The 57,539-nt window shown below is 57.5% G+C and carries 58 protein-coding genes, 1 tRNA gene and 1 riboswitch (2 of these 60 only partly in view); of the genes, 50 read left to right on the top strand and 9 right to left on the bottom strand.

Annotation, left to right across the window (positions count from 1 at the left end):
• Positions 1-1,359, top strand: partial view of a fructose-bisphosphatase class III gene (locus tag BCS37_RS08145; RefSeq protein ID WP_069180980.1) — the 3' portion only. 546 nt of this gene lie to the left of the window's left edge; the window shows 1,359 of its 1,905 coding nt (coding positions 547-1,905); its start codon lies off the left edge, out of view; it ends in the stop codon at positions 1,357-1,359.
• Positions 1,360-1,411: 52 nt separating this feature from the next.
• Here BCS37_RS08145 and BCS37_RS08140 read toward each other — a convergent pair whose 3' ends face one another.
• Positions 1,412-2,398: a phosphatase domain-containing putative toxin gene (locus tag BCS37_RS08140; protein ID WP_069180979.1), complete on the bottom strand. Its 987-nt coding sequence runs from the start codon at positions 2,396-2,398 to the stop codon at positions 1,412-1,414.
• 220 nt (positions 2,399-2,618) lie between these two features.
• On the opposite strand from BCS37_RS08140, the gene ileS reads away from it, so the two are divergent.
• From ileS to upp, 30 genes are all read left to right on the top strand, one after another.
• Positions 2,619-5,738, top strand: a complete 3,120-nt coding sequence (gene ileS, locus BCS37_RS08135) for an isoleucine--tRNA ligase (RefSeq protein WP_069180978.1) — start codon at positions 2,619-2,621, stop codon at positions 5,736-5,738.
• A 122-nt stretch (positions 5,739-5,860) separates the two neighbouring features.
• Positions 5,861-6,538, top strand: coding sequence for a metal-dependent hydrolase (locus BCS37_RS08130; protein WP_069180977.1), 678 nt, complete (start codon positions 5,861-5,863; stop codon positions 6,536-6,538).
• Positions 6,535-7,503: a tRNA (adenosine(37)-N6)-dimethylallyltransferase MiaA gene (gene miaA, locus BCS37_RS08125; protein WP_069180976.1), complete on the top strand. Its 969-nt coding sequence runs from the start codon at positions 6,535-6,537 to the stop codon at positions 7,501-7,503. Before BCS37_RS08130 ends, miaA begins: the two co-directional genes overlap by 4 nt.
• The gene (hfq, locus tag BCS37_RS08120; protein ID WP_069180975.1) at positions 7,500-7,733 is read left to right on the top strand and encodes an RNA chaperone Hfq; all 234 of its coding nucleotides are present in this window, start codon (positions 7,500-7,502) and stop codon (positions 7,731-7,733) included. Before miaA ends, hfq begins: the two co-directional genes overlap by 4 nt.
• A 66-nt stretch (positions 7,734-7,799) precedes the next feature.
• The gene (locus BCS37_RS08115; RefSeq protein ID WP_069180974.1) at positions 7,800-8,255 is read left to right on the top strand and encodes a deoxyuridine 5'-triphosphate nucleotidohydrolase; all 456 of its coding nucleotides are present in this window, start codon (positions 7,800-7,802) and stop codon (positions 8,253-8,255) included.
• Between the two features lie 75 nt (positions 8,256-8,330).
• Positions 8,331-8,774, top strand: coding sequence for an RrF2 family transcriptional regulator (locus BCS37_RS08110; RefSeq protein WP_069180973.1), 444 nt, complete (start codon positions 8,331-8,333; stop codon positions 8,772-8,774).
• A complete protein-coding gene (locus BCS37_RS08105) occupies positions 8,771-9,913 on the top strand; it encodes a cysteine desulfurase family protein (protein WP_069180972.1) in 1,143 nt (380 codons plus the stop codon). The genes BCS37_RS08110 and BCS37_RS08105 overlap by 4 nt, the downstream gene beginning before the upstream one ends.
• An 81-nt stretch (positions 9,914-9,994) precedes the next feature.
• Complete coding sequence (locus BCS37_RS08100; RefSeq protein WP_069180971.1) at positions 9,995-10,894, top strand: helix-turn-helix domain-containing protein; 900 nt, start codon at positions 9,995-9,997, stop codon at positions 10,892-10,894.
• 29 nt (positions 10,895-10,923) lie between these two features.
• On the top strand, positions 10,924-11,388 hold the full coding sequence (gene nrdR / locus BCS37_RS08095) for a transcriptional regulator NrdR (RefSeq protein WP_069180970.1): 465 nt from the start codon (positions 10,924-10,926) through the stop codon (positions 11,386-11,388).
• 21 nt (positions 11,389-11,409) lie between these two features.
• Positions 11,410-13,161 carry a radical SAM protein gene (locus BCS37_RS08090; protein WP_069180969.1) on the top strand — a complete coding sequence of 584 codons (1,752 nt, stop codon included), beginning with the start codon at positions 11,410-11,412 and terminating at the stop codon, positions 13,159-13,161.
• Positions 13,158-13,973: a peptidoglycan editing factor PgeF gene (gene pgeF, locus BCS37_RS08085; protein ID WP_069180968.1), complete on the top strand. Its 816-nt coding sequence runs from the start codon at positions 13,158-13,160 to the stop codon at positions 13,971-13,973. The genes BCS37_RS08090 and pgeF overlap by 4 nt, the downstream gene beginning before the upstream one ends.
• Positions 13,970-14,692: a YggS family pyridoxal phosphate-dependent enzyme gene (locus BCS37_RS08080; protein WP_069180967.1), complete on the top strand. Its 723-nt coding sequence runs from the start codon at positions 13,970-13,972 to the stop codon at positions 14,690-14,692. Before pgeF ends, BCS37_RS08080 begins: the two co-directional genes overlap by 4 nt.
• 7 nt (positions 14,693-14,699) lie before the next feature.
• Positions 14,700-15,218, top strand: coding sequence for a cell division protein SepF (locus BCS37_RS08075; protein WP_069180966.1), 519 nt, complete (start codon positions 14,700-14,702; stop codon positions 15,216-15,218).
• 6 nt (positions 15,219-15,224) lie between these two features.
• A complete protein-coding gene (gene proC, locus BCS37_RS08070; RefSeq protein WP_069180965.1) occupies positions 15,225-16,037 on the top strand; it encodes a pyrroline-5-carboxylate reductase in 813 nt (270 codons plus the stop codon).
• The gene (locus BCS37_RS08065) at positions 16,037-16,831 is read left to right on the top strand and encodes a YlmH family RNA-binding protein (protein ID WP_069180964.1); all 795 of its coding nucleotides are present in this window, start codon (positions 16,037-16,039) and stop codon (positions 16,829-16,831) included. The genes proC and BCS37_RS08065 overlap by 1 nt, the downstream gene beginning before the upstream one ends.
• Before the next feature lie 17 nt (positions 16,832-16,848).
• Positions 16,849-17,403 carry a DivIVA domain-containing protein gene (locus BCS37_RS08060; RefSeq protein WP_237142700.1) on the top strand — a complete coding sequence of 185 codons (555 nt, stop codon included), beginning with the start codon at positions 16,849-16,851 and terminating at the stop codon, positions 17,401-17,403.
• A 5-nt stretch (positions 17,404-17,408) separates the two neighbouring features.
• A complete protein-coding gene (gene lspA, locus BCS37_RS08055; protein ID WP_069180963.1) occupies positions 17,409-17,864 on the top strand; it encodes a signal peptidase II in 456 nt (151 codons plus the stop codon).
• Positions 17,864-18,766, top strand: coding sequence for an RluA family pseudouridine synthase (locus BCS37_RS08050; protein ID WP_069180962.1), 903 nt, complete (start codon positions 17,864-17,866; stop codon positions 18,764-18,766). Before lspA ends, BCS37_RS08050 begins: the two co-directional genes overlap by 1 nt.
• Before the next feature lie 12 nt (positions 18,767-18,778).
• Positions 18,779-19,327 (top strand): bifunctional pyr operon transcriptional regulator/uracil phosphoribosyltransferase PyrR, encoded by a 549-nt coding sequence (gene pyrR / locus BCS37_RS08045; RefSeq protein WP_069180961.1) that lies wholly within the window; start codon positions 18,779-18,781, stop codon positions 19,325-19,327.
• Positions 19,328-19,470: 143 nt separating this feature from the next.
• Complete coding sequence (gene sigH / locus BCS37_RS08040) at positions 19,471-20,283, top strand: RNA polymerase sporulation sigma factor SigH (RefSeq protein ID WP_069180960.1); 813 nt, start codon at positions 19,471-19,473, stop codon at positions 20,281-20,283.
• 310 nt (positions 20,284-20,593) lie between these two features.
• Complete coding sequence (locus tag BCS37_RS08035; RefSeq protein ID WP_069180959.1) at positions 20,594-21,328, top strand: vWA domain-containing protein; 735 nt, start codon at positions 20,594-20,596, stop codon at positions 21,326-21,328.
• Between the two features lie 68 nt (positions 21,329-21,396).
• A riboswitch (cobalamin riboswitch) is annotated at positions 21,397-21,585 on the top strand.
• Positions 21,586-21,701: 116 nt separating this feature from the next.
• A complete protein-coding gene (locus BCS37_RS08030; protein ID WP_069180958.1) occupies positions 21,702-22,733 on the top strand; it encodes a sirohydrochlorin cobaltochelatase in 1,032 nt (343 codons plus the stop codon).
• Between the two features lie 156 nt (positions 22,734-22,889).
• Positions 22,890-23,876 (top strand): Gfo/Idh/MocA family protein, encoded by a 987-nt coding sequence (locus BCS37_RS08025; RefSeq protein ID WP_069180957.1) that lies wholly within the window; start codon positions 22,890-22,892, stop codon positions 23,874-23,876.
• A gap of 5 nt (positions 23,877-23,881) precedes the next feature.
• Complete coding sequence (locus tag BCS37_RS08020; protein WP_069181574.1) at positions 23,882-24,769, top strand: ABC transporter ATP-binding protein; 888 nt, start codon at positions 23,882-23,884, stop codon at positions 24,767-24,769.
• Entirely contained in the window at positions 24,769-25,506 is a 738-nt protein-coding gene (locus BCS37_RS08015; RefSeq protein WP_069180956.1) for an ABC transporter permease, read from the top strand. The genes BCS37_RS08020 and BCS37_RS08015 overlap by 1 nt, the downstream gene beginning before the upstream one ends.
• A 14-nt stretch (positions 25,507-25,520) precedes the next feature.
• Entirely contained in the window at positions 25,521-26,339 is an 819-nt protein-coding gene (locus BCS37_RS08010) for a metal ABC transporter ATP-binding protein (protein WP_069180955.1), read from the top strand.
• A complete protein-coding gene (locus BCS37_RS08005; RefSeq protein WP_069180954.1) occupies positions 26,330-27,172 on the top strand; it encodes a metal ABC transporter permease in 843 nt (280 codons plus the stop codon). Before BCS37_RS08010 ends, BCS37_RS08005 begins: the two co-directional genes overlap by 10 nt.
• Before the next feature lie 86 nt (positions 27,173-27,258).
• A complete protein-coding gene (gene rpiB / locus BCS37_RS08000; protein WP_069180953.1) occupies positions 27,259-27,711 on the top strand; it encodes a ribose 5-phosphate isomerase B in 453 nt (150 codons plus the stop codon).
• Positions 27,712-27,722: 11 nt separating this feature from the next.
• A complete protein-coding gene (glyA, locus tag BCS37_RS07995) occupies positions 27,723-28,970 on the top strand; it encodes a serine hydroxymethyltransferase (RefSeq protein ID WP_069180952.1) in 1,248 nt (415 codons plus the stop codon).
• A 26-nt stretch (positions 28,971-28,996) separates the two neighbouring features.
• Positions 28,997-29,653 carry a uracil phosphoribosyltransferase gene (gene upp / locus BCS37_RS07990; protein WP_069180951.1) on the top strand — a complete coding sequence of 219 codons (657 nt, stop codon included), beginning with the start codon at positions 28,997-28,999 and terminating at the stop codon, positions 29,651-29,653.
• A 53-nt stretch (positions 29,654-29,706) separates the two neighbouring features.
• On the opposite strand, the gene BCS37_RS07985 is transcribed toward upp, so the two are convergent.
• Positions 29,707-29,795: transfer RNA gene (locus BCS37_RS07985), tRNA-Ser, on the bottom strand.
• Between the two features lie 26 nt (positions 29,796-29,821).
• Positions 29,822-31,174 (bottom strand): branched-chain amino acid transport system II carrier protein, encoded by a 1,353-nt coding sequence (gene brnQ, locus BCS37_RS07980; protein WP_069180950.1) that lies wholly within the window; start codon positions 31,172-31,174, stop codon positions 29,822-29,824.
• A gap of 133 nt (positions 31,175-31,307) precedes the next feature.
• On the opposite strand from brnQ, the gene murI reads away from it, so the two are divergent.
• The 12 genes from murI to sdhB all read left to right on the top strand — a co-directional run bounded on the left by murI (position 31,308) and on the right by sdhB (position 40,885).
• Complete coding sequence (gene murI / locus BCS37_RS07975; protein ID WP_069180949.1) at positions 31,308-32,096, top strand: glutamate racemase; 789 nt, start codon at positions 31,308-31,310, stop codon at positions 32,094-32,096.
• A 15-nt stretch (positions 32,097-32,111) separates the two neighbouring features.
• The gene (locus BCS37_RS07970) at positions 32,112-32,546 is read left to right on the top strand and encodes an acyl-CoA thioesterase (protein ID WP_069180948.1); all 435 of its coding nucleotides are present in this window, start codon (positions 32,112-32,114) and stop codon (positions 32,544-32,546) included.
• 13 nt (positions 32,547-32,559) lie between these two features.
• Positions 32,560-33,108: a hypothetical protein gene (locus tag BCS37_RS07965; RefSeq protein ID WP_442984042.1), complete on the top strand. Its 549-nt coding sequence runs from the start codon at positions 32,560-32,562 to the stop codon at positions 33,106-33,108.
• Complete coding sequence (locus tag BCS37_RS07960; RefSeq protein WP_069180946.1) at positions 33,101-33,763, top strand: F420-0:Gamma-glutamyl ligase; 663 nt, start codon at positions 33,101-33,103, stop codon at positions 33,761-33,763. Before BCS37_RS07965 ends, BCS37_RS07960 begins: the two co-directional genes overlap by 8 nt.
• 65 nt (positions 33,764-33,828) lie before the next feature.
• On the top strand, positions 33,829-34,575 hold the full coding sequence (rph, locus tag BCS37_RS07955) for a ribonuclease PH (protein WP_069180945.1): 747 nt from the start codon (positions 33,829-33,831) through the stop codon (positions 34,573-34,575).
• 1 nt (position 34,576) lies between these two features.
• Positions 34,577-35,203, top strand: coding sequence for an RdgB/HAM1 family non-canonical purine NTP pyrophosphatase (gene rdgB, locus BCS37_RS07950; protein ID WP_069180944.1), 627 nt, complete (start codon positions 34,577-34,579; stop codon positions 35,201-35,203).
• Positions 35,204-35,230: 27 nt separating this feature from the next.
• On the top strand, positions 35,231-35,713 hold the full coding sequence (locus BCS37_RS07945; protein WP_069180943.1) for a metallophosphoesterase: 483 nt from the start codon (positions 35,231-35,233) through the stop codon (positions 35,711-35,713).
• 354 nt (positions 35,714-36,067) lie between these two features.
• Entirely contained in the window at positions 36,068-36,910 is an 843-nt protein-coding gene (locus tag BCS37_RS07940; protein ID WP_069180942.1) for a fumarate hydratase, read from the top strand.
• Positions 36,911-36,948: 38 nt separating this feature from the next.
• Complete coding sequence (locus BCS37_RS07935) at positions 36,949-37,506, top strand: Fe-S-containing hydro-lyase (protein ID WP_006692615.1); 558 nt, start codon at positions 36,949-36,951, stop codon at positions 37,504-37,506.
• A gap of 142 nt (positions 37,507-37,648) precedes the next feature.
• Positions 37,649-38,281 (top strand): succinate dehydrogenase, encoded by a 633-nt coding sequence (locus BCS37_RS07930; protein ID WP_069180941.1) that lies wholly within the window; start codon positions 37,649-37,651, stop codon positions 38,279-38,281.
• A 24-nt stretch (positions 38,282-38,305) separates the two neighbouring features.
• Complete coding sequence (gene sdhA / locus BCS37_RS07925) at positions 38,306-40,117, top strand: succinate dehydrogenase flavoprotein subunit (RefSeq protein WP_069180940.1); 1,812 nt, start codon at positions 38,306-38,308, stop codon at positions 40,115-40,117.
• Positions 40,118-40,132: 15 nt separating this feature from the next.
• Entirely contained in the window at positions 40,133-40,885 is a 753-nt protein-coding gene (gene sdhB / locus BCS37_RS07920) for a succinate dehydrogenase iron-sulfur subunit (RefSeq protein WP_069180939.1), read from the top strand.
• Between the two features lie 83 nt (positions 40,886-40,968).
• Here sdhB and BCS37_RS07915 read toward each other — a convergent pair whose 3' ends face one another.
• The 4 genes from BCS37_RS07915 to trpD form a co-directional block, all read right to left on the bottom strand.
• Positions 40,969-42,930: a methyl-accepting chemotaxis protein gene (locus BCS37_RS07915; protein ID WP_069180938.1), complete on the bottom strand. Its 1,962-nt coding sequence runs from the start codon at positions 42,928-42,930 to the stop codon at positions 40,969-40,971.
• 179 nt (positions 42,931-43,109) lie between these two features.
• Positions 43,110-45,080, bottom strand: a complete 1,971-nt coding sequence (locus BCS37_RS07910) for a methyl-accepting chemotaxis protein (protein WP_069180937.1) — start codon at positions 45,078-45,080, stop codon at positions 43,110-43,112.
• A 157-nt stretch (positions 45,081-45,237) separates the two neighbouring features.
• Entirely contained in the window at positions 45,238-46,176 is a 939-nt protein-coding gene (locus BCS37_RS07905) for a bile acid:sodium symporter family protein (RefSeq protein ID WP_069180936.1), read from the bottom strand.
• 19 nt (positions 46,177-46,195) lie between these two features.
• Positions 46,196-47,212 carry an anthranilate phosphoribosyltransferase gene (gene trpD, locus BCS37_RS07900; RefSeq protein WP_069180935.1) on the bottom strand — a complete coding sequence of 339 codons (1,017 nt, stop codon included), beginning with the start codon at positions 47,210-47,212 and terminating at the stop codon, positions 46,196-46,198.
• A 156-nt stretch (positions 47,213-47,368) separates the two neighbouring features.
• On the opposite strand from trpD, the gene BCS37_RS07895 reads away from it, so the two are divergent.
• Genes BCS37_RS07895 through BCS37_RS07880 form a run of 4 tightly spaced genes read left to right on the top strand, consistent with a single transcriptional unit; the run spans position 47,369 to position 52,821 of the window.
• Positions 47,369-48,058 (top strand): vitamin B12 dependent-methionine synthase activation domain-containing protein, encoded by a 690-nt coding sequence (locus BCS37_RS07895; RefSeq protein WP_069180934.1) that lies wholly within the window; start codon positions 47,369-47,371, stop codon positions 48,056-48,058.
• Positions 48,059-48,072: 14 nt separating this feature from the next.
• On the top strand, positions 48,073-50,481 hold the full coding sequence (locus tag BCS37_RS07890; protein WP_069180933.1) for a homocysteine S-methyltransferase family protein: 2,409 nt from the start codon (positions 48,073-48,075) through the stop codon (positions 50,479-50,481).
• Positions 50,482-50,506: 25 nt separating this feature from the next.
• Positions 50,507-52,297 (top strand): bifunctional homocysteine S-methyltransferase/methylenetetrahydrofolate reductase, encoded by a 1,791-nt coding sequence (locus BCS37_RS07885; protein WP_069180932.1) that lies wholly within the window; start codon positions 50,507-50,509, stop codon positions 52,295-52,297.
• Complete coding sequence (locus tag BCS37_RS07880; protein ID WP_069180931.1) at positions 52,294-52,821, top strand: nitroreductase; 528 nt, start codon at positions 52,294-52,296, stop codon at positions 52,819-52,821. The genes BCS37_RS07885 and BCS37_RS07880 overlap by 4 nt, the downstream gene beginning before the upstream one ends.
• A gap of 159 nt (positions 52,822-52,980) precedes the next feature.
• Here the strand turns inward: BCS37_RS07880 and BCS37_RS07875 are convergent, their stop codons facing one another.
• Together BCS37_RS07875 and BCS37_RS07870 are read right to left on the bottom strand one after the other, a co-directional pair.
• Complete coding sequence (locus BCS37_RS07875; protein ID WP_069180930.1) at positions 52,981-53,541, bottom strand: hypothetical protein; 561 nt, start codon at positions 53,539-53,541, stop codon at positions 52,981-52,983.
• A gap of 11 nt (positions 53,542-53,552) precedes the next feature.
• A complete protein-coding gene (locus BCS37_RS07870; protein ID WP_069180929.1) occupies positions 53,553-54,641 on the bottom strand; it encodes a dipeptide epimerase in 1,089 nt (362 codons plus the stop codon).
• A 162-nt stretch (positions 54,642-54,803) separates the two neighbouring features.
• Here BCS37_RS07870 and BCS37_RS07865 point away from each other — a divergent pair, with 162 nt between their 5' ends.
• The 3 genes from BCS37_RS07865 to rfbC all read left to right on the top strand — a co-directional run.
• Positions 54,804-55,967: a DUF819 family protein gene (locus BCS37_RS07865; protein WP_069180928.1), complete on the top strand. Its 1,164-nt coding sequence runs from the start codon at positions 54,804-54,806 to the stop codon at positions 55,965-55,967.
• 119 nt (positions 55,968-56,086) lie between these two features.
• Positions 56,087-56,962 carry a glucose-1-phosphate thymidylyltransferase RfbA gene (rfbA, locus tag BCS37_RS07860; protein ID WP_069180927.1) on the top strand — a complete coding sequence of 292 codons (876 nt, stop codon included), beginning with the start codon at positions 56,087-56,089 and terminating at the stop codon, positions 56,960-56,962.
• Between the two features lie 9 nt (positions 56,963-56,971).
• On the top strand, positions 56,972-57,539 hold the 5' portion of the coding sequence (gene rfbC, locus BCS37_RS07855) for a dTDP-4-dehydrorhamnose 3,5-epimerase (protein WP_069180926.1). 35 nt of this gene lie beyond the right edge of the window; 568 of the gene's 603 nt are visible here — the first part of the coding sequence; the start codon lies at positions 56,972-56,974; its stop codon lies off the right edge, out of view.

Genomic DNA, 57,539 nt, shown 5'->3' with positions numbered 1-57,539 from the left:
TTTATCGATGCGTTCAGCGTACTCGTCAAGCGGCTCGCGGTCGAGCGCATCCATATCGTCGGCGACTTCTTCGATCGCGGCGATCGTCCCGACGGCATCATTGACCTCCTCATGCAGCATCCGTCCGTTGACATCCAGTGGGGCAACCACGACGTGCTCTGGATGGGCGCAGCACTTGGCAGCGAGGTCTGCATTGCAGCGGTCATCCGCAACTCGCTGCGCTACCGCAATACGGACGTGCTGGAACGCGGCTACGGCATCAGCCTGCGCCCGCTCTCGACGTTCGCCTCGCGCATCTATCCGGATGCGAACCCAATCAAGGCGGCAGAGCGGGCGATCTCGATGATGATGTTCAAGCTCGAGGGGGCACTCATCAAGCGCAATCCGGACTTCCACATGGAGGATCGTCTGCTCCTCGATAAGATCAACTTCAGCCTATCCTGTGTCACCCTCAACAACGGGCGGCGCGTGGAACTCGATAGTGCCTACTTCCCGACGATTGACGACGGCGCAGATTGCTACGAACTGACGGAGGAGGAGCGGCACATCATCGACGATCTGCGCTCCTATTTCCTTGAGAGCAAGGCACTCCAACGCCATGTGGACTATCTCTACGAGCGCGGCAGTATGTATATGTGCTGCAACGGCAATCTGCTTTTTCACGGCTGCGTTCCCATGAACGAGGATGGGAGTTTCCGTACCATTATCTACAAGGGCGAGGAATACACGGGACGTGCATGGATGGACTTCTGTGAGGAAAAGGCGCGCGCGGCTTGGAACGAACACACGCAGGAAGGGCTGGACTTTATGTACTTCCTCTGGTGCGGGTTGCTTGCGCCGACCTCGGGACGCTCGTTCACAACGTTTGAGCGTTCCTTTATCTCCGACGAGTCGACGTGGAAAGAGCCGTCCGACCCGTATTTCCGTCTCATCAAGGAAGAGGAAATCTGCGAGAAAATCCTTGCGGAGTTCGGGCTTGACCCAAAACACGGGCACATCATCAACGGGCACGTTCCTGTCAAGGTAAAGAAGGGGGAGAGTCCGTTGCGTGCGAATGGTCGCGCGATCATCATCGACGGCGGTTTTGCGACGCCATACCATTCCAAGACGGGCATCTCGGGCTACACGCTCATCTACAACTCGCGCGGGCTGCGTCTCCTCCAGCATCAGACGGTGGCGAATGTACGTGAGGCACTGCGCGAGAACCGCGACATCGAGTCCGTCTCGCAGACGGTTGAGCTGCAGGCGCGCAGCTGCCTCGTGCGCGACACGGATCGCGGCGCGGCGATCATGGACGAGATCGCCGACCTGCACGCCCTCCTGCGCGCGTATCAGACGGGGCATATCAAGCCGCAGTAAGAGAATAAGAAAGCCCGTACATCAAATACAATGTGCGGGCTTTCTTATTCTCTTATGGATTCTTCTTCAGCCACGTACTCCACGGTACGGCATAGTTGCCCTCGTGATTCTGCTGAACGTAGTCGTAGAACTTTGCGATCATTTCTGACTTGTAATGGTAGTCTGCATCCTCCCATCCCGCCGGTGCATGCTGCGTGGTCGGGTCGTAGGCGAGGTATGCTCCGCCGAGCAGGTACTGACGATAGAGAATGTCCTTCAGCGGGACGGAGGGATTTTTCATCATATCGTACATCGCCATAAAGCTGGTCGTGCGTCCCTTGCCTGCCTGACAGTGAAAGTGCATCCATGTATCCGCAGGCATTTTTTTCACGAGATCGACAAAATTGTCGATGGTCTGTGGGTCTGCCCATTTGTGGTCGGTGACGGCGAGACGGACGTAGCGCACTCCCGCATCCTCGACCAGCTCACGCTCCGTCATCGCCGCCGTGACGCGGATGGTCTGCTGATTTTTTGGCTGCTTTTTCTTGTCGAGGTGCGCGAGCACGACATCCTTGCCCTGTGCACTGCGAATGCGCATGTTCTCGTCACGCAGTGCCTCGTGCTTCGTCCGGCCGATATTGCCCCAGTCGTGCTTGCCATACCAGCTGACGGCGTTCCCATTCATGAAGCCGTGCGACTCCTGCCGCAGATCGACGATACAGATCGAGCCTTTTGCGCGCGTGTGCAGGTCTTTCAGCAGCGCGTGAAAGGCAGGGACGGAGAACTCCGCGCTTCCCGAGAGCGGAAGGGCGTCTAGCCCCTCGCGAGAGGGAGTGTAGTTCGGGTCGACACCGAACTTCGCCGCGTCTGTCCGTGTTTGGAATGGCGATGCCGCCGTGCGGAAATTGTGCGGCAGCTCCGCCGCATTGCCCGCCGCTGTATCGATGCGCCAGACATAACCCCGGTAGTCTGCATTCGTATCGGCGGAAGAGGCGGTGTATGGGATGATGCATAGCGTGCATAATAGCAGGGCAGTGAGTAAATGTTTGAATGCGTACATGATATCCCTCTGCTGTGTAAATCGACGATCCTTTCGGAATCGCTGATAAAACCTTTGCTCGAATTGGCGTGGATTTTATCTGTGCTTTCTATATTCATCGTTGGTTATAGCACTCTTTGCATAAAGGTGCAAGAGAAATCTTGGGCAGATGCCGCCTGTTCCTTGAAAAATCCCCTCCCGTGTGCTAGAATGACGTGACTACGCTACGGGAGGGGTTTCTTTGTACGAGAAAGTAGATACCAATCTGAATTTTGCCGCGCGCGAGAAAGCCGTTGCGGATTTTTGGCGCGAGAATCATATTGCACAGCAGGCGGTGGATCAGCGTGAGGGCTGCGAGACGTTCACGTTCTACGACGGCCCGCCGACGGCGAACGGTCGTCCGCACATCGGTCACGTCCTGACGCGCGTCATCAAGGATATGCTGCCGCGCTACCAGTCGATGAAGGGGCGCAAGGTGCTCCGCAAGGCGGGCTGGGACACGCACGGTCTGCCCGTGGAGCTTGAGGTCGAGAAGGCGATCGGTATCAACGGCAAGGAGCAGATCGAGGACTACGGCATCGAGCCGTTCATTAAGAAATGCCGCGAGTCCGTCTGGAAGTACAAGGCGATGTGGGAGGAGTTCTCCGATGTCGTTGGGTTCTGGGCGGATATGGAGCATCCCTACATCACGTACGAGAATAACTTTATCGAGTCCGAGTGGTGGGCGCTGAAGGAGATCTGGAAGAAGGGGCTGCTCTATCAGGGGCACAAGATTGTTCCGTACTGCCCGCGCTGCGGTACGCCGCTCTCCTCGCATGAGGTGGCACAGGGCTATAAGGACGTGACGGAGCGCTCGGCAGTCGTGCGTTTCAAGGCAGCGGACGAGGATGCCTACTTCCTCGCGTGGACGACGACACCGTGGACGCTCCCGTCGAACCTCGGCCTCTGTGTGAACCCGAACGTGACCTATGTGAAGGTGCGCGTCTATGGCAAGGTCTACTATCTCGCCGAAGCTCTGATGGACAGCGTATTCGCGGACTCGTGGGGCGACCGCGAGATTCTCGCGACGATGAAGGGCAGCGATCTTGAGCACCGCAAGTATGAGCCGCTCTATCCATTTGCGGACAAGGATGTGCAGGATAAGGCATTCTTTGTCACCTGCGATGACTATGTCACGACCGAGGACGGCACGGGCATCGTTCACATCGCGCCTGCCTTTGGTGAGGACGATAACCGTGTCTGCCGCAAGTACGGCATGCCGTTTGTTCAGTTCGTCAACGACAAGGGCGAGATGACGGAGGAGACGAATTGGCCGGGCGTCTTTGTCAAGGATGCCGACCCCCTGATCCTTGCGGATCTCGAAAAGAGCGGCAAGCTGTTCAAGGCACCCGAGTTTACGCACAGCTATCCGCATTGCTGGCGGTGCGACACGCCGCTGATCTACTATGCACGTGCCTCGTGGTTCATCCGCATGACGGCGGTGCGCGACGCACTTGTTGCGAACAACAATACGGTCAACTGGATTCCGAAGACCATCGGTGACGGGCGTTTCGGCAACTGGATCGAACATGTGCAGGATTGGGGAATCAGCCGCGACCGCTACTGGGGTACGCCCCTCAACATCTGGAAATGCTCCTGCGGGCACGAGCACTCCGTCGGTTCGATTGCGGAGCTGCGCGAGCTCCAGCCAAACTGCCCCGCCGATATCGAGCTGCACCGTCCGTATATCGACGCGATCACGTTCCCGTGTGAGCAGTGCGGTGCTGAGATGCACCGTGTGCCCGAGGTGATCGACTGCTGGTTCGATTCCGGTGCGATGCCGTTTGCGCAGTGGCACTATCCGTTTGAGAATAAGGAGATCTTTGAGAAATACTTCCCCGCAGATTTCATCTCTGAGGCAGTCGATCAGACGCGCGGTTGGTTCTACTCACTGATTGCGATTTCGACGCTGCTCTTTGACAAGAGCCCGTACAAGAACGTCATTGTCCTCGGTCATGTGCAGGACGAGAACGGGCAGAAGATGAGCAAGTCGAAGGGCAATGCGGTCGAGCCGATGGACGCACTGCGCCGTCACGGGGCGGATGCGATCCGCTGGTACTTCTACGAGAACAGTGCGCCGTGGCTGCCGAACCGCTTCTTCGACGATGCGGTGCAGGAGGGCGCGCGCAAGTTCATGGGGACGCTCTGGAACACATACGCGTTCTATGTCCTCTACGCGAATATCGACGAGTTCGACCCGACGGCGCACACGCTCGACTACAGCCGCCTCTCGGTCATGGATCGCTGGGTGTTCTCACGTTTGAATACAATGGTGCGTACGGTGGACGACTGCCTTGCAAACTATCGTGTGACTGAGGCGGCAAAGGCGGTACAGTCCTTCGTCGAGGAGCTGTCCAACTGGTATGTGCGCCGCAGCCGCAGCCGCTTCTGGGCGAAGGGGATGGAAGCAGACAAGGTGGATGCCTACCTCACGCTCTATACCGCGCTTGTGACGACGGTAAAGGCGGCGGCACCGATGGTGCCGTTCATCACAGAGAGCATCTACCGCAACCTCGTCTGCTCGGTGGACAAGACTGCGCCGATCTCCGTGCACCTTGTGGATTTCCCAACGGTGGACGAGGCGTTGATTGATCCCGCGCTTGAGGAGAACATGGAGATCGTCCTTGAGGTCGTGACGCTCGGGCGTGCGGCGCGCAACGCGGCGAACATCAAGAATCGTCAGCCGGTTGCAAATATGTTTGTCAAGGCGGAGCACGCGCTGCCGGCATTCTTCGTTGAGATTATTGAAGATGAGCTTAACGTCAAGGCGGTCGCGTTCCGCGACGATATGTCGGACTTCCTCGCATATCATGTGAAGCCGAACTTCCATGCGCTCGGTCCCAAGGTCGGCAAGCGCATGGGTGCGGTCAAGAAGGCGCTCGAGGAGAGCGACGGTGCGGCAGTGAAGGACGCGCTTGCGGGTGACGGCAGCTATACGCTTCACCTTGCGGACGGCGATGTCACCGTCACATCCGAGGATGTCGAGGTTACGGTCTCCCAGCAGGAAGGCTACAACTGCCAGAGTTATGGCGGCGTGACCGTTGCACTCGAGACCACGCTCACGCCGGAACTCCTCGAGGAGGGGTTCGTCCGCGAGATCATCAGCAAGGTGCAGACGATGCGCAAGGAGTGCGGGCTCGAGGTGACGGATCATATCGCACTTGATCTTTCCGGCAACGACAAACTGACACAGATTGCCGCAAAGAACGAGTCGTTTATCCGCGAGATCACGCTCGCCGACGCCGTGTCCTACAATGCACCTGCCGGTACAAGCAAAGAGTGGAACATCAACGGCGAAAAGCTGACGATCGGCATTAAATAAATTTGGTTGAAAAAGCCGCTTCGTTCGGGGACTGCCCGAATGAGGCGGCTTTTCTATTGACATTGTTTTGACATATCGTATAATAACAATAATAATATCTGTGAAATAGGAGAGTGGTCGCAATGGTAAAATTCAGCTACTATGGTCATGCGGCTTTTTTGCTTGATGACGGGACGCACAAGGTGCTCGTGGATCCATTTCTGACGGGAAATCCGATGTCGAGCATCGCGGCGAACGAGGTCGACTGTGACTTCATCCTGCTCACACACGCGCACGGGGATCATCTCGGCGACGCGCCCGCGATTGCGGTGCGTACGGGAGCGGCGATTGTTGCGATTCCTGAGGTGATCTCTGCCTGCGAGGGGCAGGCACGCGGAGAGATCCGGTCGCATCCGATGAACATCGGCGGCTCTCTCAGTCTGCCGTTCGGTAAGGTGCGCATGACATTTGCACAGCACAGTGCAGGTGTTGCGGGCGGTATAGCGTGCGGATTTGTCGTCTACATCGGCGGCAAGGTCGTCTACTACTCCGGCGACACGGCACTCTTCAGCGATATGCAGCTGATCGGGCGCAAGGATGTAATCGACTATGCGGTGCTCCCCATCGGTGACAACTATACGATGGGTCTCGAGGATGCGGCGCAGGCGGCGCAGTGGCTCAATGCAGGTCATGTCATCCCGATCCACTACGATACGTGGCCGGTCATCGCGCAGGAAGTAAACCACTACAAGGAAGTTACGGAGGCAATGACGCGCGCAAAGGTAAACGTCGTTGCACCCGGTGAAACCATCGAACTTTGACCGTGCATGCAAAGAGTCCGCTGCTCGTCCTTGTCGGACCAACGGCAGTGGGGAAGACGGCGCTTTCCCTTCATCTTGCGGAGGTGCTCGGGACGGATATCGTCTCGGGCGACTCCATGTGCATCTATCGCGGCTTCGACATCGGCAGTGCGAAACCGACCGCAGAGGAGCGGGCGCGTGTCACGCATCATCTCGTGGACATATTGGATGCGGATGAGCCGTTCTCCGTCACGGAGTTTGCTGCACGCGTCGCTGCCCTTGTGCGTGAACATGAAAGCACGGATCGTCTGCCGTTTATCGTCGGCGGGACGGGGCTCTACATCAAGGCTCTCGTAGAGGGGTATGCTTTCAACGAGACGCAGGAGCAGGGACTTTTTCGCCGTGCGATGGAGGGCGTTGCTGCGCGGCGCGGGAATGCGCGCGTGCATTCCTTCCTCGCGCATCATGATCCCGAGGCAGCAAAGCGCCTGCACATCAACAATCTCAGGCGTGTGATCCGTGCGATCGAGGTTGTGCGCTATGGAGACGAACGCATCTCACAGGAGAGTGCGCTGATGAACGGGACGCAGCCCTACGACGCCTTTGTCATTGGGCTGCATCGAGCGCGTCCGCATCTCTACGAGCGCATCAACCTGCGTGTGGAGACAATGTTCGCAGCGGGGCTTGCAGATGAGGTTGCAGGATTGCTCGCGCGCGGCATCGGGCGCGATGCACCCGCGATGAAGGGCATCGGCTACAAGGAGACAGCGGCATATCTTGCGGGTGAGATGAGCCTTGCGGAGGCAATTTTCGCTATTCAGACGGCGACGCGGCATTTCGCAAAGCGGCAGCTCACATGGTATCGCCGGATGCCCTATATTCACTGGTACGATGCAGATGCACAGTCGGAGACGGAGCTCCTGCACGCGATCCTTGCAGATGTGCGTGCATGGAGGGAAGAACGAGAAAGGAGCGCTCAGGCGTGACGGCAAAAATCATCAACTTGCAGGACAATTTTCTCAATCAGGTGCGCAAAGACGGGATTCCTGTGACGATCCATCTCGTGAATGGTTTCCAGATCAAGGGAACGGTACGCGGTTTTGACAATTTCGTCGTCATGGCGGATGTAATGGGGAAACAGCAGATGATTTACAAGCATGCAATCTCTACGATTACCCCGGCGCAGCCGGTCAAGACAATGGTTGAAGAGCCCTGAACGTGCGGACATAGGAAAGCTGCTGCACCGCATTCGGCGCAGCGGCTTTTTGTTTGAGGAGAAGATATGAAGACACGCGGATTTGAAATTGTTTCGGTCTACGAGAACTCTGGGATCCATCTGCCGCAGCGTAAGACGGGGGCGAGCACAGGTTATGACTTCGCGGCGGCGGAGACGGTCGCGATCCCGTCGGGAGAATGTGCTCTTGTCCCGACGGGAGTCAAGGCATATATGCAGCCAGACGAGGTGCTGCTCATCTACATCCGCTCGAGTACGGCGCTCAAGAAGCGCCTCATGCTGATGAACAGCGTGGGCGTGATCGATGCGGATTACTACGGAAACGCGGAGAATGAGGGGCATATCTACATCCCGCTCTACAATTACGGCAAGGAGACGGTGTTCATTGAGGCGGGTGAATGCATTGCGCAGGGGATCTTTACGAGTTATCTCACGGTGGACGGTGATGCCGCAGGACGCGGTGCTGCGCGTGCGGGCGGATTCGGCTCGACGGGGAATCTTTGACAGGAAAACGAATCTCATTTATAATGACGATGTATTGATACAAACTAGGATTCCTGCATCCGTTTGGGAGATGTTATGAAACTTTCAACGAAGGGGCGCTACAGTGTGACAGCGCTCTATGAGCTTGCCCTGCACTACGGGGAGGGGGTTGTGCCTCTCAAGACGATTGCAAAGACGCAGGGAATCTCGGAGAACTACTTGGAGCAGCTGATGGCACCGCTGCGGCGCGCGGGGCTCGTGGAGAGTGTTCGCGGGGCACAGGGAGGCTATACACTCGCACTGCCGCCGGAAGAAGTGACGATCGGGCGCATCATCACGGCTGTGGAGGGCCCGATCGCACTCGTAGACTGTCTGCTGACAAGTGCGGAGGCGGTCGATCAGAGCTGTGTGCGTGCGGGCAGCTGCGTGACGCGCCGCATCTGGGAGGAAGTCCGCGACAGCATCAACTCCGTCTTGAACAATATTTCACTCGCCGATCTCATGCAGCGCAATCAAAATCGCATGGGGTGCAACCAATGAAGCCTGCCCCCATCTATTTCGACTACGCGGCGACAACCCCGATCGATCCGCGTGTTCTAGAGACAATGCAGCCGTATTTGACGGAGATCTACGGCAATCCGTCGAGCCTGCACTCTTTCGGACAGGCGGCACGCCATGCGATTGCACGCGCGCGGGAACAGGCAGCAGCACTGATTGGGGCGCTGCCGGAAGAGATTTACTTTACGAGCGGAGGTACAGAGAGCGACAATTGGGCGCTGTGCGGGATTGCGGAGGAACGCAGGGCGGCGGGCTGCGGCGCACACATTGTGATCTCCTCTGTGGAGCACGCAGCTGTGCGCGAGACGTGCCGTGCGCTGGAGCATCGGGGCTTCGCGGTAACTGAGGTTCCCGTTGATCGGGATGGATGCGTCGAGCCCCGCGCCGTGGAGGCGGCACTGCGTGCAGACACGGCACTCGTCAGTATCATGACGGCGAACAACGAGGTCGGTACCATACAGCCGGTCGCGGAGATCGGCACGCGCATCCGTGCGCGGGGGATTCCGCTTCATACGGATGCCGTGCAGGCGGCTGGACATATCCCGCTCGACGTCAATGTCCTGCATGTCGACGCACTGTCCTTCTCGGCACATAAATTCTGCGGCCCCAAGGGCATCGGCGTACTCTATCTGCGGCGCGGAACGAAATGCACGCCGTTCCTCCATGGCGGCGCACAGGAACGCGACAGCCGCGCGGGCACGGAGAATACGGCGGCGATTGTCGGATGCGGGCGTGCAGCCGAGATTGCACGCGCGGAGATGGACGCAGAAGACGAGCGTATGCGTGCATATACGCAGCTGCTGCGTGCAAAACTCGCGGCGGTGGACGGCATTGCCTTTCACGGTGCGCAGGACAAGCGTCTCGCGGGAATCCTTAACTTCAGCATACGCGGCAGGACGCAGGACGTACTTCTTATCCGTCTCGATCTCGCGGGCTTCGCCGTATCGGCGGGCAGTGCATGCAGTGCGGGTGCTGCACACCCGTCCCACGTCCTCACCGCGATGGGACTTTCGCCCGAAGAGGCAAAATGCGCCGTCCGTGTGAGTCTCGGACGCTTTACGGAACGTTCGGAGGTTCTTGCGTTTGCCGAGACCATCTTGGCCATTGCGGGGCAATGCTGAAAGTATTTGTCTTTGCAGGAAACTTCATGTATAATTAGAACAATGTAGTCTGGAAGTGACAAAAGTCAGGGAGGGAGTCTCATGGTAGGGGACATCTTGCGAAGAGAGCGCGAGAAACAAGGGCTGACGATTGCCAATGTGGAGAAGGGGACGAGCATTCGTGGACTCTATATTGAGCATATCGAACGGGGCAATGTTGCTGAGCTGCCGGGAATGGTCTATGCAAAGGGCTTTGTGCGCAACTATGCGAAGTTTTTGGGGCTGAATGCGGAGAACCTAGTGCAGCAGTTTGCCGAGGAAAATGGGAGCGTATCGGCGCCCTCCGCGCCGGAGCTGGAGACACCGGCACCGACGCGCCGTATATCGCTGAGCAATGTCGGTGATGAGTCGCTCTCGAAGATCTCCATTGGCAGTTCGAGCGCGTCCTATGCGGGGATCTTTGGCAAACTTGCGGTAGGCATCATCGTCCTTGCTGCACTTGTAGGCGGAGGCGCGGCTGTGCTCTCCGCGATCAATTCGCCTGCGCGGGAGACGGCGGCGCCCCCGCCGGTCAAGACGGAGCAGCCTGCTCCGGCATCGGCAGCCGCAGAGGCAGATGCATCCGATGCGACGCGTGCAGCTGCGAATGTCGACGGGGTGCGCGTGAGCGTGACACTCGCGGAGCGCTGCTGGACAGAGGTCAGCGTCGACGGCAAGAGCGTCTTTGAGGGAATCATCGAAAGGGGCAAGACGGAAACCTGGCAGGGCAAGGAATCCGTCGTCGTTCGCGCGGGCAATGCGGGTGCACTGGATGTGACATTCAACGGGAAGAAGCTTGGCAAGTTCGGCGACAATGGGGAAGTTGTTGAGCGCCGCTTTACCAAGACAACAAAGGACCTGAAGGATACACTGCCGACGGAAGCGTCTGCACATGCGGAGAAGAGCACGGCAGGCAGCGACAAGCCTGCAAAGCCGGCAAAGGGGGCTGCGAATACGCAGTGAATCACGGCGCATGAGGAAGGATGAGTACGATGAAATGTCCTTTTTGCAAAAAGCCGGACAGTCGGGTGATTGACTCGAGAGCCGCGGACGATGGAACGACGATCCGTCGCCGCCGTGAGTGCGCGGAATGTGGGCGGCGTTTCACAACCTATGAGGTGGTAGAGAAGCTGCCGCTGATGGTGGTGAAAAGAGATAATCGCCGCGAGCCGTTTAGCCGTGACAAGCTCCTTACGGGGATCATCCGCTCCTGTGACAAACGTGACATCTCGATGGAGCAGATCACGAATTTCGTCGCGGAGATCGAGCGCGATATCCGCAACCGCACGGAGCCGGAGGTGCCGTCCGAGAAGATCGGTGAGATCGTCATGGAGCGGCTGAAGGATTTCGATGAGGTCGCGTACATCCGCTTTGCCTCCGTCTATCGAAAATTCGATGATATTACGAATTTTATTGAGGAATTGGAAACGCTTCGTGCGCGCCGCGGGAAGGAGTAATGATACGGAAAGAGGGACGACTTGGATCATCGACTGAAAAGGCGTTTGCAGGAGCAATTCGCGAAAGAGCACGGCGCTTACCGCTATCCGGCGGGGGGGCGCACGCGCTTTGCGCTCGTCTATCCGAATACGTACTTTGTCGGGATGTCGAACCTCGGACTTCACATCATCTACGATCTTCTCAATCAGCGCGGGGATACAGCGTGTGAGCGCTTCTTTCTGCCTGACCGAACGGAACTTCCGCGCTACGAGCGCACACAGACGCCGATGATGAGCGTGGAGACGCAGACGCCTCTTGCGGACTTTGCCGTCATCGGCTTTGCCATTTCCTTTGAGATGGATTATTTCAATGTCGTCAAAATGCTTGCGCTCAGCCATGTGCGGCTGCGGTCTGCGGAACGCGGTGCGCGTGATCCGCTCGTCATTGCGGGCGGCCCGTGTGCGACGTTCAACCCGGAACCGCTCGCGGAGATTGTGGATGCCTTTGTCATCGGTGAGGGGGAGGTGATTGTGCCTGCCCTGATGGATGCCTACCATGAAGCCGCTCGGGAGGGACTGGATCGCGGGGCACTGCTCCGACGGCTTGCGCGTGTGCCCGGGGTCTATGTACCTGCACTCTACGTTCCCGCCTATGATGGGGAGGGCAAAATTGCTGCGCTCACACCAACTGCGGATGCACCGGCCACTGTTGCCCGTCAGTGGGTGGAGGATCTCGATGCATACCCTGCACATACGGTCGTGGTCACAGAGGAGACGGAGTTCAATCTCTATCTCATCGAGACGGCGCGCGGCTGCGGACGACATTGCCGCTTCTGCATGGCGGGCTACTGCTTTCGCCGTCCGCGCAACCGCTCTCTCGCCGTCATCGAGGAGCAGGTACGTGCTGCCCTGCCCTACGGGAAGAAAATCGGACTGATGGGGGCGGCGATCTCGGACTATCCGGAGATCGACGAACTCTGCCGCTCCATTCTCGGCGAGGGGCTTTCCATGTCTGTCGCGTCCTTCCGTGCGGACTCGGTGACGCAGGAACTCGTCGAGGCACTTGCCGCGAGCGGCCTGCAGACGCTGACACTCGCGCCCGAGGCGGGGAGCGCGCGCATGCGTGCTGTCATCAACAAGGGCATCGAGGAGCATCATCTCTTTACGGCAATCGATCTCGGGGCGGCAGCGCATATTCCAAATTTCAAACTCTACATCATGGTTGGGCTTCCATTCGAGGAGGCAGCGGACATTGCGGCGATCATCGATCTCGCTGAGCGTCTGCGCACCTATATGGATGAGAAGGGGAGCCGCGGGACGCTGACGCTCAGCGTGAACCCGTTTGTCCCAAAGCCCTTTACGCCGTTCCAGTGGATGCCGATGGCAGACAAGAAACGGCTCGATGCGATTATGAAGGAGATCACACAGGCACTGCGCCGCCATAAAAAGATCGTTGTTCACTTTGAGTCGCCGAAGGAGGCCCTTGTGCAGGCGATTCTCGCGCGCGGCGACCGGCGGCTTGGAAAACCGCTCATGCGTGCAGCTGTGGGCCGCGGGGGCAAGGATCTCGTGAGTGAGATGCGCACGGAGGGGCTTGCTCCCGAGGATTACCTTACGCGTACATGGGGGGCAGAGGAATATCTCCCATGGGAACATCTGGACATGGGCTTTTCGAAGAGCTATTTGCGGCGGGAGTATGAAAAAGCAGCGGCACTGAAAGAGACAATTGGCTGTTTTGACGGCTGTACGCGTTGCGGCGTCTGCGGCAGAAAGGAAGAAAGGACGAACGTATGAGTTTTGTACTGCGGCATATGCGCGACAATCTCTGGAGCGGGCGGCTCGATATTTTTCCCGAGGACAGGATTGTGCACGGGTTCTCTGCGCGGCAGGGCGGCGTGAGTCCTGCACCGTTTGATACGCTCAACATGGCGCTGCACGTCGGTGACGATCCTGCACATGTCTGGGAGAACAGGCGGCGCTATCTTGCAGCGCTGGGGCTTGACGCAGAACGGATCTGCACGATCCGGCAGGTACATGGCACGGAGATTGTGCGCGCGTTTCGCCGCGATGCGGGACGTGGGGCGCGTGACTATGCGGATACCCTTGCAGATGCAGATGCCGTTGTCACGAACGACAGCGGTGTCACTCTCCTGCTCTGCTATGCAGACTGTGTGCCCGTACTGCTCTACGATCCCGTGCACAATGCGGCAGGGCTTGTCCATGCAGGGTGGAAGGGGACGGTGCAGCGGATTGCGGCCAAGACCGTGGAACGCATGGGCGAGGAATTCGGCACGTCGCCCTCCGAGGTGCTTGCGGGGATTGGTCCCTCGATCGGGGCAGGCTGCTATACAGTCGGTGCAGAGGTCGCGGAGCGTTTCCGTACAGAATTTTCGGCACATGCAGCCGAACTTGTGCGGGTGCAGGATGAGGAGATCCATCTCGACCTTTGGGCGGCGAACAGCATTCAGCTCGTGGAAGCGGGTGTTTTGGCAGACAATATTGATCGTGCGGACATATGTACCTCGTGTGACCGCAGTTTCTTCTATTCCTATCGTGCCGCAGGCGGCAGGACGGGACGGTTGGCGGCGGTGATGGAGCTGAGATGAGTGAGGATATGACGATCCCAATGCGGATTCAAGAGGTGCGCGCGGCGATTGCTGATGCGCGTGAACGGCGCACGCATATACCGAACGATGTGCCCGTGGAACTCATTGCCGTGACGAAGAACCACCCCGTTGCGGCAATGCAGGAAGCCATCGACGCGGGCATCACGAACATCGGCGAGAACCGTGTGCAGGAGGCTCTGGATAAGGCTGAGACCTTAGCACGCGAGGTGAAATGGCACCTCATCGGTCATCTGCAGACGAATAAGGTGAAGCACGCCGTGCGGCAGTTTGACCTCATTCATTCGGTGGACTCCCTGCGGCTTGCGCGTGAAATCGACAAGGCGGCGGAGAAATTCGGCAAAGTACAGAACATCCTCGTACAGGTCAATCTGGCACGCGAGGAGAGCAAATTCGGCATTGACCGTGAGGAATTGGACGAAATGCTCGCACGAATTGATGAACTGCACTGCGTTCGCTTGCAGGGATTTATGTGTATTGCGCCGAATTATGAGGATGTGGAAGAGTGTCGCCCGCTCTTCCGTGCGATGTATGAGCTCTATCAGCAGGTAAAGGAATGCGCGCCGCGTACGGCGGACATCCGTTATCTCTCGATGGGGATGTCCAACGATTACGCAATTGCGGTGGAGGAAGGCGCAAATCTCGTGCGTGTCGGCACGGCGATTTTTGGCGCACGTCAATATAACGCCCTAGGAGTGTGAGGGATCTGTGAGTATCTTTAAGAAAATATCAACGAAGTTCATCGGCATTACACCCGAGGATGAGGCAGAGGAAAACGAGCAGCAGGAAGACGAGAAGGCAAAGAAGTCTGCCTCTGTCACCGAAATTGGATCGCATGCGAATCGGCGTGCGGAGACGGGCGCGAACCTCTCCGCGTTTCCGGACTTCTCTTCGTCCTCCGGCAGTGCGGGCGGCTCGACGATCGACAACGTGGTCGCGGCGTACCGCATGAATGTCGTCGTCATCGAGCCGCAGACGTTCGATGATGCTCAGCAGGTGGCGGTTAATCTGCAGAAGAAGAAGCCCGTCGTGCTCAATTTCGAAAAAACGGAGAAGAGTGTTGCGAACCGCATCATTGACTTCATCAGCGGCACGACGTATGCCTTGGGCGGCGATATCAAAAAGATCAGCAACAATGTAATCCTCTGTGCGCCGCACAACGTCAATGTCAGTTACTCCGAGGAGGAGCACCGGCTCGGGGATGATATGTCGTTTCTGAACAGGTAGACGGCAATGCGCGATGATATTCAGATCGGCATCATCGGCGGCGGTGCAATGGCAGAGGCGCTGACTGCGGGGATGGTGCACGCGGGAACGTTGCCGCCGTCACAGATCAGCGTGTCCGAGCACAAGGCAATGCGCTGCGACGAACTCATGCACAGGTACGGCGTGCACGCGCAGGTAGGGGCAGAATCCTTTCTGCCCCGTATTTCTGTGCTCATTCTTGCCGTAAAGCCTGCGGCAGCTGCGGCAGCCATGCGTGAGACGGCACCGCTCTTAAAGAAGGGGGCACTCATCCTCTCGATTGTCGCGGGGCTGACGATCGCAGAGATCGAGGCGGCATATCCGCAGCATCCCGTCATTCGTGCGATGCCGAATACGCCGCTCGCTGTGGGAGCGGGAATGTCCGCCTATGCACGCGGGATGTATGCGGATACGGCATACAGCAGCACGGCGGAGATGGTGCTTGGTTCCGCCGGGCGTACCATCGAGGTGCATGAGAGTGACCTCGATGCCGTGACGGGGCTCTCGGGCAGCGGTCCCGCGTATGCCTTCCTGATACTTGAAGCACTTGTTGAGGGCGGTGTTGCCGCAGGGCTGAAACGCGAGACGGCATCTGTGCTTGCAGCGCAGACGCTGCTGGGAGCCGCACAGATGGCGCTTACGTCGAAGCAGTCGCCCGCCGATTTGCGCGCGGCGGTCACAAGTCCGGCGGGCACCACCGCCGCAGGTCTGCGTGTCATGGAGCATGCGGGCGTGCGCTCGGCACTCATCGAAGCCGTGCTGGCGGGAGCGGAGCGTTCCAGAGAGTTGGGGAGAGGATAATGGCAGAGCAGCAGAAAGAGCGGATTCTTCGCTTTTATCGCGGGACGGAGGGCGAGGAGACGGCGATGCGCCTCCTGGATCTCACAGAGGCGGTCGTAAAGACGGTAAAATTCCGGATCAGTCCCTTTCTCGATCCCTACGGGCAGGAGATCGCGGAGATCATCTGTGCTGCCTATGACGATGTGCAGCTTGACTTTGACGGCGGCTATGCGGGCGCGGAGCGCCAGCGTGCCATGCTGCGCCATCGGGATTTCGCGGGGCGTCCGGACGGCTTTGCGATTGCCTGTGTGGAGGCGGCGTGGAACGGACAGTTCGCGCGCCTCACGCATCGTGACGTGCTCGGTGCCGTCATGGGTCTTGGGATCGAGCGGGAACTCATTGGGGACATCCTGCCTGCGCCGGATACAGCAAAGATTATCTGTGACGCAAAGATTGCAGATTTTATCGTAACCAATCTGACGATGATCGGTGCGGTCGGCGTCAAGGCAGTTCTTTCGAGGTTGGAGGAGATCGCGCCGCGTGAGGAGCGAACAAAGGAGATCCGTGCGACGGTGGCCTCTCTGCGGCTCGACTCCATTGTTGCAGCGGGCTTTGGAATCTCGCGCAGCCGCGCGGCGGACGACATTGCGGCGGACAAGGTGAAGCTCAACTGGCAGAGTGCAGCGAGCGCGTCCAAGACGATCAAGGAGGGGGATGTACTCTCCATGCGCGGCCGCGGGCGTGTCGAGGTGACCGAGGTGCGCGGGCAGACGAAGAAGGGGCGTACGGTCGTCGTATTGAACCGGTTCTTCTGAGGAAAGGCGGGAGCAGTGTGCTGACACCGATGGATATACATGCGAAGGATTTTGGGAGAAGCTTTCGCGGATTCAATGAGGCAGAGGTCAACGACTTCCTGAACGAAGTCATGCAGGCATATGCCGATGTGATTGATGAGAAGGAACGCCTGCAGGCGGATCTCGCACGTGCAAAGGAGACGATTGAGGACTTCCGGCGCATCGAGCAGAGTATGCGCGAGACTATCGCGGCGGCACAGAAAACCGCCGAGGACATGACGGCGAGCGCGAAGCGGAATGCTGAACTCACAATCGAGACGGCTGCCAAGGAGGCGCAGAATATACGCCGTGAGGCAGCGCTTCAGGCGAAAGCACAACTCGATGAGGCGGCGGACAAGGTACGTGCGGTTGTAGCGGAGTACGAACGCCTTGTGCGGGAGAAGCATAAATTTCTGCGCCGCATGAAGGGAAATGTGCAGGCGGAGCTTGCGCTCATTGAGGACGCAATCGCGGAGATGCCTGACACGGCAGCGGAGAAACAGGCGGAAAAAGAGCGTGCTGCAGAGCGCAGTGAGCAGCAGGAGGACAGTTGAGATCCATGAGCGGACGTGTACAAGCCGCAGTTTCTTTCTTGGGTATTTTACTGATCGATCAGCTCGTGAAATACTATGTGGAACAGACGATGCTGCCGGGGGAGAGCATCCCTGTTGCAGCCCCGTTTTTTCATATCACATTCGTCCTCAATCCGGGGGCGGCATTTGGAATCTTCCGCGATCAGCAGTGGCTCTTTCTCGCGACGGCACTCGCGTTCTTCGCAGTCTTTGCCGCGTTCTATGAGCGCCTGTACCGCAGCGGCAGCCTCATTCACTTCGGCAGCGTCGCACTCGCAGCGGGAGCTGTGAGCAATCTGATCGACCGCATCCGGCTTGGGCACGTTGTGGATTTCTTTGACTTTCGCATATGGCCCGTGTTCAACATCGCAGACATCGCCATCGTCCTCGGAACGGCAGCAGTTCTCTGGGCACTCTTTGTGCAGAAGAAGGAAATTCGATGATGAGCAGTTCATTTACCGCAGATTGTACGGGGGAGCGGCTGGATCGTGCGCTCGTGCGGCAGCTGCCGGATCTCTCGCGCAGCTATGCGCAGCGCCTCATTGAGGATGGGCGGGTCACGGTGGACGGCACGGTGCGTAAGGCGAACTACAAACTGCGCGGCGGAGAGGAGATCATCTATACGCTGCCGCCCGCCGAAGAGGTGGAGATTTGTGCAGAGGACATCCCTCTTGACGTGCTCTATGAGGATGCGGACATCATCATCGTCAACAAGGCACGAGGCATGGTGGTTCACCCTGCTGCGGGCATCTATACGGGAACGCTGGTCAATGCGCTGCTCTGGCACTGTCAGGATCTCTCCGGCATCAACGGCGCGCTGCGTCCCGGCATCGTGCACCGCCTCGACAAGGATACCTCGGGCGTTATGGTCGCGGCAAAAAATGACATGGCACATCACTTTCTCGCGCGCCAGATTCGGGATAAGGAGGCACAGCGCACATACCGCGCTGTTGTGCACGGCAATATCGTCCCGCGTGCGGGCGTAATTACGGGGGATATTGGACGGCATCCGACCGACCGCAAGAAGATGGCGATTGTACGCGAGAATGGAAAGCCCGCGACCACGCATTTTGAAGTGTTGGAGCGGTTCGGCGACTATACCTATGTTTCCTGCCGTCTCGAGACGGGGCGAACCCATCAGATCCGCGTCCATATGACGAGCATCGGGCATCCGCTCGTCGGCGATACGAAATACACGGCGAAGAAGAACCCCTTTGCGATTTCGGGACAGGCGCTGCACTCGCTGACTCTTCGTCTCACGCATCCGCGCACGCGGGCGGAGATGGAGTTCACAGCACCGCTCCCCGCAGATATGGAGGAGATTCTGCGAGTGCTGCACCAGTAAGGAGATGATGATATGACACAGTTCAGGGAAAAGGCAGTGCTCATGGATGACGACGGCATTCGGCGTGCACTTATGCGAATCTCACATGAGATTGTAGAGAAGAACAAAGGAACGGAAAATCTCGTGCTCGTTGGAATCCGTACGCGCGGTGTTCCCATTGCCGCACGCATTGCCGCCGAGATCGCGCGCATCGAACAGCGTGAGCTGCCGCGCGGCGTGCTCGATATCACGCTCTACCGCGATGATCTCAACGAACTGTCCTATCAGCCCATCGTGCATCCTACGGAGATGCCGCTGGATATCACGGGCAAGACGGTCATTCTCGTGGACGATGTACTCTATACGGGACGAACGATCCGCGCGGCTATGAATGCACTGCTCGACATCGGGCGTCCGCGCACGATTCAGCTTGCTGTACTCATCGACCGCGGGCACAGGGAACTGCCCATCCGCGCGGACTACGTCGGCAAGAACGTCCCGACCGCCGCACTGGAGGATGTGTCCGTGATGCTTCGGGATACGGATGAAGAAGAAAAGGTTGTCATTCGCGAGCGCCTGTGACACCATATGGAGAGAGCCGTGTGCAGGGCGGCTCTCTTTTTGTATCTTGACGGAAAATCTGTAATCGAGGTATAATATTGGTACCGGATCATTTGCATGAGTGCTGATTAGGAAGGATCCTTTGAAAGTGACGGAGCAATCGTATGATTTTTTACGGCGATAAGCAAAAGTCCATGTTGGATGAGGAGCAGGCGGTTCCGGATGACCTGGAGCCTGTCGAACTCGATGCTGAGGACGAGGAGCTTGAGGACACTGCCGCAGAAAACAGCATCTATGACGGCTGCAGTGATGAGGAACTGCTTGCGTACATCCGCACTGCCGAGGGCGATGAGGCGCTCGACTATCTCATCAACAAGTACCGTAATTTCGTGCGCTCCAAAGCGCGTTCCTATTTCCTGATTGGTGCAGATCGTGAGGACATCGTACAGGAGGGCATGATCGGCTTCTTCAAGGCGATTCGCGACTACCGCGAGGATAAATTATCGTCCTTCCGTGCGTTTGCCGAGCTCTGTGTTACGCGCCAGATTATCACGGCGATCAAGACGGCGACGCGGCAGAAGCACATTCCTCTGAACTCCTATGTATCACTGAACAAGCCCATCTATGACGAGGACTCCGACCGTACGCTGCTCGATGTGCTCTCGGGCGCACGCATCAGCGATCCCGAGGAGCTTGTGATCAGCCACGAGGAATTCATTGACATCGAACAGAAAATGGAGGAGATCCTGAGCGACCTTGAATGGCGCGTACTCATGAGCTATCTCGACGGCAAATCCTATCAGGAGATCGCCGTCGATCTGCACCGTCAGGTGAAATCCATCGACAATGCACTTCAGCGTGTGAAGCGCAAACTGGAGAAATACATGGAGTCGCGCGGCGACGATCTCGATATCGGTACCGTTTACCGCGGACTTACAACAATCAATCGTGGAACACGTACGTCGGAGGAGGAATAGGGAAATACGACGGGAGAAAATACGGCTTGGAATTTCACATCGAGGAGAATCCGTACGTCACATTCGGCGTATGGATTTTTTGTTTTCGGTGGAGAAAAGTTTAAGCGTACGATGATTTTTGCTTTGGCAGAGGACTTGCGAAAACACTAAAGAAAAAGTGGATGCTTTTGAAATAGGTGAGGTAAACAAAGACAGCAATATATCGTTTTGGCATCTAACCTTTGCCTGATTGAAATAATCTTTTGAACCTGATAAGATGTGGACAGAGAAAGTTGTTTCAATGTTCTAACTGCAAAGGAGGTCGCATACTATGTGGAAGAAAATTTATTCTGCTGTCCTTGCCTGTCTGCTGTGCATGGCATTTGCAGCAGTCGGCGCGGCGGAGACGGCAAAGGAGATGCCGCTGTCTGCCGAGAAGCCGGAGCGCATCGAGCTTGTGCTGATCCTCGATAAGAGTGGATCGATGTCGGGGCTGGAGTCCGACACGATTGGCGGCTTTAATGCCATGATCGAGAAACAGAAAGCACTCGCCGTTCCCGTGCGTGTGACGACGGTTCTCTTTAACGATGAGGTGGATATGCTCTACGAGCGCAAGGATATTCATTTCGTAAAACCACTGATGGCGAAGGAGTACGAGGTAGGCGGTACGACGGCACTGCTCGATGCCGTGGGGGCGACGATCCTGCGAATGGAGCAGAGGGGCGTCTCGGAGCGCGAGGGAACAAAGGTGATCTTCGTCATCATCACGGATGGAATGGAGAACGCGAGCACGGAGTTCACTAAGCCGAAGGTCAAACAGCTGATTTCGGACAAGCAGGAAAAGGCGGGCTGGGACTTTGTCTACCTCGGTGCGAACATCGACGCGGTGGAGGAGGCGGATGCGATCGGCGTGAAAAAGGCGAATGCCGTGACCTATCGGAACACGGAGTCCGGTGTCCGCGCGAACTATGATGCCGTTTCCGCATTTGTCGAAGAGACAGCAGAGCCCTCGACGGCAGAGAAGGGGCGTTGGCGTTCCCGTGTGGAAGAGGACACGTCAAAATAAGTCGGTGCACCGATTGACAATTTACACATAACGATGTATTCTAATAGCTGTGACATATTGTTGCATAACTGAATGAACGGGAGACAGGTGCAGTGCTGTATGGCACATGCTTAATAGAGAAGCCGGGGGAGCCGGCGCGGTCCCGCCACTGTGAGGGGAGCGAACCTGCAAGGAAGCCACTGGAAGACAGACCTTCCGGGAAGGCGCAGGGGAGTGATGAACCGAGCCAGGAGAACTGCCTGTCTGACAATCCACCGTGTGCCGTAGGCACATACCTGCGAGTGACAGGAAGGGGATTCGTGGAGATGATTTCACGAGGCTTTCTTGCTCTTGCAGGAAAGCCTTTAATTTATATTTTTTGGGAGGAATTCGGATGAAGAATTGGAAGAAAATGCTGGTCGCATCCCTTGCCTGCTCAGCTGTTCTGGGCTTTTCCTACAGCCCTGCGGAGGCCGCGTATGAGCTGAACCCCGAGGTGAAGACGGCAACACCGGCACTCATGGAGGCGTCTGAGATCGGTGTCCTGAAGTATGATAATCCGCAGATGCGGAACTACACGAACAAGGATGCCATCGTCGTGGCGAGCTTCGGCACGACGTTCAAGGAGACGCGTGAAAAGACGATTGAGGCAACCGTGCGTGACATTCAGGCGGCCCATCCGGGTGTGAAGGTTGTGACGGCATTCACCTCCCACATTATCATCGACCGTATCGAAAAGAATGAGGGAAAGAAGTATCCGACCCCCGAGGAGGCGCTGACACAACTCAAGGCAGACGGCTACTCGCGTGTGGCTCTCGTCTCGCTTGATGTCATCCCGGGCATGGAGTACTCCTATGTCAAGGCCGTGTTCAATGAGTATAAAGAACAGTTCAAGACGATGACCTGCGGGACATCGCTTATGTACTGGCAGGGGCAGGAAGAGCAGTCGGATGACGTTGCGGAGTTCATCAAGGCCGTCTCCAGCCAGTTCCCGAAGCTTGGCAAGGATGAGGCTCTCCTCCTCATGGCACACGGCACACCGCACGTTTCCAATGCTTACTATTCCGTGATTCAGGCGAAGCTCGATGCGCTCGGATATAAGAATGTCTACGTCTACACGGTTGAGGGGTGGCCGAGTCTCGAGGATGTCGTTCCGAAGCTCAACAATGCGAATGTCAAGACAGTAACGCTCATGCCGATTATGATGGTTGCGGGCGATCATGCACACAACGATATGGCGGGCAAAGATTCGGATTCGCACAAGAGTATTCTTGAGAGCAAGGGCTTTAAGGTGAATACCTATCTGCACGGTCTCGGCGAGAACAAGAATATTCGGGCTGCATTTGTAGAGCGCGCGAATGATGCGTGGGATGCTCTGCAGGGGAACAAGGATGCAGACGCAGATCATCTCAAAATCATGAAGTAAGATCGGCGTTTTACGCAGACTGCGGTGAAGGGGTTGCTGCGGAAGTGTTTCACTTCCGCAGCAGCCCCTTTTCTTTGTATGCGTACCCTGTTATAATAGAGTACGATGTTTGCCGTGTGGAGACAGCGGATTCCGCATAACAAGGAGAACTGATCGATGAAGATAGCGATTGTCGGTACGGGAATGATTGCGCGGGAGGCACTCATTGCCCTGCGTCAGGTGGGAAATGTCGAGGTGAAAACAATCTGTGCGCGCCCGCACAGTCGGGAGAAAGCGGAGGCATTGGCGCGTGAGTTCGGTGTCCCGCAGACGGTGACGGACTACGAGGCAATGCTTGCGGCACATGAGGCGGACGTTGTCTACCTCGGCATTGTGAACAGCGCGCATTTCTCGTATGCACGTGCGGCGATTGAGGCGGGCTGGCACGTCATCGTGGAAAAACCCTTTACCTCGACGCTCGCAGAGGCGGAGGAGCTGATCGCGCGTGCGCGTGCAGCAGGGTGCTATCTGTTCGAGGCAGTGACACCGCTCTTCCTGCCAAACTATCTCGGGATCTTGTCCGCGCTCCCGCAGCTCGGACTCATTCGCCTCGTGCAGGCAAATTTCTCGCAGTACTCGAGCCGCTACGAGCGCTATCTCGCGCGCGACGTGGCGCCGGCGTTTGATCCTGTGCTTTCGGGCGGGGCACTTTATGACCTGAATGTCTACAACCTTGCGCTCATCGTCGCGCTCTTCGGGCGTCCGCAGTCCGCCTCCTACACCGCGAATATCGGCTTCAACGGGATTGATACCTCGGGAGTGCTGACGCTGCGCTATGATGGCTTTGTTGCAACGGCGGCGGCGGCAAAGGACAGTTCGAGCCCGTCCTTCTTCCTGATTCAGGGGGAGTCGGGGTGGATTCGTGCGGACGGTACACCGAACGAACTCACATCCTTTACAGTCGGACTGCGCGGCAAGGAGCCGAAGACGTATGCGCTGAACAAGTATGAACATCGTATGGTGCACGAGTTCGAGGCAATACGGGAGATCTTTGAACGCAAGGACTATCTGCGTGTGGAGGAGGGGCTCCGAACCTCGCGGACGGTGATGGCGGTGATGGAGAAGGCGCGTTTGGTGGCGGGCATCCAGTTTCGGGCGGATTGAGATTGATGGAACCGATGATGATTGAGATGGAGGATCTCGTCAAGAAATTTCCGCATACGAATGCGGCAAAGGAAAAGACGTGGAAAACGGCAGTTGCAGGGATCTCCCTCTCCGTCCGTCACGGTGAGGTGTTTGGACTGCTCGGTCCGAACGGTGCAGGGAAGACGACGATCATCCGTATGCTCACGATGCAGACGCAGCCGACGAGCGGCGTGATCCGTATCGGCGGTGCGGACATCCGCCGTGATCCGCGTGTTGTCAAGGAGCGGATCGGTGTGGTGCCGCAGCATGTGAATTTCGATCAGGAGCTCACCTGTTGGGAGAATATGGAGCTGCACGCGCGTCTGCATCACATGGGACACGCGGAGCGCACGGCGCGGATAGAGGAACTGCTTGCAGAGATGGAGCTGACCGAGGTGCGCAACGACAATGTGCGCCGCCTCTCCGGCGGGATGAAGCGTCGGCTGCTCATCGCACGCGCACTGATCCACCGTCCGCAGGTGCTCTTTTTGGATGAGCCGACGGTGGCGCTTGACCCTCAGATTCGCCGTCATATCTGGGATCTCGTGCGCGAGATCGCTAGGGGCGGTGTGACCGTGCTTCTGACGACGCACTACATCGAGGAGGCAGAGGCACTCTGTGACCGCGTGTCCATCATCAATAAGGGTGTGCTTGTCGATGTGCAGACACCGCGTGCGTTCTGTGAGAATTTGGGGTCATATGCTGTGGAGTGGGATGAGGAGGGCGGCCGCGCCTATCAGTTTTTCCACACACGTGAGGAAGCGCGTGTTCATGCGCGTATGCTTGAGGAGCAGATGCAGCGCGTTCTCCTGCGCCCGACGAATCTCGAGGATGTATTCATCGAGCTGACGGGACGAAAGGAGGGACTTTGATGCTGCGGGATATCTGGACGGTGTTCTGGCGTGATTGGATCGTTCTGCGCCGCCGTCTGACGAAATACATTCTGAGCCGCATGGTCTCGCCGCTCATGTTTCTCATCGCGTTTGGCTGGGGGCTCGGACGCAGTATCGATGTGGGCACGGGCTCGTATCTGGACTTTCTCGTGCCGGGACTTCTCGCGATGAACTCAATGAACATCAGCTTTAACAGCATCATCTCCGTGCATGCGGAACGCGTTTATCACAAGAGTCTTGAGGAGTACCTGATTGCGCCGATTCGCCCCGACGCATTTGTTGTCGGCAAAGTGGCAGGGGCCGTCGTGCGGGGGCTGATTTCATCGGCGATCATCGTGGTGCTGAGCTATCTGTTCGGCGCACATTTTATGATTACGCCGCTGTTTCTCCTCGTGCTTGCGCTGAACTGCATGATCTTCGCGGAGATTGGATTCCTCGCGGCGATGTATATCTCCACCTACGAAGAGATGAGCCAGGTCAACCTCTATGTGCTCCTGCCGATGTCGTTTCTCTGCGGGACGTTCTTCGCGACAGCGGCACTGCCGGATGTCGTGCGTTGGATTGTGGAAGTGCTGCCGCTCACGCATACGAGCCATCTCCTGCGCAGCATCGGGGGAACAGGGGAGTTCTCCATGCTCTCACTTGTTGTCGTTGTTGGCTATGCGGTGCTCGGCATCGCAGCGGGAACGTGGAAGTTCCGTCGGCTGACGGATTAGAACAAAGGATCATTATGCTCAGGCATATTTTTCATCACAGAGGTGCAGCGGAGGGCTGTGCACATTTCTGCTGCACTAAAATCGAGGACTTCGGCGTCTCCTTTGGGACGTTCGAAGTCTTTTCGCATGTCAGCCTGCATGTTCACTGCGGGGAGCTGACCGCCATCATCGGGGCAAACGGCGCGGGCAAGAGTACGCTCCTGCGTGCCATCCTCGGTGAAGTGCCGCATACGGGCAGTCTGCGCTTCGTCGATGCGGATGATCGGCGCATACGTCCCGTCATTGGCTATGTGCCGCAGTATCTGCGCCTCGATCTGAGTGCGCCGACGACAGTCATGGATCTCTTTATGGCATGCCTCACGGCACGCCCTGTCTGGCTCTTTCCAACGCGTTCCCTGCGCCCGCGCATCATGAAAAATCTTGCGCGCGTACGCGCAGAGCACTTGATTGGCCGCCGTCTCGGCGCGCTCTCGGGCGGGGAACTGCAGCGCGTTCTGCTCGCGCTTGCACTGGATCCGATGCCGAACCTCCTGCTCCTCGACGAGCCGGTATCGGGTGTCGATCAGAGCGGGCTCACGCTCTTTTATGACATTGTCGGAGAGCTGCGCGCACAGGAGGATCTCGCAATCCTACTGATCTCACACGATCTCGGCATGGTCGCACGCCATGCGGACAAGGTCGTTCTGATGGAGCACGGAATCGCGGCTGCGGGAACGCCGTGCGAGGTCTTTGCGGCTCCTCAGATGGAGCGGATATTTGGCATCCTGCCTGATCTCCGACATCTGGAGATGCGTGCGGCAGGCGAGGGAGAGGAGGGCACAGTATGGAACTGATCTACAGCGTCCTCGATACGCTCCTGCCGTTTGCGTGGATGGAGTACACGTTCATGAAGAACGCACTCCTGGCGATTCTCCTCATGACCCCGCTCTTCGGGCTGCTCAGTACGATGGTAGTTTCAAGCCGCATGGCGTTCTTCTCGGACTCGCTCGGGCACGGGGCGTTCACCGGCATTGCTGTGGGCGCACTCGTCGGGATATTTGCGCCGCTTACGTCACTCATCCTCTTCTCCGTGCTGTTCGCACTCCTCATCACCTACATCAAACATCGAACGGCGGCATCAGCGGATACGGTCATCGGGGTGTTCTCCTCGACGGCAATTGCAGTCGGGCTCATGATGATGAGTCACGGCGGAGGCTTCTCGAAGTTCTCCCCGCTCCTCATCGGCGATATCCTGAGCATTACGCCCGCTGATCTTGCGGGACTTCTCGCAGTTGACGCTCTCGTTTTCCTCGGCTGGGTTATGCTCTTCAATCGGCTGCTGCTGCTCTCGGTGAATCCGTCGCTTGCGCGCAGTCGCGGTATCTGCGTCTTTGGCATCGAATCGCTCTTCGCCGCCCTGCTCGCCGTTGTCGTCGCCGTCAGCATCCAATGGGTCGGCATCCTCATCATCAATGCCCTGCTCGTGCTGCCGGGGGCTGGCGCGCGCAACATCGCGCGCAGTGTCAAGGAATATCATCTCGTGTCTGTCATGATTGCATTTGTCTCGGGGCTCGTCGGGCTGTTTTCGGCGTACTATCTTGGGATCGCAGCAGGGGCGGCGATTGTTGCGGCGGCTGCCGTGATGTTCTTCCTGTCGCTTGCCCTTCGTCCGCACTTTCAACGCTGATATCCTGGGTGATGCCCTGTTATTTTTCATTGTTTTATGTTAAAATGACAGCAAATATTGTGACATGTGAGAAGGAGGGCATTTTCATGAATATTACGATTGGCAGTGATCACGGAGCTGTGGATCTCAAAGAAGAGGTCAAGATGGTGCTTCACGAATTCGGTGATATCCATGTGACGGATGTCGGCACATTCGGCAAGGAGGCGGTCGACTATCCAGATATTGCGGAGAAGGTCTGCGCCGATGTTGTCTCAGGCAAGGCGGATCGCGGCATTGTCCTCTGCGGTACGGGGCTCGGCATCTCGATTGCGGCGAACAAGATTGACGGCATCCGCGCTGCGCTCTGCACGGATGTCTATTCGGCGATCATGTCGCGCAAGCACAACGATGCCAATGTGCTCGCTATGGGCGGACGCGTGACGGGCTTTGGTCCTGCGGGCGAGATCGTGCGCGCGTGGATCCGCACAGAGTTTGAGGGAGGGCGGCATGCGCGCCGCGTCGAGAAGATCATGGCACTGCAGGATAAGAAAACGAATTAAGGAGAGTTTTTATGAGCATTATGGATTCCCTGAGCAAGGTGGACCCGCAGGTATGCAAGGCGGTTGAGGAGGAGCTCAATCGCCAGCGTACGAAGCTGGAACTTATCGCCTCGGAGAACATCGTCAGCCGCGCGGTCATGGAGGCGCAGGGCAGCGTCCTCACGAACAAGTATGCGGAGGGCTATCCCGGCAAGCGCTACTACGGCGGCTGTGAATACGTTGACGTGGCGGAACAGCTCGCGATTGACCGTGCGAAGGAGCTCTTTGCTGCAAACTGGGCAAATGTTCAGCCGCATTCGGGTGCGCAGGCGAATATGGCGGTGTTCTTTGCACTGCTGCAGCCGGGCGATACGATCCTAGGCATGAATCTGACGGACGGCGGGCATCTGACGCACGGCAGTCCCGTCAACATCTCCGGTACGTATTACAAGGTCATTCCCTACGGTGTGGACAAGGAGACGGAGCGCATTGACTACGATGCATTGGAGGCGCTCGCAAAGGAACACAGGCCGAAGATGATCATTGCGGGTGCTTCGGCATATTCCCGCACGATTGACTTTGAGCGCATCGGGGCGACCGCAAAGGCGGTCGGTGCGATCTTTATGGTCGATATGGCGCATATCGCTGGACTTGTCGCTGCGAGACAGCATCCGAGCCCTGTGCCGTATGCGGATGTCGTCACCTCGACCACGCACAAGACCCTGCGTGGGCCGCGCGGCGGCATCATCCTCGGACGTGATGAGGAGCTCGGCGCGAAGATCAACAAGGCGGTGTTCCCCGGCATTCAGGGCGGCCCCCTGATGCACGTCATTGCAGCAAAGGCGGTAGCACTCGGCGAGGCTCTGCAGCCCTCGTTCAAGGAGTATGGTGCGCAGGTGGTAAAGAATGCGGCAGCGCTTGCAGATGAGCTGATGAGGCTCGGCTACCGCATCGTGTCCGGCGGCACGGATACGCATGTCATGCTCGTTGATCTCACGAACAAGGACGTTACGGGCAAGGAGGCGCAGACGCTGCTCGACGAGGTCAATATCACGGCGAACCGAAACACGATCCCGTTCGAGCCGCGCAGTCCGTTCGTCACGAGCGGCATCCGTCTCGGCTCGCCCGCCCTCACGACGCGCGGCTTCTGCGAGGAGGATATGCGCGAGGTGGCGCGGATCATCGCCTGCGTTCTCGATGCGCCGACGGATGAGACACGTCGCACGGAGGCGCGCAGCCGTGTCGCCGCGCTCTGTGCGAAATATCCCCTGTATGAGTAATTTTCTGTCAGAAAGGAAGCCTTTCCATGGCTGATACATTTCATCCGTCCGACATTCCGAATCTCCATCTGGTCGACCATCCGCTCATCCAGCACAAGCTGACACTCATGCGCATGAAGGAGACGGGGACAAAGGAGTTCCGCGAACTGCTCTCGGAGATCGCTATGCTCATGGCCTATGAGATCACGCGTGATTTCCCCCTGCGCGACGTGGCGATCGAGACTCCGGTCGCCCCCTGCCGTGCAAAGGTGCTCGAGGGCAAGAAGCTTGGCATCGTACCGATTCTGCGCGCAGGACTCGGCATGCTCGACGGTATATTGACGCTTGTTCCCGCCGCACGCGTGGGACACATCGGCCTCTACCGCGATCCGGAGACGCTCGCGCCTGTCGAGTACTACGCCAAGCTCCCGAGCGGCGTGGAGGATCGGACGCTCATCGTTCCGGACCCGATGCTCGCGACGGGCGGCAGCGCGTCGGCGGCACTCACACTGCTCAAACAGAAGGGGGCAAAAAACATCATCCTCATGTGTCTTGTATCCGCTCCTGAGGGGATTCGCCGTGTGGCTGAGGATCATCCCGATGTGCCCATCTACGTTGCCGCCGTCGACAAATGTCTCAATGAGCACGGCTACATCGTGCCGGGGCTTGGCGACGCGGGCGACCGCATCTTTGGAACCCTGTGACTGCATATGAAAAAGACGACTGCGCATGCAGTCGTCTTTTGTGTTGCAGTTTATGGCGGAGAGGGTGGGATTCGAACCCACGGTGCGTTGCCGCATCACCGGTTTTCAAGACCGGCTCCTTAAACCACTCGGACACCTCTCCCCGAAGCGTAGCTATTGTATCAGAAATTACGGAGTGCTGTCAAGCCTCTGCCCTGCACACGCAAGTGTACCGACGGCGAGCCCGATCAGCGATGGGATGACCCAGCCCATGCCGATGGAGGAAAGCGGAAGGATATTGCCAAGTGCAAGAAGGGGCTCCATCAGAGGAAGTGTATGAAGGGCAGGAGGGAGTGCGCGGAAGAAGTCAAATGCCGCTGCAATGCCTGTGCCGATCATTGTGCAGAGGTAGAGCGGGCGGTGATATCCGATCAGCCCTTCGATCAGGCACAGCGCGATGAGGACGATCGCGAGCGGATAGAGAAAGTAGAGCACGGGCAGCGAATATGCAATGATGCGGCTGAGCCCGATGTTCGAGACGGCAAAGGAAAAGAGAGCGAAGAGAATGGCGTATTTCGGATAGGAGAGGGTGTGCGGGAAGAGGGCGGAGAACGTCATGCCGCATGCTGTGACAAGCCCGATGGCGGTTTTGAGACAGGCGCAGGTGATCGTGATGCCGAGCAGGATGCCGCCGAATGAGCCGAAGTAGTGCGCCGCAATATGGGCGAGCACATCGCCGCCGTTTGCGTCAATGCCGTAGACTGCACGGCTCTGTGCTCCAACATAGGTCAGGGCGAGATAGATGAGCGCCATCAGCGCGGTGCTGAACGCGCCTGAGACAATCGTGCTGTAGGAGAGATCCTTTGGTTCTGTAAGCCCCAGACGCCGGATTGCGTTCACGAGAATATTTCCGAACGCAAGCGCGGCGAGTACATCCATTGTGTTGTATCCCTCGAGGAGCCCCGTGAAGAAGGCGTGCTTCGCATACGCATCGATGGGGGCGGCATCCCACACCGTACCCATCGGCGTGATCATTGCTGTCACGATGAGAATGCCGAGGAAGAGCAAAAAGAGCGGGTTGAGCACCTTGCCCACCCAGATCAGGATGCCCGAGGGGCGCAGGGAAAAGTAGAGGACGATGGCAAAGAATGCGAGGGTAAAGGTCAGCAGTGTCTTGCTCTGCATGAACGTCGGAACGAATGGTGCCGCGCCCACCTGAAAGGAGACAGTCGCCGTGCGCGGAATCGCAAAGAGGGGGCCGATGCAGAGGTAGAGTGCGCAGGTGAAGGCATAGGCAAAGCGGTGTCCGACCTTTCTGCCGATGTCAAAGAGACTTTCACTTGCCGTAATACTGATCGCCGCAATGCCGAGGAGCGGCAGCCCGACGCCTGTGATGCAGAAACCGATGAGCGCGGGCAGCATCGCTGTACCTGCCTGCTGCCCCATCGCGGCAGGAAAGATGAGATTGCCCGCACCGAAGACAAGACCGAAGAGCAAGGACGCAACGAAGATGTATTCTTGTTTTCTGAGACGGCGTTTCATTATTTACATCATCCCGTACAAATATCGAAAAATTTTAACGAATTGATTATAACGGTAAGGATGTGATTTGTCAAAGACAGAAGAAGTTGCTATAATAGGACAATATCATTGACGCAAAGGAGGAGATGGGCGTATGCGCATTGCTCTGTTTGATTCGGGGATTGGCGGGTTGACCGTGCTCAGTCACGCGCGGCGGGTACTCCCGTCTGAGGAGTTCCTTTTCCTTGCCGACCGCGATCACGTGCCCTACGGAACGAAGACCGAGGAGGAGGTACGCGGCTATGTGCGCGACGCAGTGACCTTCCTCATCGAGGAGCAGGGCGCAGACGCTGTACTCATCGCCTGCAATACGGCGACCTCCGTCGCGGCAGAGGAAATGCGCAACATTTACGATGTACCGATCATCGGCATGGAGCCGGCGGTAAAGAAGGCGCTCGCACAGGATGCGGAGCGGCGTGTCCTCGTCGCGGCGACGCCGATCACCGTGCGCGGAGAGAAGCTGCGCCGTCTCATCGAGGAGTACGATACGAACCATCTCATCGATCTCGTTGCTCTGCCGCGTCTTGTGCAGTTTGCAGAGCGCGAGGAGTTCGTCTCCCCGCGCGTGGAGGAGTATCTGTGGAACGCCCTCGCGCCGTTCGACCTTATTCGTTACTCCTCCATCGTTCTCGGGTGTACGCATTTCAACTACTTTAAGGATACGCTGCGGCGCATTCTTCCAAAGACCATGCATTTTGTAGATGGAAATGAGGGGTCGATTGAGGAGCTTGCGCGGCGGGCGGGCGTTCATACCGTACCTGCGGGGGTGGCAAAGGCTCCCTGCAGGTTCTTTGCCTCCGGGCGTCCAATCACAGGAACGGAGGCAATCGCGCGGCTGGAGCGTTCCATTGAGCGCGCCGCCCGCATGGAGGAGATTGTTTGAAGGAAGGGAGTATTCATGCCGATTCATGTGACACATCGGGTGAATTTTTACGATACGGATGCAATGGAGGTCGTCCATCACGCGAACTACATTCGCTGGTTCGAGATCGGGCGCGTTGCCTATCTGCGCCGCATCGGCATCACACTGGGAGCACTGATGGAGGCGGGCTATGTCTTTCCCATCACGAAGGTTGGGGCTGAGTTCCACGCGCCTGGGCATTTTGATGATGAACTTGTGATTGAGACAACGGCGACAGCACTGACGAGAGCGAAGATGGCGTTTTCGTACCGCATTTTGAATGCGGCGGGAACGGTGCTCGTGACGGGCTTTTCGGAGAATGTATTCACGCTCCGCGAGACGGGGCACATCACACGTCTGCCGAAGGAGTTCTATGAGCCGCTGGAGGCGGCGATGATCGCGGAGAAAGAGGGACGGGACATTGGGATCTGAATTTAATTGGTGGCTGCACGTTCTGATTGCGGTGCTGTTGGTCGAAGAAATCGGGCGGCGTGCGCTCTTTGCCTATCTCGGTATAGAGAAGGTCGTACCGAAAGTCGATGAGATGACAGCGTATTCTGTCGTCGAGCGCACGGCGGAGCGCCTTGTGATCGGTGCGACGATTCCGTTTGCAAACGAGGGCAAGCAGTGCGCGACGATCATGGACGCGATTCTGCGCGTGCAGCTGCCCTACGAGCAGTACGACGGCGCACTGGTGCGCGGCAAGGTGGAACTTGCAGGCACAGTACGTGAGGACGATTATTTCGAGGCGGTGCTGATCCAGAAACGTGAGCGCATCGACCTCGTCCTTAAACTCTCCATTGAGGGACGCAAGGGAAATACACTCGAAGAGGCGATTGCACATCTGCCGGACTTCCGCATGGATCTCATCTATCAGGAGACGGGGCGTCTGCCGGCGCATTACTCCAAGATTATGCTGCAGGTGACCGCAGCAGAGATCGGCGCGCTTGCTGGGGTTGCACTTGTGCAGGAAGGGGGCAGGAAGAATGGCTGAGCTGAATATTCTCCCCGTTCCGACGCGGATTCTGACCGATGCAGATGACATCGTGGATGCCATCGAGTACTATGCGGGGGCACAGGTGACGGCGGATGACCTTGTCTGCTGTGCAGAGAGTGTGGTCGCCGTGACGCAGGGGCGCATCGCGCGCCCCGAGGAGCTGAAGATCTCGGGTGCCGCATGCTTTGCGTGCCGCTTCATCCCCGACTACGGCAGTCTTGCGAGTCCGCATGGAATGCAGGCACTGATGGATGTGGAGGGGAAGTGGCGCGTCCTCTTTGCGCTCTTTGCGGGATTCCTCGGCAAGCTCGTCGGCAAGAGCGGGCTCTTCTACCAGTGGGGCGGCAAGGAGGCGGCTCTCATCGATGACGTGACGGGCACGATGCCGCCATTCGATAAGTGCATCGTCTATGGTCCTGCGGAGCCGGAACGGGTTGCTGCACGGATTCGTGACCGCGTGGGGGCGTTCGGCGGAATGATTGCGGACGTGAACGATTTGAGGCGTTCACGCGTAGTCGGGGTGTCGGACGGGGTGAACGGGGAACTCGCAGCGCAGCTGCTGCTTGACAATCCGTTCGGCAATGCCTCGCAGAAGACACCCATCTGCATCATCAAGAACTATCGGCAGTATCAGGAGACCCACACGGCGTAAAATAGGAGCGGGAAGTGACTTCTTCCCGCTTTTTTGAACGACTCTCATAAAGGAGAAAAACTTTCATGCCAAGAAGAGATCTGAGGCGTGCCGACCAGCTGCGCCCCGTGCGGATCGAGCGCGGCTATCAGCGCTATCCTGCAGGCTCCGCCCTCATTGAGATGGGACATACGCGCGTCCTGTGTGCGGCGACGGTCGAGGAGCGTGTGCCGTTCTTTCTGAAAGGCACGGGGACGGGCTGGGTGACGGCGGAGTATTCCATGCTTCCCGGTGCGGGCACGGAGCGTACGGCGCGCGAGGCGATGCGCGGACATCAGACGGGGCGGACGCAGGAGATTCAACGGCTCATCGGGCGTGCTCTGCGCGCAGTGGTAGATACACAGGCACTCGGTGAGCGCACGATCCACATTGACTGCGATGTCCTGCAGGCGGATGGGGGGACGCGCACGGCGTCGATCACGGGTGCCTTTGTCGCACTTGTGGAGGCGTGTGCAACATTTTACACGAAGCACGGGGTCTTTCCCGTGCGTGACTACGTGGCGGCGGTCAGTGTCGGCGTGAGTGCGGAGAACACGCCGCTCCTCGACATTTGCTATGAGGAGGATTCTGCCGCGATGGTGGATATGAATCTTGTCATGACGGGTGCGGGAGCGTTTGTCGAAGTGCAGGGAACAGGCGAAGGCCGTTCGTTCTCGCGCACGGAGATGAATGTACTGCTCGATCTTGGAGAACACGGGATACGCGAGCTCATCGACCATCAAAAGACGGCGCTCGGCACCGTGCTTTCATGGCTGCCGGGGCGGGAGGGATAGCATGGAAGAAAAGCTCATACTGATTGCCACGTCGAACGCAGGAAAGGTGCGCGAGATGGAGAGGGCGTTCGAGGGACTGCCCGTACGACTCGTGCCGCTCTCGCGCATCCGTGAAATCTTGCCGGATGCGGGGGAGATCGAGGAGCCTGTGGAGGACGGCGCGACCTTTTTGGAGAACGCGCGGATTAAGGCGCGTTACTACATGGAGCAGACGGGGCTCGCTGCGCTTGCCGATGACTCGGGGCTCTCTGTGGAGGTGCTGGGCGGTGCTCCCGGTGTTTACTCGGCACGCTATGCGGGCGTGCACGGTGATGACGCGGCGAACAATGCGAAGCTGATTGCGGACATTCGGGCACGCGGTACAGAGAATGCGGCTGCCGCCTATCACTGCGCGCTCGTTCTTGCACTTACGGCTGGGGAGGAGCTCGCCGCAGAGGGCGTGTGTACGGGCTTTATCCGTCCCGAGGCGCGGGGGACGGAGGGCTTTGGGTATGACCCGTATTTCTACTGTGCGGACGGACGCACGATGGCAGAGCTGACCCGCGAGGAGAAGCATGCGATCAGCCATCGCGGCGCGGCGCTGAACAATATGAAAGAGCAGCTGCGCACTCTCTTTCAAGTGAAATGAAGCTGCGTGCACAGATCGGAGTTTGCTATGAGAATCGGAATTGTCAGTGACAGTCACGGAGATACGCGCATGTTTGAAAAGATGCTTGCCGTCCCTGGTGCAGCGGAGGCAGAGATGTGGCTGCACGCGGGGGACTTTGCACCCGATGCGGACGATCTGGAGATCCTGTCGGAGAAGAGCGTTGCGCGTGTGCTTGGCAACTGCGACCTCTTCGTGGATGGGGTCTATGAGGAAGCGGTTGTCGAAGTCGCGGGGCATCGTATCTTTTTGACGCACGGTCATCTCTTCAACGTGCGCTTCGATACGGCGATGCTGCAAGAGGCAGCGCGTGAGGCGGGGGCGGACATCGCCGTATATGGGCATACGCACGTTGCTCTTGAGGAGCACGGAGAAGTCACTGTACTCAACCCCGGCAGCATTGCCCGCCCGCGTGATGAGCAGCGTGGTTCGTTCATGCTTGTGGATCTGAATGCAGGAGAGACTCCCCAGGTAAATCTCATTCGCATTTGATTGTGAAAAAATGTACGAAAGCCCGCAAATTCAAGGGTTTTTCTATATAAAAAATTTTCAAAAAAATTTACCATATAAAATCCATATCATAAGATATGGATTTTATATATATAATAACAAATACAATATAAACAATAAATTATTTAGAGGTAAATGATTCGATTGAAATATAAAACAATAAGATAAAAGCGCAAAAGAACGATATTATTTCAGCTTGTGAATCTCATTTCCAATTTGAATGAGATTCACTTTTTTCAAGGCTTTACGGCAAATTTGAAAGACTTGAAAGCAAGAAAAAAATATGATATAGTCTAACTAACCTGTGTATAAGTTATATTTATAGGAGGGATTACTTTGCGAGAGCTAAGCGCACAAGCAATCACGGAGAACGTCGCCGAGATGTGCAAAGAAGCGGCGTACTATCTCCCGAATGATGTCTACGAGGGACTCAAAAAGGGGCGAGAGACGGAGGAGTCACCCGTAGGAAAGGTCGTTTTGGATCAGATCATCCGCAACGCCGAGATCGCGCGCGAAGAGGATCGTCCGTATTGCCAGGATACGGGCATGACGATTGTGTTCGTGGAGGTCGGGCAGGATCTCCATATCACAGGCGGTCTCCTTGAGGATGCCATCAACGAGGGCATTGCCAAGGGCTATACGGAGGGGTATCTGCGCAAGTCGGTTGTCGCGGAGCCGCTCTTTAACCGCAAGAACACGCAGAACAACACGCCGGGAGTCATCTACACGAAGATCGTTGCGGGCGACAAGCTCAGCATCACGATTGCGCCGAAGGGCTTCGGTTCGGAAAACAAGTCCGGCGTCAAGATGCTTGTTCCTGCGGACGGCGTGGAGGGTGTGAAAAAGGCGGTCATGGAGATCATCCAGCACGCAGGCCCGAATCCGTGTCCGCCTGAGGTGGTCGGTGTCGGGATCGGCGGCACGATGGATCAGGCGGCACTCCTCTCGAAGAAGGCACTTACGCGTCCGATCGACCAGCGTCATCCGATGCCCGAGTATGCAAAACTCGAGGGTGAGCTCCTCGAGATGATCAACAAGACGGGCATCGGACCGCAGCTTGGCGGCACGACAACCGCACTTGCCGTGAACATTGAATGGGGCGCGACGCACATCGCGGGCCTCCCCGTTGCGGTGACGATCTGCTGCCATGCCCTCCGGCATGCGCATCGCGTCCTGTAACAGCCTTTTCTGTGTATTATCATTAGGGAGGAATACTCATGGCGGAAAGTATCCGTATTACGACTCCGTTCACGGAGGAAATGTCGCGTAAGCTCAAGGCGGGCGACAGCGTTCTCATCACGGGCACGATCATCAGCGCGCGCGATGCAGCACACAAGGCGATGACGGAGGCTCTCGCGAAGGGCGAGCCGCTGCCGGTTGACTGGCACGATCAGATCGTCTACTACCTCGGACCGACACCGGCGAAGCCGGGCGATCCGATCGGCTCGGCGGGGCCAACGACCTCCGGCCGCATGGATGCCTACACGCCGACGATGCTTGAGCAGGGCATCAAGGGCATGGTGGGCAAGGGCTCACGTTCGGCGGCCGTTGTGGAGTCGATGAAGAAGAACGGTGTTACCTATTTTGCCGCAGTCGGCGGTGCCGCAGCGCTCATCGCAAAATCCGTGAAGAAGTACGAAGTAGTTGGCTATCCCGAGCTTGGCCCGGAGGCGGTTGCAAAGCTGACGGTCGAGGATTTCCCCTGCATCGTCGTGATTGACTCCGAGGGCAACAACTTCTACGAGATGGGGCAGAAGCCCTATCGGAAACTCTAAGGCGGCTCGCATTCCGCCTCGCACATCCTCATCAACGTGTTCATGCCGATGGTTTGGCGCATGACAAATCATTCGGGGGCGCAGCCTCGGATATGCTCCGAGGCTGCGGCTCCAAAGGTCTACATATTTCAGGAGGTATGAAATGTTCCACACAACCTTTTACATGCGGCGGCTGCATTCATTGGTCGGACTCGTCATCATCGGCGTGTTCCTCTTCGAGCACGTCTTCACGAACTCAACCGTGCTGGGCGGGGCGAAGGCGTTCAATGATTCACTTGCCATGATGGAGCTCATCCCGCGTCCCGTGTTCTACGGGCTCGAGGTCTTTGCCATCGCCGTACCGATTCTCTTCCACGCAATCTATGGCATCTACATTGCGGCACAGGCGAAGAACAACCCGAGCAATTATGGCTACGTCCGCAACTGGCAGTTTGCCGTGCAGCGTTATACGGCATGGCTGCTCATCCCGTTCCTCATCTGGCACGTCGGCTATATGCGTGTCTGGGAAAAGGGCGTCATGGGAACGCATATCAACTATGACCTGCTCTACACCTACTTTGTGACCGGCGACTATGCGATCCTCCACACGGTGTTGTACACGATCGGCATGCTCGCAGCGATCTTCCATTTCTGCAACGGCATTTCGACGTTCTGCATGACGTGGGGCATCGCAAAGGGACCACGTGCACAGTCTGTGATCAACGCACTGTCGATGGGTCTCTGCACGCTGATGAGTCTCATTACGCTCGCCTTTATGGCAAGCTATTTCATGTAAGAACCGCAGCAAAGGAGAGTAAGAATGGCTAAGCTACCAGAAAACAACATTGCGATCATCGGCGGCGGTCTTGCGGGACTTCTTGCAGCACTGAAGATCTGCGAGGGCGGCGGTAAGGTCGACCTCTTTTCCTATTGCCCGGTGAAGCGTTCGCACTCGCTCTGCGCACAGGGCGGCATGAATGCCTGCATGGATACAAAGGGCGAGCACGACAGTGTCTACGAGCATTTCGACGACACCGTTTACGGCGGCGACTTCCTTGCCGACCAGCTTGCGGTCAAGGGCATGGTTGAGGCAGCACCGAAGCTCGTCAAGATGTTTGACCGCATGGGTGTTCCGTTCAACCGTACGCCCGAGGGCGTACTCGATCTGCGCAACTTCGGCGGACAGAAGAACAAGCGCACGGTCTTTGCCGGTTCTACGACGGGGCAGCAGCTTCTCTATGCACTCGACGAGCAGGTGCGCCGTTGGGAGGTCAAGGGCAAGATCACGAAATACGAGTTCTGGGAATACATCCGCGCGATCAAGAACAAGGACGGCATCGTCCGCGGTCTGGTCGCACAGAACATGAACTCAAACGAGATCAAGGCATTCCCTGCGGATGTCGTCATCCTCGCGACGGGTGGCCCCGGACAGGTGTTCGGTCGCTGCACGGCATCGACCATCTGCAACGGCTCGGCGGTCTCCTCCGCATACCAGCAGGGCGCGCACATCGGCAACCCCGAGTTCATCCAGATCCATCCGACCGCAATCCCCGGCTCGGATAAGAACCGTCTCATGTCCGAGGCGTGCCGCGGTGAGGGCGGACGCGTCTGGACGTACAAGGACGGAAAGCCTTGGTACTTCCTTGAGGAGATGTACCCCGCATACGGCAACCTCGTTCCGCGTGACGTTGCCTCACGCGCGATCTTCAAGGTCTGCGTACACATGGGGCTCGGTGTCAACAACGACCGCCGCGTCTACCTCGACCTCTCGCACATCCCTGCGGACTACCTCGAGCACAAGCTCGGCGGCATTCTCGAGATGTACTCCGAGTTCGTCGGTCAGGATCCGCGCAAGGTGCCGATGGAGATCTTCCCGTCTGTGCACTACTCGATGGGCGGCATCTGGGTCGACCGTATGCACCACACGAACATCCCCGGTCTCATGGCGGCGGGCGAGTGCGATCACCAGTATCACGGTGCGAACCGTCTCGGGGCGAACTCGCTTCTCTCGGCGAGCTACTCCGGCTACGTTGCGGGTCCTGAGGCTCTGCGCTGGGCACGCAGCGGCGAGCTCGGCACGGCACTCACGGAGGAAGAACTCGAGACGGCACGCAAGGAATGTGTCGCGGAGTTCGACAAGATCCGCAACATGACAGGCTCCGAGAATGCGCACAAACTCCATCAGGAGATGGGCGAGATCATGTACGACTACGTCTCGATCGAGCGTGACAACAAGGGTCTTGATATCTGCCTTGAGAAGCTCAAGGACATCCTCAAGCGTTGGGATGATATCGGTGTGACCGATCACGGCACATGGGCGAACCAGGAAGCCATGTTCGTGCGTCAGCTCCGCAACATGATCCTCTATGCGATGGCGGTTACGAAGGCGGCACGCTGCCGTGACGAGAGCCGCGGCGCACATGCGAAGATCCTGCTTGACGACAAGGGCGAACGTATGACGGATGAGGCAGGTGAGCTCATGTTCTACGGCCGTGACGATGAGCGTTTCATGAAGACCTCCATCGTGGACTACGATCCGAAGACCGAGGAGCCTCAGGTCAGCTACATGGATTTCGAGCATTCGCTCATCAAGGCGCGTGCGCGTAACTACGCCGTCGCCAAGAAGGAGTAAGGGAGGATAGAAGTCATGGCAGAACAGAAAAAAGTTCGTTTTATCATCGAGCGTCAGGATGGACCGAACGAGAACCCCTATACGCAGGAGTTCGAGGTCGACTATCGTCCCGGTCTCAACGTCGTTGCGTCCCTCATGGAGATCCAGAAGAACCCCGTGACGGTGGACGGCAAGCGCGTTCCGCCTCCGGTCTGGGAGTGCAACTGCCTTGAGAAGGTCTGCGGTGCGTGCATGATGGTCATCAATGGCCACGCACAGCAGGCATGCTGCGCACTGGTCGACAACCTCACGCAGCCGATCCGCGTCCAGCCGGCGCGTACGTTCCCCGTGATCCGCGACCTTCTTATCGACCGCTCGGTCATGTTTGAGAGCCTCAAGCGCATCCATGGCTGGGTCGAGGTGGACGGTACATGGGACAACAAGGATGCCCCGATCCAGAATCCGTATACGGCAGAGACGTGCTATGAGCTCTCACACTGCATGACCTGCGGCTGCTGCCTTGAGGCGTGCCCGAATGTCGGGCCGCAGTCTGACTTCATCGGTCCCGCACCGACGGCGCAGACGCTTCTCTTCAACCTCCATCCGCTCGGGAAGTTCGACGCACCGAAGCGCCTGAATGCGCTGATGGAGAAGGGCGGCATCACAAGCTGCGGCAACAGCCAGAACTGCGAGCGCGTCTGTCCGAAGAGCATCAAGCTTACGCAGCATCTTGCACAGCTGAACCGTGAGGTCAACAAGCAGGCACTGCGCAATATGTTCAATCACTAATCCGTATTCTCGGCGAGAATCGGAACAGCAAAGGGGCTGCCCCAACGGGGCAGCCCCTTTGTGTATGGTTTCAACAGAAACACTCAGAGTTGGAAGCGTCCCACAAGCCGCTGCAGATCTTGTGCAAGCTGTGCGAGTGTCTGGCTTGCAGCCGCAATCTCCTGCATGGAAGCTGCCTGCTGCTCGGAGACGGCAGAGACGTTCTCCGCCTCGGAACTCACGGCATTCGAGACCTTCTGCACCGATTCGACAGAGTTGAACATCTGCTCGCTTCCCGCCTTGATGCCCTCGGTGCTCTTCAGAATCGTGTCCACCTTATGCGAGAGTTCTTTGACGACGCCTGCAATGCGGTCGAACTGTTCGCCCGCCTGATTGACCTGTGTGACGCCCTCGCCAACCCGTTCCTTCTGTTCCTGCATGACCTTGAACGTGCTCTCAATACGGTTCGCATTCTCTGTGATGAGCTCCGTGATCTCCTGCGCAGCATTCTCAGACTGTTCGGCAAGCTTTCGGACCTCCTCGGCGACGACGGCAAAGCCTCGTCCCTGTTCGCCTGCCCGCGCCGCTTCAATGGCGGCGTTGAGAGCGAGGAGGTTCGTCTGTCCCGCAATTTCTGTAATCATCTCGACGATCTCGGAGATGCGCTTGGAGCTCTCATAGAGTGCCGTCACGGCATCGCCGACATCCTGTGCGCTCTGATTGAGGACATCCATCCCCTTCACGGCAATGCCGAGCCCCTGCTGTCCCTCGACTGTGGCAGTCTGCGCGCGCTGCGTTGCCGCAGAGACATCCGTGATCCCGTTGGTGATATCATTGATGGCGTGCGTGATCCGATCCACTGTCTGGAAGGACTCGTCGACGACCTCGCGCTGCTCGACGGTGCTGCCCGTGATCTTGACGATTGCCTCGGCTGCGTGCTGCGCCCCCTGTGCCGACTGATCTGCCGATGCGGTCAGCTGTTCGGAGGCAGCGGCAACCTGCTCTGCAGTCTGTGCCGCGCTCTGAATGAGTTCGCGCAGCCCCTTGACCATCGCGAGAAATGCGTTGTGCAGCTGTCCGATCTCATCCGTGCGATTCAGTTCGGGCGGAACGATGCCGAGATTTCCTTTTGCAACCTCGGTTGCCGCTGCGGCCATATTCTCGAGCGGCCCTGCAATCGAGCGTGCGATCGCGTAGAGCAGCCCGGAGAGGAGGGCGAGGGCGAGGAGCAGCCCCGCTATCATTGCCCATTTCAGGGTGTTCACATCGGCGAGCACCTCTGCCTTCGGCACAAATAGGACGAGCGACCAGCCTGTATTGCCGACAGGGTGGACGGCGTAGTAGTAGTCGACATCCTGATAGCTGGATTCAAAGAAGAGCGGCTCCTTCGAAAGGAAGCGTTTTGCTGCCTCCTCGCCCTGCTCGTGGACGTTGTTGTCCATTGTCAGCACCGAATGGCAGATAAAGCGTCCCTTGTCGTCGAGCAGGAAGGCGGCACCGCTTTCGCGGATCTTGAAGGCGGCGACGGTTTTTTCCACACTGGAGAAGGGGACATCCATCCCGAGAACTGCTTCCGTTCCGTCACTTGGATGAAGCGCACGGCTTAGGGCAAAGACCTTCTTTTGATGGAATTTGTTGATGAATACCTCCGAGACCTGTACGCCGTCATTCTCCTTCGCAATTCGGTACCACGGGCGTGTGGTTGGGTCAAACTCCTCCTTTGGTACAATGCGCTCGTGTCCGTAAAGGAAGTCACGGCCGGGGATGCCGAGATAGATGCCGTCGATGTCAGGCCGTGCATTGAAGTCCGCCGCTGCAGAAGTAAAGGCATCTGTGGACGGCAGCTCCGTTGACCATATCTGTCCAAGACCCTCCAATATACCGCGTTGTTCCTGTACCAGACTGTTGATCTCCTCGGCGTGGTACTCGGCGAGAGCCTTCATCTCTCGCTGTGTTGCCGACGCGATCATCCTGCTCGCTTCCCAGTAGGAGAATGCTGCCATCGCAATAAAGATTGCGATGAACGATCCTCCGATCCAGAGGAGCATCTTCGACTGCAGCTTCATAACACCAACTCCTTTCTGTATGCGCTCCGAAAAAACCTATCTGTAAGCATTCGACATAAAAACACATTACCCTTTAATAAAGCGAAATAAAGTGTAAATTCGAATTTAATAAATTAAAATGATACAAAAAGAAGGCACCGCTCTGTACGAACGGTGCCTTCTTTGTCAAATTTGATTGGTTAGAGTTTGAAGCCGCCAACAATCCGCTGCAGATCCTGTGCGAGCTGTGCAAGGGTCTGACTGGATGCCGCAATCTCCTGCATGGAGGCTGCCTGTTCCTCAGAAACAGCAGAGACGTTCTCTGCCTCTGTGTGGACAGCGTTCGAGACCTTCTGTACGGCTTTCACCGAATTGGTCATGCGGTCACTGCCCGCCTTGATACCCTCGGTGCTCTTCAGGATTGCGTCCACCTTCTCGGTGAGCTCGCTCACAACACCCGCGATACGATCGAACTGTTCGCCCGCCTGATTGACATGCTTGACGCCCTCACCGACGTGTTCTCTCTGCTCCTGCATGACCTTGAACGTGTCCTCGATGCGGTTTGCGTTCTCGGTGATGAGCTCTGTGATCTCCTGCGCCGCTGTCTCGGACTGCTCGGCGAGCTTGCGTACCTCCTCGGCAACGACGGCAAAGCCGCGTCCCTGTTCACCCGCGCGTGCTGCTTCGATGGCCGCGTTGAGGGCGAGGAGGTTTGTTTGTCCCGCGATCTCGGTAATCATCTCGACGATCTCGGAGATGCGCTTGGAGCTCTCATAGAGCGCCGTGACAGCATCGGAGACGTCGCTTGCACTCTGGTTGAGCACGTCCATGCCTCTCACGGCAATGCCGAGTCCCTGCTGTCCCTCGACTGTTGCTGTTTCGGCACGATGAGTTGCGGCGGAGACATCCGAGATTCCCATCGTGATCTCGTTGATCGCGTGAGTGATGCCGTCTACCGTCTTAAAGGACTGATCGACAACCTCATTCTGCTCGATGGTGCTGCCCGTGATTTTCACGATCGCTTCGGCTGCACTCTGTGCGCCCTGTGCCGACTGATCTGCCGAGGCAGTCAGCTGCTCGGAGGCGGCGGCGAGCTGTTCGGAGGTCTGTGCCGTCTTCTGAATCAGCTCACGCAGGTTCTTGACCATTGTGAGCAGGGAGTTGTGGAGCTGTCCGATCTCGTCATCGCGATCCATCTGGGGCGGGACGATGGCGAGATTGCCCTTTGCCACCTCCTGCGCTGCCCCTGCCATATTCTCAAGGGGGCCTGCAATCGAGTCGGCAATTTTATAGAGCAGACCGCAGAGAAGGGCGAGGGAGACGAGAAGTCCCACAATCATCGTCCATTTGAGGTTGTTTACATCGGCGAGCACCTCTGCCTTCGGCACGAAGAGGACAAGCGACCAGCCCGTTGTGCCGACCGGATGGACAGCGTAGTAGTTCTCAACACCTGCGTATGTGTTGGTAAAGAAAATAGGCTCCTTTGAGAGGAGGCGGCGCGCATCTTCCTCGCCCTGTGCATGCACATTGTCGTCGAGTCCGAGAGCAGAGTGGTAGATGAAGCGTCCCTTATCATCGAGGAGGAATGCAGCGCCATGTTCGCGGATCTTGATCTTTGCGACGATATTCTGAATATCGGCAAAGTTAGTCTCGAGTCCCATCACGGCGAGCAGCTGGCCTTCGTGACGGATGGCGCGGGTCAGGGCAAGCGTCGGCTTGCCGGTGCGCTCATTTGCAGAGACCTCGTTGAGCTGTACACCCTCCTTGGATTCTGCGAGTTTGTACCACGGACGGCTCGTTGCGTCGAACTCATCAAGAGGAACAATGCCCTCCTCGCTGTAGAGGAAGGGGCGGTTTGTCTCGCGCGGGAAACCCATATAGAGGGAATCAATGTCCGGACGTGCGGTGAAGTCCTTCGCTGTTTGAAGGAACCGCTCATCCGTCGGTATATTCGTCGACCATACGCGGCCGACGCCTTCGAGGATTCCCTTCGGTCCCTCAACCATGCGATTGACTTCCTCGGCGTGAAACTCCGAGAGCGCACGCATCTCGCGTTCCGTTGCCTTCTCGATCATGTCGCTCGCCTGCCAGTAGGAGAACACTGCCATCGCGGTAAAAATCACGACGAGCGGCGTTCCAATCCACAGGAGCATTTTTGTCTTTAATTTCATTCCTTCACCTCTTTTGATAATACGCACAAACGGCGCTGACAACCTGCATCCAATACCGTGGAAGCGAGGATTGTTTCTCTCAGTCTGTTATAATTCAACATAAATAAAAAAACCCCTCCAAACGTCCTAGATTTTTTGGAGGAGCTGCGGGAAACTTTTACTCGTTCTTTTTTTTCATTCGACTGGATAGGTAGTTTGCAGCGAGTGACCCCGAGATGTTGTGCCAAACGCTGAAGAGTGCGCCGGGAATCGCCGCTGCCGCACCGAAGTGCAGAAGAGCGAGTGAGGTCGCAAGCCCCGAGTTCTGCATGCCGACCTCGATGGAGACCGCCTTGACCTTTGCCATATTCATGCCGAGCAGCTTTGCGACAAGGAAGCCCAGTGAATAGCCGAGGAGGTTGTGGCACATGACGACAACCATGATGAGTGCCCCTGTCTCGATGATGCGTCCCGCATTCGCGGAGACGACACCGCCGACAATGAGCACGATTGCGACCACGGAGATGAGAGGGAGTACCTTGACTGCTTTCTGAACGGGGCGCTCAAAGAAGTGATTGATGAGAATACCGAGGAGGATCGGTGCAATGACAACCTGTGCGATGGAGATCATCATCTTCTCTGCCGGGATGTCAATCCACTGACCTGCCAGCCAGAGCGTGAGGAGCGGAGTCATAATCGGTGCAAGGATGGTGGACGCCATCGTCATGGAGACGGAGAGTGCTACATCACCGCGCGCGAGGTAGGTCATGACGTTCGATGAGGTTCCGCCGGGGCAGGTACCGACGAGGATGACGCCCGCCGCAAGCTCAGGCGGGAGTGAAAATGCGTGTGCAAGCCCCCATGCGAGCAGCGGCATAATGCCGAACTGCGCGACCGTACCGATGAAGACGTCGCGCGGGCGCTGCAGAACCAGCTTGAAATCGGCGAAGCGCAGGGTCATGCCCATGCCGAACATGACGATGCCGAGCAGAATGGTGATCCACGGCACTGTCCACTTGAATGTCCACGGCTGAAAGAGTGAGATGCCCGCGATGAGAATAACGAAGAATGCCATGTAGCGGGAGACGAAGTTACTGAGTCGTTCGAGTGTCTGCATAGATGCAAAATCCTTTCCTTTATTGGGAGATTTTGATGAAATCCTCAAGTTTTTGGTGTGCTGAACCGTCAGCAATGGAAGCACGTGCCGCGGCGATGCCGTCGGCGATGGAGGATGCCGCGCCGCCGATGTAGATCGCAGCTCCTGCATTCATCAGGCAGATATCGGCGCGCGCGTCTGTGATCTCACCCGTGAGGATGCCGCGCGTGACGGCAGCGTTTTCCTCAGGTGTGCCTCCACGGATTGCGTCCTTGGATGCGGGCGCAATGCCGAAGTCCTCGGGACGAATCTCATAGGCGCTCTCCGTGCCGTCAACAATCTCGCGTACGAGCGTCGGCGCACCGACCGAGATCTCGTCCATGCCGTCCGTTCCATGAACAATGAGTGCACGCTTCACGCCAAGTTCGGGCAGTACCTTTGCGAGCGGGCGCAGCAGATGCTCTCCGTAGACACCGAGCAGCATATAGGAGGGGCGCGATGGATTTGTGAGCGGTCCCAGGATGTTGAACACCGTACGGATGCCGAGCTCGCGGCGGATTGTCCCGACGTGCTTCATCGACTGATGATAACGCTGGGCAAAGAGAAATGCCATGCCGACGGAGCTGAGTTCCGTGCGCACCTTCTCGGGCGGCTGGTCAATGTTCACGCCGAGTGCTTCGAGGCAGTCCGCCGTGCCGCTCTTCGAGGAGGCTGCACGGTTGCCGTGCTTGCAGACCTTGAGCCCTGCCGCCGCTGCAAGAAAGGACGCCGTCGTCGAGACGTTGATGCTGCCCGAGTGGTCGCCGCCCGTACCGACGATGTCAATGACCTCCATGTCGTGTTCGACCAGCTCCGCGTGCGCGCGCATGGCGGCGGCAGATCCTGAGATCTCCGCAATGGTCTCCATGCCGCTGCTTTTCGTAGAGAGTGCAGCGAGATAGGCGGCGTTCTCGACTGCCGAGCTCTCGCCCGACATGATTTCATTCATGACCGCATATGCCTCGTCGTAGCCAAGATCCTGCTTGTCTACGATTTTTTTGATCGCTTCCTTTATCATTCCGTTTCCCCCTTACAGTTGCAATATAAAATGACAAGGCAGTATTATAGCACACTTATGAACGCATGACAAAAGTATATTTGTGAGGAGCGGCGGAATGTGATATAATCTCTTAACTTGTGTGTTATAGAGCATTACGGAAAATTAGGAGAGATTATGTTTGAACCGCGTTTTACGACGCTGAATATGAATGAGATTCTAAAGTATCTCGGCTTTCGCGGACAGGAACTGACGGAGGAGATCGCGGCGCAGATCAAGCGCTGTACGGATGAGGTGCTTGCGGCGGCGACACCGCGCCTGACGTATCGTCACGCTCCTCTTGAAGGTGGGGCTGTGCTCGGCGTGACGTTTGCAGGGAATGACATCCCACGGATGCTTGAGCCGTGTGAGGAGGTCGTCCTCTTTGGAGCGACGCTCGGCCCCGGTGTCGAGCGGCTGATGATGCGTTATGAGGTGACAAATGCCGCCGACTCTGTGATCATGGATGCGTGCGCGAGCACGGCGATCGAAAATATCTGCAACAATTTTGAGAGCGATATGCGAAGCGCCGTGGAAGCGGAGGGGCGCTATCTGACGGATCGATTCAGTCCTGGCTACGGTGATCTTCCGATCACGGAGCAGCCAAAATTTTTTGCGCTGCTCGACATGACGCGGCGCGTCGGGGTCTCGCTGACACCGACGACGATCATGGTGCCGCGCAAATCCGTGACAGCGATCATGGGCATCGCGCGAACACCGCAGCCACATCGGCCGCCTGACTGCGAGCACTGCCTGATGTTCCGCAACTGTCCGTTCCGCAAGGCGGGACGCAGATGTCGGGAAGGTGCAAAAACCGAAAGACATTAAATAGGAGATATGAAATGAGCGACATTATTATATTAGACGGAGGCATGGGCACGGAGCTGCAGGCGCGTGGGCTTGCACCGGGCGAGCGCCCCGAACTCTTCGGGATGGAGCATCCCGAGGTGATTGAGGAGGTTCACCGAAACTACATCACGGCGGGCAGCCGTGTGATCTACAGCAATACGTTCGGTGCGAATGGGCACAAGCTTACAGGGACGGGCAAGACCGTGGCGGAGGTGATCGCCGCGAACGTCGCAACTGCGCGGCGTGCAGCGGAGAACTCAGGGGTTGCGGGCGTGCGCGTCGCGCTCGATATCGGTCCCATCGGGGAGCTCGTCGAGCCGCTTGGGACGCTCTCGTTCGAGGATGCCTATGAGCTCTTTCGCGAGATGGTTGCCGCGGGTGAGAAGGCGGGTGCCGATCTCGTGATCTTTGAGACCTTGACCGATCTCTATGAGGTCAAGGCGGCGGTGCTCGCAGCAAAGGAGCATACGAAGCTGCCGATCTGGGTGACGATGACATTCGAGCAGAATGGGCGCACCTTCCTCGGCGCAGCCGTTCCGTCCGTTGCAGTTACGCTTGATGCACTCGGTGTCAGTGCACTCGGCGTCAACTGTTCGCTTGGCCCTGTGGAGCTTGTCCCGATTGTAGATGAACTCATGGAGTGGACGGATCTGCCGATTATTGTCAAGCCGAATGCAGGGCTCCCCGACCCCCGCACGGGCGCGTATGAGATGACGGCGGAGGATTTCGGACGCGAGATGACGGAGTTCGCACGGCGCGGCGCCGTCATTATGGGCGGCTGCTGCGGGACGACCCCTGACTTTATCCGCGCGCTGTCGGCAGCGGTGGCAGAGGGGGCGACAGAGCGTCCTGCGCGAAAAAAACGCAAGGGCGTTGCCTCACCGGGACGCGTCGCGGAGTATGGCAAGCTCAATGTCATTGGCGAACGCATCAATCCGACGGGAAAAAAGCGCCTCCAACAAGCACTTCTCGACGAGGACTACGGCTACATCAAGAAACTTGCGATCTCCCAGCAGGAGGCGGGCGCGCAGGTGCTCGACATCAACGTCGGTGCGCAGGGCGTGGACGAGGAGAAGATTATCCCGTACGTTGTCAAGGCGGTGCAGAGTGTTGTCGATCTGCCGCTGCAGATTGACTCGGCAAACCCGAAGGTGATCGAGGCAGCTCTGCGCGTGACGAACGGACGCGTCATCATCAACTCGGTCAGCGGTGAGCGTGAGCGCATGGATGCCATCTTCCCGCTCGCAAAGCACTACGGGGCGGCGGTACTCGGACTTGCGATGGACGAGAAGGGGCTGCCAGAGACGGCGGCGCAGCGTGTCACCATCGCCGAGCGTATTGTGACGGAGGCGGAGAAGTACGGCCTCGATCGTGAGGACATTATCATCGACTGCCTGACACTCACCGTCTCGGCACAGCAGGAACAGGCGATGGAGACGCTGCGTGCCGTCCGCGAGGTGCATGAACGTCTGGGGCTTCACTGTGCGCTCGGTGTCAGCAACATCTCGTTCGGTCTGCCCGCGCGCGGGCATATGACGGAGAACTTCCTCATTCAGGCAATGCACGTCGGACTCGATTTCCCGATCATCAATCCAAACACAAAGGGCGTTATGGACGCTGTTGTATCCTTCCGTGCGGTGTCGGGGGAGGATGTGGACTGCGCCGCCTACATCGAGCGCTTTGCTCCCGAGCAGGCGGAGATGCGCCGGCGCAAGGAACTCGGCATTACGGGTGATGAGGCGGCGGGTGCAGTGCAGACTGCCGCAGCGGACAGTGCGGGCGAGGCTGACCCTCTGATGGACGCGATCATCCGTGGACTCAGTGACGATGCAGAGCGCATCACGCGAAAACTTCTCACGGAGATGGCACCGATGGAGATCATCCAGGAGAAGGTCATCCCCGCGCTCGATATTGTAGGCGATCGCTACGAGAAGGAAATCATCTTTCTCCCGCAGCTCATCAACGCGGCGAATGCGGCGACGGCGGGGCTCGAGCTCATCAAGGTGCGGCTCGCCGAGGAAGGGCAGGGCGTATCGAAGGGCAAGATCATCCTCGCGACAGTAGAGGGGGACATCCACGACATCGGCAAGAACATTGTGAAGGTCGTTCTTGAGAACTATGGCTATCAGATCATCGACCTCGGCCGCGATGTGCCCATCCAACGCGTCGTGGAGGTTGCCATTGAAAAAAAGGTCGGACTGATCGGGCTCTCCGCACTGATGACGACGACTGTCACGGCGATGAAAAAGACCATCGAAGCTCTGCACGATGCGGGACATCCGTGTGAGACGATTGTCGGCGGTGCAGTGCTGACCGAGGACTATGCGAAGGAGATTGGCGCAGATTACTACGCGGGAGACGCGCGCAGCATTGTTGAGATTGCACGCCGCGTACTGGGATAGAAAAGCCGGCAAGGAGGCTGCATATATGGCGCAGGAACGCATGACAATACGGGAACATCTAAAAAAAGAGCCGCTCGTCTTTGACGGCGGCATGGGCACCTATTATGCCCAAAAAACACATACGCGCGGCAAGGGCGTGGAACTTGCGAACATCGAGACGCCGCGTGTCGTCGAGGAAATCCATACGGAGTACCTGCGTGCGGGAGCGCAGGCAATCAAGACCAACACCTTTGCCGCGAATCGTATCGTTTATCAAGGGGAAGAGGCTCTGGTGCAGGGCATCATCCGCACGGGATGGGAGCTTGCCGCGCGTGCGGCAGAGCCGTTCAATGCTTATGTCTTTGCTGATATCGGTCCGGTCACGGGCATGCCGCGTGCAGATATCATTGAGGAGAACTGTTTTCTTGTTGATACGTTCCTTGCGCTGGGTGCACGTCACTTTCTTTTTGAGACCAACTCCTCAGCGGAGGGCCTTGTTGAGACGGCGGCGCATATCAAGCAGATTGCGCCTGACGCATTCATTCTGACATCGTTCTCCGCATTTCCCGGCGGCTATACACGCGACGGTTACTTCGTCGAGGAGCTTGTACGTGAGGTCACGGAGAGCGGCTATATCGATGCAGTCGGCTTCAACTGCGTCAGCGGCGTCCAGTCGATGAAGGAGCTGGTTCGTCTTCTCGGCACATGTACGCTGCCGCTTTCACTCATGCCGAACGCGGGGCATCCAATTGTCATCGACGGCCGTACCTTTTACGAGAGTGCGCCGGATTACTTCGGCGAGGGACTTGCCGCTGTCGCACGTGAGGGGGTCACGATCGTCGGCGGCTGCTGCGGTACCACACCGGAGCATATTCGTGCACTATGCAAGGCTCTCGAAGGCGGAGCTGCGGCTGAGGGGGCGCACGTGCAGCAGGAACGCACGGAACTGACGCCCTCGCACAGCCCGTTCTTCGAGGCTCTGCAAGCGGGGCAAATCCCCATCGCGGTTGAACTCGACCCACCCGACACCGGAAATGCAGACAAATTCATCGCGGGTGCACGGGAACTACAGGCGGCGGGCGTTCACGCCATCACAATCGCAGACAACCCCATTGCGCGCGCGCGCATGGATGCCGCAATGCTCTCGGGCCGCGTACAGCGCGGCCTCGGGCTCGAGCCGATTCCGCATATGACCTGCCGTGACCGCAACCTCAACGCGATCAAGTCCATCCTGCTCGGGCTGAGTGCCGAGGGGATCCACAATATGATTGCAATTACGGGTGACCCCATCCCGACGGCAGAGCGCGACGAGGTGAAGAGCGTCTATCAGTTCAACTCACGCAAACTGTCGGCATTCATCAAGAGCCTCGGAGAGCGCGGTGATGTCGTTCCATTCCATGTATTTGGCGCACTCAACGTGAATGCGAAGCATTTCCCGTCGCAGCTCGGGCTTGCCAAAAAGAAACTGGAGGCGGGCATGACAGGCTTCTTCACCCAGCCCGTCCTGAGTGCACGGGCGAAGGAGAATCTGCGCACGGCACGCGATACCCTGCCGGGGGCGCTCATCCTCGGCGGCATCATGCCTGTCGTCAGCGAGCGCAATGCGCGCTTTATGGAGAGCGAGATCACGGGCATCCATGTCGAAGAACGCATCATCAACGCCTATCACGGACTCGATCGGGAGGCAGCGGAGGAGCTTGCTGTAAAACTTTCGCTCGAGATCGCGAAGGACATTGAGCCGTATATTGACGGCTACTATATCATCACGCCGTTTGCACGGACAGCACTCGTCGCGCGCATTGTCGCCGAAATCAAAGCGAGGAGAGCAGGTCAATGAATACGACCATCAAGGATATGATCGAGCGGCGCAGTATTCGAAAGTTCAAGTCCGATGCTGTGCCGCAGGTACTCATCGACGAGGTGATCGAGGCGGGGCTGTACGCTGCGAGCGGCAAGGGAAAGCAGTCACCCATCATTGTTGCTGTGACAAACCCGGATCTCCGTGCGCAGATCTCGCGTGACAACTGCCGCATCGGCGGGTGGAAGGAGGACTTTGATCCCTTCTACGGTGCGCCCGTTATCCTCATAGTGCTCGCACCGAAGGCGGTGCATACGGCGGTTGAGGACGGCAGTCTCGTCCTCGGCAACCTCATGCTCGCGGGACACGCGCTCGGACTCGGCACGATCTGGATCAATCGCGCGAAGGAGGAGTTCGAGGAGCCTGCCTATCAGGAGCTGCTGGAAAAACTCGGCATCACGGGGGACTATATCGGCATCGGGCACTGCGCCCTTGGTTATGCGGACGGCAGTCTGCCAAAGCCGCCTGCACGTCGTGCGAACCGCGTGTACTACGTTTCGTAAGAAGAAAATTTTTCAAAGCAATCGAATGTCCAAAAAGGCTGCCCTTTCTAGTTGCCATGGGGAATTGGACCCCGGCGGGAACTGGAAAGGGCAGCCTTTGTTATGTTCAGTATAAGTTATAGATAAGAATCTTGTCAAGGTTTGACGTGGAAAGGGCGGTTAATGTACCCTTCCTCCCAGCGTCATTGGCAGTACATGTGCTGCGCCTGCCATCGCACGCAGATCGGCGGCGGATTTCTCCGCCCAGATTGCTGCGACTTTTTTCTGGAATGCAAGCGCCGAGATCGGCGCTTCTTTTTGTGCGCGCACATTCCTGCGAATGATCTCTGCGAACGCCTCGGGCACGCTTGCCGTTCGCTGTGCGAGGAGTATTTTTAGGTTTGTGTCAATCAGATAGAGATGAATGGTCGGATCGGCAAGGCTTTGTTCGTCGGGAAACAGTTCTTTCTTGACGAGGGAGAGAGAGAGCGGCGCATCACCCCAGCCGTCCTTGAAGATGCCGTCGATGCGGTAGAGGAGGAAGAGAATGCCGTTCACCTCCGCTGCGGCGAGTTCAATCTCTCCTGTGCGGAACGCCTCGACGGCGATCGCGTCCGTGCGTGAGAGTTGGAGCAGGAACATCATGCCGTTCCTGTCCACTTGGAACATTCCGCCGTCTGCCTGTGCGAGGACGGGCAGGGGAAACGGTTCGCCGACAGCAAAATTTGTTGATGTACTCAATGGGCGTCTCCTCACAGCATATGCAGCCCTGCGACTCCACGAATGCCAAGTCCGGGTGCCGAGGAGGCCGTGATGTTCTTTTCGGCAAAGACCGCGCCGCCCTCAATTGGATCCTCACTGCAGAGCACGGGGCCATCGAGGTCGATGCGCGTCACGATCCTCTTGGCACAGGCGAGAGCGACGGCGGCGTTGACGGAGATCTTTGCCTCAAGCATACAGCCAAGCATACACTCTATGCCGTAGATCTCTGCGGCAGCGATGATTTGCTGTGCGGGATAGAGGCCGCCGCATTTCATGAGCTTGATGTTTACCATATCAGCGGCATGCAACTGCATGATGCGCAGGGCGTCAGCAGGGCTGAATACCGACTCGTCCGCGAGTACGGGGATGTCACTCTCGCGCGTGACATAGGCCAGCCCCTCGATGTCCGCAGCGGCGACGGGCTGTTCGACGAGTTCGATATCGAGCCCCTTTTCTGCCATCTGTGCAAGAATACGCACAGCTTCACGAGGTTTCCATGCCTGATTTGCATCAATGCGGACGCGTACGTCTTTGCCGACTGCCTCTCGGACGGCAAGGAGCCGTACCACGTCAAGCGAGGGATCGATGCCTACCTTGATCTTGAGCGTGTCATAGCCGCGTGCAATTGCGTCGCGCGCATCGCGTGCCATCTCCTCGGGGGCGTTCACGCTGATCGTGATATCCGTGACAATGCTGTCCTTTGCACCGCCAAGCAGTTTGTGTACGGGGATGTTCCATAGCTGGCCGTAGAGATCGTAGAGGGCCATGTCGACGGCGGCCTTTGCCGACGAGTTGTGAATGAGTGCGGTCTGTACGGACTGGATCAAATCCTCAAATTCATTTACATTCCGCCCGATGAGCAGGGGGGCGAGGTGGGTGCGGATCGCATCGATGATGCCGCCTGTTGTATCTCCCGTGACAACGCCTGTCGGCGGTGCCTCACCGTAGCCCGTCATGCCCGTATCCGTTCGGATGAGGACAATGACATCCTCCACGCTGTCCACGCGCCGCCGCGCTGTCTTGAACGGGACGCGCAGAGGGACAGAGAGCATTCCGAGTTCGACCTTTGTGATTTTCATGAAAATCCTCCTTTGGCATACAGAAATTTTTCAGAAATAAACACATTTTAGGGCAGAAGACCATTGTATTCTTTCGTTGCTTTATTATATAATCAATATTGTAGTTCTTCAAGGAATTATATTGTATTCGGTTGGTCTTATCGCAACAAAGGAGTGGATTCTATGATTACGGACGGATTTACCTATGTCGCAGTGCTCATCCTGCTCGCGGGAGCTCTGGTGACGCTCGAAAAGGGGACGGGCTGGACGCTGTTCCGTTACCTGCCCGCTGTCGTGCTCGTCTACCTCATCTCCATGCTGCTCTGTACCGTCGGTACATGGGATATGGCGGCGACAAAGCCGGCATATGCAGGTCTGAAAAATGCGCTGACGTATGCAATGGTCTTTACCATGCTGCTGCGCTGCGACATCCGTAAGGTGCTGAAACTCGGTCCGCGGATGCTGCTCGGATTCTTCTCTGCATCGGTCACCATTATGATTGGCTTTATTGTTGCCTTCCTTGTGATGAAGGGGCTGATCGGTGCAGATTCGTGGATGGCACTCGGCGCACTCTGCGGCTCGTGGCTCGGTGGATCGGGCAACATGGTCGCTGTGCAGGCGGCGCTCGGTGTGTCGGAGGCGGATATGGGCTATGCGCTTGTTGTTGACTCCATTGACTACTCCATCTGGGTTATGTTCCTGCTCTGGCTCATTACGCTCGCCCCGCGCTTCAACAAGTGGAATAAGGCTGATACGACCCAGCTTGATGCCGTATCGCGCAGCCTTGAAGAGGATGCAAAGCTGAATACGGGCGCGATCACATTCCAGAGTCTCATTCTCCTGCTCGGCACTGCGCTGGTTGTCTCGGCAGTTGGCGCGAACGTCGGAAAGATGCTCAATGCCGCCGTCCCATTTTTCGACAAGGCGACGTGGACGATCCTCTTCATCACGGTGCTCGGACTCATCGGCGCAGTCTCGCCGCTTGGACGTGTGGCGGGTTCGGCAGAGATGTCAAACGTCCTGCTTTACTCCGTCATCGCACTGCTCGCCTCGCGTGCGTCGCTGCTTGAGCTCGGTGATGCACCGTACTGGATTCTGACAGGCTTCATTATCCTCGGCGTTCACTTTACACTTATGTTCTTCCTCGCACGGCTCTTCAAACTCGATATGTTCACCGCATGCGTCGCTTCTCTCGCGAACATCGGCGGCACGGCATCCGCACCCGTGCTCGCGGGCACGTACTCCGGCTCGCTTGTCCCCGTCGGTATTCTGATGGCGCTGATGGGCTACGTTATCGGTACGCCGTTCGGCATCCTTGTCGCACATACCATGGAAATGTTTAAGTAACGATGAAAAATCATTCTCTCGGAGGAACCTGCCGCATGAAAAATGCGGCAGGTTTTTCTTGCCTTCTGTCGAAAAACACCGTAAAATGAAATACAAATAAAATTCAGAGAGGTGACGGGATGATTAAAAAGGGAATTATCCTTGCGGGCGGATCGGGAACACGCCTCTATCCGCTCACGAAGGTTGTATCCAAGCAGCTCATGCCGATCTATGACAAGCCGATGATCTACTATCCGCTGAGCGCCCTGATGCTTGCGGGAATCAAGGAAATCCTCATTATTACGACGCCGAATGACAGCGCCCTCTATCGGGAACTGCTCGGTGACGGCAGTCAGCTCGGACTTTCCATTTCGTACGCCGTACAGCCAAGCCCCGACGGACTTGCACAGGCGTTCATCATCGGTGCGGACTTTATTGCAGGCGAGAGCTGTGCGCTCGTGCTCGGTGATAATATTTTCTATGGCTCCGACTTTGCACAAGTCTTGCAGCGCGCCGTACTCCGCACGGACGGGGCGACGGTATTTGCCTACTATGTATCCGATCCCGAGCGCTACGGCGTTGTCTCCTTTGACGAAAGCGGCAATGCACTCTCCTTGGAGGAAAAACCGAAAGAACCGCAGTCGAACTATGCTGTTACGGGACTCTACTTCTACGACAGCGACATCGTCGACATTGCGCGCAGCATTCGTCCCTCGGCACGCGGCGAACTCGAGATCACGGATGTGAACAAGGTATATCTTGCAGCGGGAAAACTTCATGTGGAGCGCCTGCGTCGCGGTTATGCGTGGCTTGATACGGGAACACATGAGTCGCTGCTCTCAGCAGCCTCCTTCGTCCAGACCATACAGGCACGGCAGGGGCTCAAGATCTCCTGCATTGAGGAGATCGCCTACCGCATGGGTTACATTGACGCGGAGCAGGTCCTGCGCCTTGCCAAGCCCCTTGCGAAGAATGAGTACGGCATCTATTTGAAGCGCCTCATCAAGGACACATAGGAGTATTATATGAATGTAATTGAAACAACGCTTGCCGGGGTTCTCATTCTTGAACCAAAGGTCTTTGGCGATGCACGCGGTTGGTTCATGGAGAGTTGGTCGAAAAAGAAGATGGAGGATGCCGGCATCTTCGTTGACTTTGTGCAGGACAACCATTCTTTTTCTGCAGAGAAGGGGACGCTGCGTGGTCTGCACTATCAGCTGAATCCCATGGCACAGGCAAAACTCCTGCGTGTCTCACGCGGCACAATCTTCGATGTCGCCGTTGACATTCGGCGCGGCTCACCAACGTATGCAAAGTGGGTCGGCGTCGAGCTCTCGGCGGAGAACCATAGACAGCTTTTCATTCCACGCGGTTTTGCCCACGGTTTCATCACGCTGACCAATGATGTCGAGGTGCTGTATAAAGCGGACAACCTCTATGCGCCGGAGTGCGACGGAAATATCCGCTGGGATGATCCAGAGATTGGCATAAAGTGGCCGATAGATCCTGTCGTCCTCTCTGACAAGGATGCAGCAGCGCCCTTGCTTGTCGCACGGACAGAGCTCAATTTTACATACAGCGAGCAAGGTGAGG

The organism is Selenomonas sp. oral taxon 920 (assembly GCF_001717585.1).
Taxonomy (GTDB): domain Bacteria; phylum Bacillota; class Negativicutes; order Selenomonadales; family Selenomonadaceae; genus Centipeda.
The sequence above is the reverse complement of the archived record's forward strand: the minus strand, read 5'-3'. Positions and strand labels throughout refer to the sequence as shown.

Excerpts from the sequence above, each read along its gene's own strand:
- BCS37_RS08050 (WP_069180962.1), top strand. The coding sequence starts at position 17,864 with ATGAGCAGTTCATTTACCGCAGATTGTACGGGGGAGCGGCTGGATCGT.
- nrdR (WP_069180970.1), top strand. The coding sequence starts at position 10,924 with ATGAAATGTCCTTTTTGCAAAAAGCCGGACAGTCGGGTGATTGACTCG.
- trpD (WP_069180935.1), bottom strand. The coding sequence starts at position 47,212 with ATGATAAAGGAAGCGATCAAAAAAATCGTAGACAAGCAGGATCTTGGC.
- BCS37_RS08110 (WP_069180973.1), top strand. The coding sequence starts at position 8,331 with ATGAAACTTTCAACGAAGGGGCGCTACAGTGTGACAGCGCTCTATGAG.
- rdgB (WP_069180944.1), top strand. The coding sequence starts at position 34,577 with ATGGAAGAAAAGCTCATACTGATTGCCACGTCGAACGCAGGAAAGGTG.
- BCS37_RS08010 (WP_069180955.1), top strand. The coding sequence starts at position 25,521 with ATGCTCAGGCATATTTTTCATCACAGAGGTGCAGCGGAGGGCTGTGCA.
- rph (WP_069180945.1), top strand. The coding sequence starts at position 33,829 with ATGCCAAGAAGAGATCTGAGGCGTGCCGACCAGCTGCGCCCCGTGCGG.
- brnQ (WP_069180950.1), bottom strand. The coding sequence starts at position 31,174 with ATGAAACGCCGTCTCAGAAAACAAGAATACATCTTCGTTGCGTCCTTG.
- pyrR (WP_069180961.1), top strand. The coding sequence starts at position 18,779 with ATGACACAGTTCAGGGAAAAGGCAGTGCTCATGGATGACGACGGCATT.
- BCS37_RS07960 (WP_069180946.1), top strand. The coding sequence starts at position 33,101 with ATGGCTGAGCTGAATATTCTCCCCGTTCCGACGCGGATTCTGACCGAT.
- BCS37_RS07870 (WP_069180929.1), bottom strand. The coding sequence starts at position 54,641 with ATGAAAATCACAAAGGTCGAACTCGGAATGCTCTCTGTCCCTCTGCGC.
- BCS37_RS08020 (WP_069181574.1), top strand. The coding sequence starts at position 23,882 with ATGGAACCGATGATGATTGAGATGGAGGATCTCGTCAAGAAATTTCCG.
- sdhA (WP_069180940.1), top strand. The coding sequence starts at position 38,306 with ATGGCTAAGCTACCAGAAAACAACATTGCGATCATCGGCGGCGGTCTT.
- upp (WP_069180951.1), top strand. The coding sequence starts at position 28,997 with ATGGCTGATACATTTCATCCGTCCGACATTCCGAATCTCCATCTGGTC.
- BCS37_RS07915 (WP_069180938.1), bottom strand. The coding sequence starts at position 42,930 with ATGAAGCTGCAGTCGAAGATGCTCCTCTGGATCGGAGGATCGTTCATC.
- murI (WP_069180949.1), top strand. The coding sequence starts at position 31,308 with ATGCGCATTGCTCTGTTTGATTCGGGGATTGGCGGGTTGACCGTGCTC.
- rfbA (WP_069180927.1), top strand. The coding sequence starts at position 56,087 with ATGATTAAAAAGGGAATTATCCTTGCGGGCGGATCGGGAACACGCCTC.
- BCS37_RS08005 (WP_069180954.1), top strand. The coding sequence starts at position 26,330 with ATGGAACTGATCTACAGCGTCCTCGATACGCTCCTGCCGTTTGCGTGG.
- BCS37_RS08100 (WP_069180971.1), top strand. The coding sequence starts at position 9,995 with ATGGTAGGGGACATCTTGCGAAGAGAGCGCGAGAAACAAGGGCTGACG.
- proC (WP_069180965.1), top strand. The coding sequence starts at position 15,225 with ATGCGCGATGATATTCAGATCGGCATCATCGGCGGCGGTGCAATGGCA.
- BCS37_RS08140 (WP_069180979.1), bottom strand. The coding sequence starts at position 2,398 with ATGTACGCATTCAAACATTTACTCACTGCCCTGCTATTATGCACGCTA.
- BCS37_RS07895 (WP_069180934.1), top strand. The coding sequence starts at position 47,369 with ATGTTTGAACCGCGTTTTACGACGCTGAATATGAATGAGATTCTAAAG.
- BCS37_RS07905 (WP_069180936.1), bottom strand. The coding sequence starts at position 46,176 with ATGCAGACACTCGAACGACTCAGTAACTTCGTCTCCCGCTACATGGCA.
- BCS37_RS07880 (WP_069180931.1), top strand. The coding sequence starts at position 52,294 with ATGAATACGACCATCAAGGATATGATCGAGCGGCGCAGTATTCGAAAG.
- rpiB (WP_069180953.1), top strand. The coding sequence starts at position 27,259 with ATGAATATTACGATTGGCAGTGATCACGGAGCTGTGGATCTCAAAGAA.
- BCS37_RS07890 (WP_069180933.1), top strand. The coding sequence starts at position 48,073 with ATGAGCGACATTATTATATTAGACGGAGGCATGGGCACGGAGCTGCAG.
- BCS37_RS08015 (WP_069180956.1), top strand. The coding sequence starts at position 24,769 with ATGCTGCGGGATATCTGGACGGTGTTCTGGCGTGATTGGATCGTTCTG.
- BCS37_RS08105 (WP_069180972.1), top strand. The coding sequence starts at position 8,771 with ATGAAGCCTGCCCCCATCTATTTCGACTACGCGGCGACAACCCCGATC.
- BCS37_RS07910 (WP_069180937.1), bottom strand. The coding sequence starts at position 45,080 with ATGAAATTAAAGACAAAAATGCTCCTGTGGATTGGAACGCCGCTCGTC.
- BCS37_RS07865 (WP_069180928.1), top strand. The coding sequence starts at position 54,804 with ATGATTACGGACGGATTTACCTATGTCGCAGTGCTCATCCTGCTCGCG.
- glyA (WP_069180952.1), top strand. The coding sequence starts at position 27,723 with ATGAGCATTATGGATTCCCTGAGCAAGGTGGACCCGCAGGTATGCAAG.
- BCS37_RS08030 (WP_069180958.1), top strand. The coding sequence starts at position 21,702 with ATGAAGAATTGGAAGAAAATGCTGGTCGCATCCCTTGCCTGCTCAGCT.
- sdhB (WP_069180939.1), top strand. The coding sequence starts at position 40,133 with ATGGCAGAACAGAAAAAAGTTCGTTTTATCATCGAGCGTCAGGATGGA.
- BCS37_RS08080 (WP_069180967.1), top strand. The coding sequence starts at position 13,970 with ATGAGTGAGGATATGACGATCCCAATGCGGATTCAAGAGGTGCGCGCG.
- BCS37_RS08130 (WP_069180977.1), top strand. The coding sequence starts at position 5,861 with ATGGTAAAATTCAGCTACTATGGTCATGCGGCTTTTTTGCTTGATGAC.
- BCS37_RS07945 (WP_069180943.1), top strand. The coding sequence starts at position 35,231 with ATGAGAATCGGAATTGTCAGTGACAGTCACGGAGATACGCGCATGTTT.
- BCS37_RS08115 (WP_069180974.1), top strand. The coding sequence starts at position 7,800 with ATGAAGACACGCGGATTTGAAATTGTTTCGGTCTACGAGAACTCTGGG.
- BCS37_RS08035 (WP_069180959.1), top strand. The coding sequence starts at position 20,594 with ATGTGGAAGAAAATTTATTCTGCTGTCCTTGCCTGTCTGCTGTGCATG.
- BCS37_RS07970 (WP_069180948.1), top strand. The coding sequence starts at position 32,112 with ATGCCGATTCATGTGACACATCGGGTGAATTTTTACGATACGGATGCA.
- BCS37_RS07885 (WP_069180932.1), top strand. The coding sequence starts at position 50,507 with ATGGCGCAGGAACGCATGACAATACGGGAACATCTAAAAAAAGAGCCG.
- BCS37_RS07935 (WP_006692615.1), top strand. The coding sequence starts at position 36,949 with ATGGCGGAAAGTATCCGTATTACGACTCCGTTCACGGAGGAAATGTCG.
- sigH (WP_069180960.1), top strand. The coding sequence starts at position 19,471 with ATGATTTTTTACGGCGATAAGCAAAAGTCCATGTTGGATGAGGAGCAG.
- BCS37_RS07930 (WP_069180941.1), top strand. The coding sequence starts at position 37,649 with ATGTTCCACACAACCTTTTACATGCGGCGGCTGCATTCATTGGTCGGA.
- pgeF (WP_069180968.1), top strand. The coding sequence starts at position 13,158 with ATGAGTTTTGTACTGCGGCATATGCGCGACAATCTCTGGAGCGGGCGG.
- BCS37_RS08025 (WP_069180957.1), top strand. The coding sequence starts at position 22,890 with ATGAAGATAGCGATTGTCGGTACGGGAATGATTGCGCGGGAGGCACTC.
- BCS37_RS08065 (WP_069180964.1), top strand. The coding sequence starts at position 16,037 with ATGGCAGAGCAGCAGAAAGAGCGGATTCTTCGCTTTTATCGCGGGACG.
- lspA (WP_069180963.1), top strand. The coding sequence starts at position 17,409 with ATGAGCGGACGTGTACAAGCCGCAGTTTCTTTCTTGGGTATTTTACTG.